At 32.1% G+C, this 57,403-nt stretch carries 62 protein-coding genes and 1 tRNA gene (2 of these 63 cut by a window edge); 37 read left to right on the top strand and 26 right to left on the bottom strand.

Translation table 11 applies throughout. The features are described from left to right. The 6 genes from OJ995_RS04725 to OJ995_RS04700 all read left to right on the top strand — a co-directional run. A protein-coding gene (locus OJ995_RS04725; protein WP_264368364.1) for a c-type cytochrome crosses the window boundary here: on the top strand, positions 1-74 show its 3' end. Its footprint begins 292 nt before the window's first position; the window shows 74 of its 366 coding nt (coding positions 293-366); its start codon lies off the left edge, out of view; it ends in the stop codon at positions 72-74. Between the two features lie 16 nt (positions 75-90). Further along, positions 91-630, top strand: coding sequence for a YceI family protein (locus OJ995_RS04720; RefSeq protein WP_264368363.1), 540 nt, complete (start codon positions 91-93; stop codon positions 628-630). Between the two features lie 43 nt (positions 631-673). Further along, positions 674-1,348 carry a hypothetical protein gene (locus tag OJ995_RS04715; RefSeq protein ID WP_264368362.1) on the top strand — a complete coding sequence of 225 codons (675 nt, stop codon included), beginning with the start codon at positions 674-676 and terminating at the stop codon, positions 1,346-1,348. Between the two features lie 186 nt (positions 1,349-1,534). Further along, positions 1,535-2,056, top strand: coding sequence for a hypothetical protein (locus tag OJ995_RS04710; RefSeq protein WP_264368361.1), 522 nt, complete (start codon positions 1,535-1,537; stop codon positions 2,054-2,056). A gap of 27 nt (positions 2,057-2,083) precedes the next feature. Beyond that, positions 2,084-2,572 carry a glycosyl-4,4'-diaponeurosporenoate acyltransferase CrtO family protein gene (locus OJ995_RS04705; protein ID WP_264368360.1) on the top strand — a complete coding sequence of 163 codons (489 nt, stop codon included), beginning with the start codon at positions 2,084-2,086 and terminating at the stop codon, positions 2,570-2,572. Between the two features lie 127 nt (positions 2,573-2,699). Continuing rightward, on the top strand, positions 2,700-3,200 hold the full coding sequence (locus OJ995_RS04700; RefSeq protein ID WP_264368359.1) for a TPM domain-containing protein: 501 nt from the start codon (positions 2,700-2,702) through the stop codon (positions 3,198-3,200). A 202-nt stretch (positions 3,201-3,402) separates the two neighbouring features. On the opposite strand, the gene carB is transcribed toward OJ995_RS04700, so the two are convergent. Together carB and rpmH are read right to left on the bottom strand one after the other, a co-directional pair. Further along, on the bottom strand, positions 3,403-6,258 hold the full coding sequence (gene carB / locus OJ995_RS04695; RefSeq protein ID WP_264368358.1) for a carbamoyl-phosphate synthase large subunit: 2,856 nt from the start codon (positions 6,256-6,258) through the stop codon (positions 3,403-3,405). Between the two features lie 173 nt (positions 6,259-6,431). Continuing rightward, entirely contained in the window at positions 6,432-6,593 is a 162-nt protein-coding gene (gene rpmH, locus OJ995_RS04690; protein ID WP_007136275.1) for a 50S ribosomal protein L34, read from the bottom strand. A gap of 167 nt (positions 6,594-6,760) precedes the next feature. Between rpmH and OJ995_RS04685 the strand changes: the two genes are divergently transcribed. Then, positions 6,761-7,276 carry a DUF2892 domain-containing protein gene (locus OJ995_RS04685; RefSeq protein WP_111567763.1) on the top strand — a complete coding sequence of 172 codons (516 nt, stop codon included), beginning with the start codon at positions 6,761-6,763 and terminating at the stop codon, positions 7,274-7,276. A gap of 137 nt (positions 7,277-7,413) precedes the next feature. Next, positions 7,414-8,112, top strand: coding sequence for a TlpA family protein disulfide reductase (locus OJ995_RS04680; protein ID WP_264368357.1), 699 nt, complete (start codon positions 7,414-7,416; stop codon positions 8,110-8,112). 85 nt (positions 8,113-8,197) lie between these two features. Here OJ995_RS04680 and OJ995_RS04675 read toward each other — a convergent pair whose 3' ends face one another. Genes OJ995_RS04675 through OJ995_RS04665 form a run of 3 tightly spaced genes read right to left on the bottom strand, consistent with a single transcriptional unit; the run spans position 8,198 to position 10,134 of the window. Beyond that, the gene (locus OJ995_RS04675; protein ID WP_264368451.1) at positions 8,198-8,566 is read right to left on the bottom strand and encodes a sulfite exporter TauE/SafE family protein; all 369 of its coding nucleotides are present in this window, start codon (positions 8,564-8,566) and stop codon (positions 8,198-8,200) included. A gap of 7 nt (positions 8,567-8,573) precedes the next feature. Then, on the bottom strand, positions 8,574-9,467 hold the full coding sequence (locus OJ995_RS04670; protein WP_264368356.1) for a transglycosylase SLT domain-containing protein: 894 nt from the start codon (positions 9,465-9,467) through the stop codon (positions 8,574-8,576). Positions 9,468-9,474: 7 nt separating this feature from the next. Next, positions 9,475-10,134 (bottom strand): alpha/beta hydrolase family protein, encoded by a 660-nt coding sequence (locus OJ995_RS04665; RefSeq protein WP_264368355.1) that lies wholly within the window; start codon positions 10,132-10,134, stop codon positions 9,475-9,477. 51 nt (positions 10,135-10,185) lie between these two features. On the opposite strand from OJ995_RS04665, the gene OJ995_RS04660 reads away from it, so the two are divergent. After that, complete coding sequence (locus tag OJ995_RS04660) at positions 10,186-10,467, top strand: GNAT family N-acetyltransferase (protein ID WP_133610790.1); 282 nt, start codon at positions 10,186-10,188, stop codon at positions 10,465-10,467. Positions 10,468-10,507: 40 nt separating this feature from the next. On the opposite strand, the gene mtaB is transcribed toward OJ995_RS04660, so the two are convergent. From mtaB to OJ995_RS04645, 3 genes are all read right to left on the bottom strand, one after another. Continuing rightward, a complete protein-coding gene (gene mtaB / locus OJ995_RS04655) occupies positions 10,508-11,836 on the bottom strand; it encodes a tRNA (N(6)-L-threonylcarbamoyladenosine(37)-C(2))-methylthiotransferase MtaB (protein ID WP_133610792.1) in 1,329 nt (442 codons plus the stop codon). A 148-nt stretch (positions 11,837-11,984) separates the two neighbouring features. Next, complete coding sequence (locus tag OJ995_RS04650) at positions 11,985-13,160, bottom strand: GlmU family protein (protein WP_264368354.1); 1,176 nt, start codon at positions 13,158-13,160, stop codon at positions 11,985-11,987. A gap of 118 nt (positions 13,161-13,278) precedes the next feature. Continuing rightward, positions 13,279-13,530 (bottom strand): type B 50S ribosomal protein L31, encoded by a 252-nt coding sequence (locus OJ995_RS04645; RefSeq protein WP_026724762.1) that lies wholly within the window; start codon positions 13,528-13,530, stop codon positions 13,279-13,281. Positions 13,531-13,749: 219 nt separating this feature from the next. Here OJ995_RS04645 and OJ995_RS04640 point away from each other — a divergent pair, with 219 nt between their 5' ends. From OJ995_RS04640 to OJ995_RS04620, 5 genes are all read left to right on the top strand, one after another. Beyond that, a complete protein-coding gene (locus OJ995_RS04640; protein WP_264368353.1) occupies positions 13,750-14,289 on the top strand; it encodes a DUF4199 domain-containing protein in 540 nt (179 codons plus the stop codon). A gap of 4 nt (positions 14,290-14,293) precedes the next feature. Continuing rightward, a complete protein-coding gene (locus tag OJ995_RS04635; RefSeq protein WP_264368352.1) occupies positions 14,294-15,235 on the top strand; it encodes a glycosyltransferase family 2 protein in 942 nt (313 codons plus the stop codon). A gap of 39 nt (positions 15,236-15,274) precedes the next feature. Next, positions 15,275-17,002 (top strand): phospho-sugar mutase, encoded by a 1,728-nt coding sequence (locus tag OJ995_RS04630; RefSeq protein ID WP_264368351.1) that lies wholly within the window; start codon positions 15,275-15,277, stop codon positions 17,000-17,002. Beyond that, entirely contained in the window at positions 17,003-18,832 is a 1,830-nt protein-coding gene (locus tag OJ995_RS04625) for an ABC transporter ATP-binding protein (RefSeq protein WP_264368350.1), read from the top strand. A 159-nt stretch (positions 18,833-18,991) separates the two neighbouring features. Continuing rightward, positions 18,992-19,693, top strand: a complete 702-nt coding sequence (locus OJ995_RS04620) for a hypothetical protein (protein ID WP_264368349.1) — start codon at positions 18,992-18,994, stop codon at positions 19,691-19,693. A 361-nt stretch (positions 19,694-20,054) separates the two neighbouring features. On the opposite strand, the gene OJ995_RS04615 is transcribed toward OJ995_RS04620, so the two are convergent. The 3 genes from OJ995_RS04615 to OJ995_RS04605 are packed head-to-tail and all read right to left on the bottom strand — an operon-like array spanning position 20,055 to position 24,971. Beyond that, a complete protein-coding gene (locus OJ995_RS04615) occupies positions 20,055-20,768 on the bottom strand; it encodes a hypothetical protein (protein ID WP_264368348.1) in 714 nt (237 codons plus the stop codon). Positions 20,769-20,810: 42 nt separating this feature from the next. Continuing rightward, complete coding sequence (locus OJ995_RS04610) at positions 20,811-23,273, bottom strand: TonB-dependent receptor (RefSeq protein WP_264368347.1); 2,463 nt, start codon at positions 23,271-23,273, stop codon at positions 20,811-20,813. A 15-nt stretch (positions 23,274-23,288) separates the two neighbouring features. Beyond that, positions 23,289-24,971 carry a M23 family metallopeptidase gene (locus OJ995_RS04605; RefSeq protein ID WP_264368346.1) on the bottom strand — a complete coding sequence of 561 codons (1,683 nt, stop codon included), beginning with the start codon at positions 24,969-24,971 and terminating at the stop codon, positions 23,289-23,291. A gap of 192 nt (positions 24,972-25,163) precedes the next feature. Between OJ995_RS04605 and OJ995_RS04600 the strand changes: the two genes are divergently transcribed. From OJ995_RS04600 to rny, 3 genes are all read left to right on the top strand, one after another. Next, positions 25,164-25,454, top strand: coding sequence for a hypothetical protein (locus tag OJ995_RS04600; protein ID WP_264368345.1), 291 nt, complete (start codon positions 25,164-25,166; stop codon positions 25,452-25,454). A gap of 7 nt (positions 25,455-25,461) precedes the next feature. After that, a complete protein-coding gene (locus OJ995_RS04595) occupies positions 25,462-25,755 on the top strand; it encodes a cell division protein ZapA (protein WP_264368344.1) in 294 nt (97 codons plus the stop codon). Positions 25,756-25,962: 207 nt separating this feature from the next. After that, positions 25,963-27,525 carry a ribonuclease Y gene (gene rny / locus OJ995_RS04590; RefSeq protein WP_264368450.1) on the top strand — a complete coding sequence of 521 codons (1,563 nt, stop codon included), beginning with the start codon at positions 25,963-25,965 and terminating at the stop codon, positions 27,523-27,525. Between the two features lie 114 nt (positions 27,526-27,639). Here the strand turns inward: rny and xerD are convergent, their stop codons facing one another. The 3 genes from xerD to OJ995_RS04575 all read right to left on the bottom strand — a co-directional run bounded on the left by xerD (position 27,640) and on the right by OJ995_RS04575 (position 29,939). After that, positions 27,640-28,539 (bottom strand): site-specific tyrosine recombinase XerD, encoded by a 900-nt coding sequence (gene xerD / locus OJ995_RS04585; RefSeq protein ID WP_264368343.1) that lies wholly within the window; start codon positions 28,537-28,539, stop codon positions 27,640-27,642. A 72-nt stretch (positions 28,540-28,611) separates the two neighbouring features. Next, complete coding sequence (locus OJ995_RS04580; protein WP_264368342.1) at positions 28,612-29,196, bottom strand: porin family protein; 585 nt, start codon at positions 29,194-29,196, stop codon at positions 28,612-28,614. A 149-nt stretch (positions 29,197-29,345) separates the two neighbouring features. Further along, positions 29,346-29,939 carry a porin family protein gene (locus tag OJ995_RS04575; RefSeq protein ID WP_264368341.1) on the bottom strand — a complete coding sequence of 198 codons (594 nt, stop codon included), beginning with the start codon at positions 29,937-29,939 and terminating at the stop codon, positions 29,346-29,348. A 305-nt stretch (positions 29,940-30,244) separates the two neighbouring features. Between OJ995_RS04575 and OJ995_RS04570 the strand changes: the two genes are divergently transcribed. From OJ995_RS04570 to OJ995_RS04560, 3 genes are all read left to right on the top strand, one after another. Further along, positions 30,245-30,799, top strand: coding sequence for a porin family protein (locus tag OJ995_RS04570; RefSeq protein WP_264368340.1), 555 nt, complete (start codon positions 30,245-30,247; stop codon positions 30,797-30,799). Between the two features lie 75 nt (positions 30,800-30,874). Then, positions 30,875-31,288, top strand: coding sequence for a type II 3-dehydroquinate dehydratase (aroQ, locus tag OJ995_RS04565; RefSeq protein ID WP_264368339.1), 414 nt, complete (start codon positions 30,875-30,877; stop codon positions 31,286-31,288). A gap of 45 nt (positions 31,289-31,333) precedes the next feature. Next, positions 31,334-33,799 (top strand): DUF5686 and carboxypeptidase regulatory-like domain-containing protein, encoded by a 2,466-nt coding sequence (locus OJ995_RS04560; protein WP_264368338.1) that lies wholly within the window; start codon positions 31,334-31,336, stop codon positions 33,797-33,799. Positions 33,800-33,835: 36 nt separating this feature from the next. Here the strand turns inward: OJ995_RS04560 and OJ995_RS04555 are convergent, their stop codons facing one another. The 4 genes from OJ995_RS04555 to OJ995_RS04540 all read right to left on the bottom strand — a co-directional run bounded on the left by OJ995_RS04555 (position 33,836) and on the right by OJ995_RS04540 (position 36,986). Further along, positions 33,836-34,603 carry a sulfite exporter TauE/SafE family protein gene (locus tag OJ995_RS04555; RefSeq protein WP_264368337.1) on the bottom strand — a complete coding sequence of 256 codons (768 nt, stop codon included), beginning with the start codon at positions 34,601-34,603 and terminating at the stop codon, positions 33,836-33,838. A gap of 70 nt (positions 34,604-34,673) precedes the next feature. Continuing rightward, positions 34,674-35,984, bottom strand: a complete 1,311-nt coding sequence (gene murA, locus OJ995_RS04550) for a UDP-N-acetylglucosamine 1-carboxyvinyltransferase (RefSeq protein WP_133610834.1) — start codon at positions 35,982-35,984, stop codon at positions 34,674-34,676. 8 nt (positions 35,985-35,992) lie between these two features. Next, a complete protein-coding gene (locus tag OJ995_RS04545; RefSeq protein ID WP_133610836.1) occupies positions 35,993-36,694 on the bottom strand; it encodes a DUF4290 domain-containing protein in 702 nt (233 codons plus the stop codon). Positions 36,695-36,701: 7 nt separating this feature from the next. Next, entirely contained in the window at positions 36,702-36,986 is a 285-nt protein-coding gene (locus OJ995_RS04540) for a DUF493 domain-containing protein (protein ID WP_264368449.1), read from the bottom strand. Positions 36,987-37,111: 125 nt separating this feature from the next. On the opposite strand from OJ995_RS04540, the gene OJ995_RS04535 reads away from it, so the two are divergent. The 5 genes from OJ995_RS04535 to OJ995_RS04515 all read left to right on the top strand — a co-directional run bounded on the left by OJ995_RS04535 (position 37,112) and on the right by OJ995_RS04515 (position 41,658). After that, on the top strand, positions 37,112-37,651 hold the full coding sequence (locus OJ995_RS04535; RefSeq protein WP_133610838.1) for an AAA family ATPase: 540 nt from the start codon (positions 37,112-37,114) through the stop codon (positions 37,649-37,651). A 37-nt stretch (positions 37,652-37,688) separates the two neighbouring features. Then, the gene (locus tag OJ995_RS04530) at positions 37,689-39,575 is read left to right on the top strand and encodes a RecQ family ATP-dependent DNA helicase (protein ID WP_264368336.1); all 1,887 of its coding nucleotides are present in this window, start codon (positions 37,689-37,691) and stop codon (positions 39,573-39,575) included. After that, positions 39,575-40,522, top strand: coding sequence for a methionyl-tRNA formyltransferase (gene fmt / locus OJ995_RS04525; protein WP_264368335.1), 948 nt, complete (start codon positions 39,575-39,577; stop codon positions 40,520-40,522). The genes OJ995_RS04530 and fmt overlap by 1 nt, the downstream gene beginning before the upstream one ends. Before the next feature lie 176 nt (positions 40,523-40,698). Further along, positions 40,699-40,977, top strand: a complete 279-nt coding sequence (locus OJ995_RS04520) for an HU family DNA-binding protein (protein WP_111567791.1) — start codon at positions 40,699-40,701, stop codon at positions 40,975-40,977. 120 nt (positions 40,978-41,097) lie between these two features. Further along, positions 41,098-41,658 carry a YqgE/AlgH family protein gene (locus OJ995_RS04515; RefSeq protein WP_133610845.1) on the top strand — a complete coding sequence of 187 codons (561 nt, stop codon included), beginning with the start codon at positions 41,098-41,100 and terminating at the stop codon, positions 41,656-41,658. Here OJ995_RS04515 and OJ995_RS04510 read toward each other — a convergent pair. Both OJ995_RS04510 and OJ995_RS04505 read right to left on the bottom strand, forming a co-directional pair. Then, positions 41,651-42,490, bottom strand: coding sequence for an aminotransferase class IV (locus OJ995_RS04510; RefSeq protein WP_264368334.1), 840 nt, complete (start codon positions 42,488-42,490; stop codon positions 41,651-41,653). The genes OJ995_RS04515 and OJ995_RS04510 overlap by 8 nt on opposite strands. Positions 42,491-42,542: 52 nt before the next feature. Continuing rightward, complete coding sequence (locus OJ995_RS04505; RefSeq protein ID WP_264368333.1) at positions 42,543-42,935, bottom strand: START-like domain-containing protein; 393 nt, start codon at positions 42,933-42,935, stop codon at positions 42,543-42,545. A gap of 151 nt (positions 42,936-43,086) precedes the next feature. On the opposite strand from OJ995_RS04505, the gene OJ995_RS04500 reads away from it, so the two are divergent. The 4 genes from OJ995_RS04500 (at position 43,087) to OJ995_RS04485 (ending at position 45,535) form a co-directional block, all read left to right on the top strand. Beyond that, positions 43,087-43,160 (top strand) — tRNA-Met (locus tag OJ995_RS04500). A gap of 66 nt (positions 43,161-43,226) precedes the next feature. Further along, positions 43,227-43,910, top strand: coding sequence for a carboxylesterase family protein (locus OJ995_RS04495; protein ID WP_264368332.1), 684 nt, complete (start codon positions 43,227-43,229; stop codon positions 43,908-43,910). Positions 43,911-44,016: 106 nt separating this feature from the next. Next, positions 44,017-44,550, top strand: coding sequence for a CIA30 family protein (locus OJ995_RS04490; RefSeq protein WP_264368331.1), 534 nt, complete (start codon positions 44,017-44,019; stop codon positions 44,548-44,550). 40 nt (positions 44,551-44,590) lie between these two features. Beyond that, complete coding sequence (locus OJ995_RS04485) at positions 44,591-45,535, top strand: tRNA dihydrouridine synthase (RefSeq protein WP_264368330.1); 945 nt, start codon at positions 44,591-44,593, stop codon at positions 45,533-45,535. A gap of 2 nt (positions 45,536-45,537) precedes the next feature. On the opposite strand, the gene OJ995_RS04480 is transcribed toward OJ995_RS04485, so the two are convergent. Together OJ995_RS04480 and hisS are read right to left on the bottom strand one after the other, a co-directional pair. Continuing rightward, positions 45,538-45,882 carry an FUSC family protein gene (locus OJ995_RS04480; RefSeq protein WP_264368329.1) on the bottom strand — a complete coding sequence of 115 codons (345 nt, stop codon included), beginning with the start codon at positions 45,880-45,882 and terminating at the stop codon, positions 45,538-45,540. 42 nt (positions 45,883-45,924) lie between these two features. Next, positions 45,925-47,637: a histidine--tRNA ligase gene (hisS, locus tag OJ995_RS04475; RefSeq protein WP_264368328.1), complete on the bottom strand. Its 1,713-nt coding sequence runs from the start codon at positions 47,635-47,637 to the stop codon at positions 45,925-45,927. Positions 47,638-47,837: 200 nt separating this feature from the next. Between hisS and OJ995_RS04470 the strand changes: the two genes are divergently transcribed. Further along, entirely contained in the window at positions 47,838-49,079 is a 1,242-nt protein-coding gene (locus OJ995_RS04470; protein WP_264368327.1) for an ABC transporter permease, read from the top strand. A gap of 18 nt (positions 49,080-49,097) precedes the next feature. On the opposite strand, the gene prmC is transcribed toward OJ995_RS04470, so the two are convergent. From prmC to OJ995_RS04455, 3 genes are read right to left on the bottom strand one after another with little or no spacing between them, the layout of a single operon-like run. Beyond that, positions 49,098-49,958, bottom strand: a complete 861-nt coding sequence (gene prmC, locus OJ995_RS04465; RefSeq protein WP_264368326.1) for a peptide chain release factor N(5)-glutamine methyltransferase — start codon at positions 49,956-49,958, stop codon at positions 49,098-49,100. Continuing rightward, on the bottom strand, positions 49,958-50,866 hold the full coding sequence (locus tag OJ995_RS04460; RefSeq protein ID WP_264368325.1) for a hypothetical protein: 909 nt from the start codon (positions 50,864-50,866) through the stop codon (positions 49,958-49,960). The genes prmC and OJ995_RS04460 overlap by 1 nt, the downstream gene beginning before the upstream one ends. Positions 50,867-50,882: 16 nt before the next feature. Beyond that, positions 50,883-51,359, bottom strand: a complete 477-nt coding sequence (locus tag OJ995_RS04455; RefSeq protein WP_264368324.1) for a GNAT family N-acetyltransferase — start codon at positions 51,357-51,359, stop codon at positions 50,883-50,885. Positions 51,360-51,440: 81 nt separating this feature from the next. Between OJ995_RS04455 and ribD the strand changes: the two genes are divergently transcribed. From ribD to OJ995_RS04435, 4 genes are read left to right on the top strand one after another with little or no spacing between them, the layout of a single operon-like run. Next, positions 51,441-52,484, top strand: coding sequence for a bifunctional diaminohydroxyphosphoribosylaminopyrimidine deaminase/5-amino-6-(5-phosphoribosylamino)uracil reductase RibD (ribD, locus tag OJ995_RS04450; protein ID WP_264368323.1), 1,044 nt, complete (start codon positions 51,441-51,443; stop codon positions 52,482-52,484). Beyond that, positions 52,477-53,079, top strand: a complete 603-nt coding sequence (locus OJ995_RS04445; protein ID WP_264368322.1) for an HAD family hydrolase — start codon at positions 52,477-52,479, stop codon at positions 53,077-53,079. The genes ribD and OJ995_RS04445 overlap by 8 nt, the downstream gene beginning before the upstream one ends. Before the next feature lie 6 nt (positions 53,080-53,085). Next, on the top strand, positions 53,086-53,946 hold the full coding sequence (locus OJ995_RS04440; RefSeq protein ID WP_264368321.1) for an EamA family transporter: 861 nt from the start codon (positions 53,086-53,088) through the stop codon (positions 53,944-53,946). A 1-nt stretch (position 53,947) separates the two neighbouring features. Next, entirely contained in the window at positions 53,948-54,562 is a 615-nt protein-coding gene (locus OJ995_RS04435) for an IMPACT family protein (protein ID WP_264368320.1), read from the top strand. Here the strand turns inward: OJ995_RS04435 and OJ995_RS04430 are convergent. Beyond that, positions 54,559-54,969, bottom strand: coding sequence for an acyl-CoA thioesterase (locus tag OJ995_RS04430; protein WP_264368319.1), 411 nt, complete (start codon positions 54,967-54,969; stop codon positions 54,559-54,561). The two genes, OJ995_RS04435 and OJ995_RS04430, sit on opposite strands and share 4 nt — an antisense overlap. A gap of 204 nt (positions 54,970-55,173) precedes the next feature. Here OJ995_RS04430 and dnaA point away from each other — a divergent pair, with 204 nt between their 5' ends. The 3 genes in view from dnaA to OJ995_RS04415 are tightly spaced (at most 7 nt apart) and all read left to right on the top strand, a layout consistent with a single transcriptional unit that may run on beyond the window. Beyond that, positions 55,174-56,601, top strand: a complete 1,428-nt coding sequence (gene dnaA / locus OJ995_RS04425) for a chromosomal replication initiator protein DnaA (RefSeq protein WP_264368318.1) — start codon at positions 55,174-55,176, stop codon at positions 56,599-56,601. Positions 56,602-56,604: 3 nt separating this feature from the next. After that, entirely contained in the window at positions 56,605-57,057 is a 453-nt protein-coding gene (locus OJ995_RS04420) for a low molecular weight protein-tyrosine-phosphatase (RefSeq protein ID WP_264368317.1), read from the top strand. A gap of 7 nt (positions 57,058-57,064) precedes the next feature. Beyond that, positions 57,065-57,403, top strand: the 5' end (the start) of a protein-coding gene (locus OJ995_RS04415; RefSeq protein ID WP_264368316.1) for an SAM-dependent methyltransferase. The gene runs 396 nt beyond the window's last position; 339 of the gene's 735 nt are visible here — the first part of the coding sequence; the start codon lies at positions 57,065-57,067; the stop codon falls past the right edge of the window.

Here is a 57,403-nt window from a genome sequence, read left to right as displayed (position 1 = left end):
TAGGTGGACCAAGATTATCACAGAATGATATTGATCTTATAATAGAATGGCAGAATGCCAATTTTCCGCAATAACTAAATCTTTATATTTATGAAAACTAAAATAATTGCCCTTTTGCTATTAATTAGCTGTTCTTCTATAGCACAAGACAAAATGATTACCAAAACCGGTAGTATTTCTTTTGAAGCCTCAGTGCCATCATTTGAAGAAGTTAAAGCAAAAAATTCAGGCGTTTCTTGTGTGTTAAATACTCAAACTGGCGAAATAGCTTCATTAGCCTTAATGAAAGGATTTAGATTTAAAGTAGCTTTAATGGAAGAGCATTTTAACGAAAATTATGTAGAAAGCGACAAATTTCCAAAGGCAACTTTTAAAGGAAAAATTGAAAATTTCGATATTTCTAAGATTACCACAACTGCAACTAATTACACCATCAAAGGGAAATTAGAACTTCATGGAAAAGTAAAAGACATAACAATATCAGCAAAAATTAAGAAAGGAAAAGATGGCATGGAAATTGTTTCTGACTTTACTGTTAATACAGATGACTTTGACATTGAAATCCCAAGTGTAGTAAGTAAAAAAGTTACCAAGAAAGTAAATGTTCGATTTGAATTTGTATTAAAATAGTATTTTATTATATTTACAACTATTATACAAACAAGAAACTCACATGAAAAAAATCACACAAATTGCATTAACTGCCCTGTTATTTGTAGGAATTACAGCCAATGCACAAACACAATTAAAAAAAGGTTCTGTAACTTACAACATGACAATGCCTGGTGCAAGTGAAGAAATGGCCGCTATGGGCGAAAGCACTATAACTGTTCATTTTAATGAATCAATGCAAGCTACCGACATGAGTATGATGGGTGGCATGATGTTAATGAAAACTATTGTTCCTACTGAGAATAAAAAAGATTCTAAAATGACAATGGAAGTAATGGGTATGAAATATGAAATTACTGACGTTGGTGAAGAAGCTTCTAAAACTTCTAAAGGTCTTAGCAACTTAGATGATGCTAAAGAAATTGTTTACGACAAAAAAGATACAAAAGAAATCGTAGGATTTAAATGCTACAAAGCTACTGTAACAATGAATGATGATACAAAAAGTACATTCTATGTTACTGAAGCAATTGCACCACAAGCACCAACATCCGCAGATGCTAAAGTTAAATTAACTGGTTATCCTTTAGAAATAAAGGTTCAAACTGCACAAGGTGAAATGATTATGACTGCTACCAAATTTTCTAAAGAAATTCCAGCAGATGCATTTAAAGTTGGCGAAGGCTTTACAAAAGTAACTATGGAAGAATTCCAAAAACAAATGGGTGGTATGTAATACCAACTATTTTTTGATATAAAAAGCACTGAGAAATCGGTGCTTTTTTTGTTTGTTACAATATGATGATGTAGAAAATCATTTGATGATTTGTAAGGTTTTTTCATTATTTTTGAAAGAAAATATAACTGATACTTATCAGACATATAAACAAGTTATACAACATTTATCAAAAAACCGAAAAAAATGAATATAATAAAAAAATCTTTAATTTTTTCAACAATTCTAATTTTGTTTAGTTGTGGAACTTCACACAATTATACTATGAATAACTTGAATCAAAATTTTTATCAAAATAAAACCATTTACTTTATTTTAGATACGAATAGCATAAAAGAAGTTAAAATGAGTGGATTATACACAACAACAATTTTCGATGATAATTATCCACCAATCGTTGAGGATGTATTTAAGGAATCAATCGAGGAACTTGCAAAAGAAACAAAGTTTGACTTAAAATTTATAAAAGATAGGAATAATATCTCAAGTAATGAAATTGTTGTCGAAGCAAAAATATCTGAAATTTCTTGGCATTTTGGATTTTCTAGAGCTACATTTAGGACTAAATTAGAGTATAATATACTAAATTCGAATGATATTTATGAAACAGATGGAATTAGAAAAAGTGGTGGCGGTTCAAAAACAAACAACTTGCGTAAATCCCTTAAAGATGCAAATTACAAGTTTCTTAAAAAATTTGAAAAATAAACATTAATAAATTAACCATAATTTAAAGTGATATTAAAACATTTAAGTTTCAGCATTTCAATTGTATTCATTTCTTTTATTGTTGGAATGATTTTGACAGTATTAATAAGAAAAACAAATTTTTACAATTCAATTTTATCAAATCTTAATTTTGTAAAAAGCGATAAGACAAATAAAATTATAGGAGTTGGAATAGTTAAATGGATTGTGAAAAACACATTTTTTAAATTCTTAAACCAAAAACTAAAATTTGAAAGAAAAATTAACATTTCAGAAGTGAAAAATATTCGAAATGAAATGACTAAAGCTGAAATAGATCATTTATTTGCATTCATTTTTGTTTTAATTATAGTTATTTATGAGTTGTTTTATCAAAAATATCTTTTGGCATTTATTATGTTAATTGTAAATATAGTAATGAATTTATTTCCTTCATTATTACAACAACAAAACAAAAGGAGAATCGACAAATTAATTTTTAAGTTTGAAAATAAAGATAAAAAAATTAAACATTGATAAAAAAAACTGCTGGTAATACACGTTTGCGTTCCGAAAGAAATTTTATCTTAGCAAAAAAACTCAGCACCAAATTTCGCAACTGAAACCAAGCGTAGGAACGTTGATAGCAATTTAAACCTAAATTATGAATAAAACATACTTTATAATTCTCCTTACTATCCTATTTACCAACACTTTTTTTGCTCAAGTAAATCCACAATTAGAAAACAAAAAAGGAAATTTACCAGAAATTTTATATTTCGTTAATGATTTTGAAGGTATACTTTCATGGGAAGAAGTGCCAATCATAGATGAAAAACTAGAAGCGTATTTCAAACAATCTGAACACAAAATTATTTTGGTAACAACTCCTTCAATCGATCCTTATGAAGACATTTTCAATTACTCATTAGATTTGGCTATAAACATAAATACAAAACAAAAGAAAAATGCTGAAATTGTAATTGTTATTAGTAAAAATCTTAGAGAAATTCAAATTCAAAACGTAGACCAAATTAGAGAGAAACTTACTGATGAAGAAACTAAAAACATTATAGAGAATTTTATAATTCCGGAATTTAAAAATGATAAATATTTTACTGGAATTATTAATGGTATTGAGCAAATTAAAAAAGAACTTCAATAAACCTTTTTAAAACCAATGCTATTTTTAACCGTTAAATGAAATTCTTTGGATATTCGAGCGCCATATTTCATAACAAATAATTCGTAAATTTCCTCATCAGTCTTAAGCAGTTTAACGTTACTATCAAAGCTAAAAGCTATTAGACAACTCGCCATTTTTAAAGTATAAAAAAATCCCAATCTTACGATTGGGATTTTCTGTATTACTTTGTTAAGTACATTTTTCTTCTGGCATACAAATCGTAGAATTGATCGTCTTTTAAATCATCTATGAATAAGATGCTTTCTCCAGTTGATTTCATTTCTGGTCCTAATGCTTTGTTTACATTTGGAAACTTACTGAAAGAGAAAACTGGTTGCTTAATCGCATATCCTTTCAATTGCGGATTGAAAGTAAAATCGGTTACTTTATTGTGACCTAACATTACTTTTGTTGCATAATTTACATACGGTTCGCCATACGCTTTTGCAATAAACGGAACTGTACGAGAAGCTCTTGGATTCGCTTCAATAATATAAACCGTATCGTCTTTTATCGCAAACTGAATATTGATTAAACCAACAGTTTGTAAAGCTCTCGCGATTTTTTCCGTGTGGTCTTTGATTTGTTGCATTACAAATTCGCCCAAGTTAAAAGGAGGCAAAGTTGCGTTACTATCACCTGAGTGAACTCCACATGGCTCAATGTGCTCCATAATTCCTATGATGTACACATTTCCATCCGCATCGCAAATAGCATCTGCTTCAGCTTCGATTGCGCCATCTAAATAATGGTCTAACAATAATTTATTTCCAGGAATCGATTTTAATAAATCAATTACGTGTTCTTCTAATTCTTGTTTGTTAATCACAATTTTCATTCCTTGTCCGCCCAATACATACGAAGGACGAACTAATAATGGGAAGTCTAACGTATCTGCTAATACCGAAGCTTCTTCCGCACTTTCTGCAATTCCAAACTTAGGAAAAGGAATATTTAATTTAGTTAACAATTCTGAAAAACGACCTCTATCTTCCGCTAAATCCAAAGCATCGAATGAAGTTCCTAAGATTTTAATACCGTACTTGGCTAATTTTTCAGCTAATTTTAAAGCCGTTTGTCCACCTAATTGAACGATTACACCTTCTGGTTTTTCGTGTTGGATGATATCGTAAATATGTTCCCAAAAAACAGGCTCGAAATACAATTTATCTGCCGTATCAAAATCAGTAGAAACCGTTTCTGGATTACAGTTAATCATGATGGTTTCGTAACCACACTCTTTAGCCGCTAAAACACCGTGAACACAAGAATAATCGAACTCAATTCCTTGGCCAATTCGGTTTGGTCCAGAACCTAAAACGACAACTTTTTTCTTATCGGTAACAATACTTTCATTGTGAACGTATTTGGTTCCGTCTGCTTTTTCAATTTCAGCTTCAAAAGTCGAGTAGAAATAAGGCGTTACTGCTTTAAATTCTGCCGCACACGTATCTACTAATTTGTAAACACGTCTGATATTTTGTTCGTCACGCAATTTGTGTACTTGACTTTCCAAACATCCCATCATGTGCGCAATTTGGCGATCTCCGTAGCCTTTTTGTTTTGCTTCTAACAGCAATTCTCTTGGTAACGTATCTACTTTATAATTCGAAATTTCTCTTTCTAAATGGAATAATTCTTCATATTGTTTCAAGAACCACATGTCGATTTTAGTAATCTCGTGAATTCTACTTAATGGAATTCCCATTGCGATGGCGTCATAGATTACGAAAACTCTGTCCCAACTCGCGAAAGTTAATTTTTCGATGATTTGTTCGTAGTTTTTATAACCTTTTCCGTCTGCTCCTAACCCATTACGTTTGATTTCTAACGACTGAGTAGCCTTGTGAAGCGCTTCTTGGAACGAACGTCCAATTCCCATCACTTCACCTACCGATTTCATTTGAAGTCCTAACGTACGGTCTGAACCTTCAAATTTATCGAAGTTCCATCTTGGTATTTTAACGATTACATAATCTAACGTTGGTTCAAATAAAGCCGAAGTTGATTTTGTAATTTGATTTTGTAATTCATCTAAGTTATATCCTAAAGCTAATTTCGATGCGATTTTTGCAATTGGATAACCCGTAGCTTTTGAAGCTAATGCAGAAGAACGAGATACACGAGGATTGATTTCAATTGCTACGATATCTTCTTTATCATCTGGTGAAACTGCGAATTGTACGTTACAACCTCCAGCAAAATTTCCGATAGAGCGCATCATTAAAATCGCCATATCACGCATTTTTTGGAATGTTGTGTCCGATAAAGTCATCGCTGGCGCCACTGTAATCGAATCTCCAGTATGAATTCCCATTGGGTCCATATTTTCAATCGTACAGATGATTACTACGTTGTCGTTACTATCGCGTAATAATTCTAATTCGTATTCTTTCCACCCCATTAAAGCCTTGTCAATCAACACTTCGTGAATTGGTGATGCTTCTAAACCGTAAGTTAATGCACCATCAAAATCTTCTTTTTTGTAAACAATTGCTGCTCCAGTTCCTCCTAAAGTAAACGAAGGACGGATTACTAATGGAAAACCAAACTCCTGAGCAATTTCTTTTCCTTGTAAGAAAGAGTTAGCCGTTTTAGCTGGTGCTTGCGGAATTCCGATTTTATTTAATAAGTTTTTGAATTGCTCTCTATCTTCAGTAATGTTGATGGCATTGATATCTACACCAATTAATCTTACGTTGAAATCTTTCCAAATTCCTTTTTCATCGGCTTCAATACAAAGATTTAAAGCAGTTTGCCCTCCCATGGTTGGTAAAACAGCATCAATTTGAGGATGCGCTTTAAGGATTTCAATAATAGATTTTGTGGTAAGCGGTTTTAAGTAAACATGATCGGCCATGGATGGGTCGGTCATAATCGTTGCAGGGTTTGAGTTAATTAAGATAACTTCAATTCCTTCTTCACGAAGTGAGCGAGCCGATTGAGAACCTGCGTAGTCAAATTCGCAAGCTTGACCAATTACGATAGGTCCTGATCCAATAATTAATACCGATTTGATTGTGGTGTCTTTAGGCATTGTGTTGTTGTTTTGTTGTTGTGGGTTGTAGTTATATTGTGATTATAAAATTACTAATTTTCAAAGAGTTGCATCAAAATGAACTTCAAAACTTATTCAAATTTTATAAACAGTTTAAAAAAAAGCCGCTACTAATAAAAGTAACGGCTGATATATTGTTTTAAGCTAAAACATTATTTTTTGTGTCTTGGTTCGCAAGAAACAGTTAACTTATGTCTTCCTTTAGCTCTTCTACGAGCAAGCACTTTTCTTCCATTAGCAGAAGCCATTCTATCCATGAAACCGTGCTTATTTCTTCTTTTTCTTTTTGATGGTTGAAACGTTCTCTTACTCATTGTAGTATCTTTTAAAATCTATAAATAAAAATCTTTTTTAAAACTCATAGGTTTCCTATCCTGAAAACCGAGTGCAAATATACAAAGACTTTTTTCATTCGCAAGTACTTTTTTAAAAATATTTTTAATTGATTTTATTACCTTTGCATCAAACAAAAAATAACAATATGTTTCACAAAAATATCAAATTAGTTTTAGCAGCCTTAGTTATAGCATTCGGAATTTATCAATTCACAGAAAATAATATAGGTAATGGTATCTTTTTACTATTATTTTCTACCATTTTTATTTTCTTATATTTTAAAAACGAATTCATTTTATTAGCTTTTTTAAAATTAAGAAAACAAGATTTTCCTGGCGCACAAAAATGGTTGGCACACATTAAAAACCCAGAAGCAGCTTTAGTAAAAAAACAACAAGGTTATTTTAATTACTTACATGGCTTAATGGTTTCGCAAACAAACCTTAATGAAGCTGAGCGTTATTTCAAAAAAGCAATTGCTTTAGGATTGTCTATGGACCAAGATTTAGCTTTAGCTAAATTACAATTAGCAGGAATTGCTATGACAAGAAGAAGAAAAATGGAAGCAACTTCTTTATTGAATGAAGCTAAGAAATTAGACAAACAAAATATGTTGAAAGATCAAATTAAAATGATGAAAGACCAAATGAAAAAAATGTAATTCACTCATTTTCAACACACAAAAGCACCTTTAGAGGTGCTTTTTTTGTTTGTTTATCGAGTAATTTTTTAGTTTGACGAGTTTTTTAGCTTTAAGTATTTCATTTTCATAGCTTTAACCTAATTAAATGTAAGACTATGAAAAAGTTATACTTTACATTATTTTTGGTTTTAAACACTGCAACAACTTTTGCAACCAAAGATAGTCTTGCCCTATTTTCAACTGCTGTACAAAAGAATATTAAAACCTATATTCGTCATAGCAACAAAGCCTACACTAATAAAGAGTATCAAAAAGCAACCTTTTTGTTTGATTCGCTTGTGAACGAAACATTAATTGGAACTCGCTTTGATGATTTTTCTTTTAAACGAATTGGTAAAAAAAGATTACAATTGAGTACTATACAACTACCCACTATAATTTTTACCTATGCTTCTTGGTGTGTGATGGAAAAAGGGGAAATTCCAGCTTTAAATAAATTAGCACAAGAATACAAGGGAAGAATAAAAATTATAGTGGTTTTTTGGGATAAAAAACAAAATATGAAGAAAATTGCTCGCAAATTCAATTCAAACATTGAAGTTTGTTATGCACATCAAGATTATAGCAAAGACACAAAAGCCATACAATTACTCAAAAATGCTTTAGGATTTCCAACAACTTATTACTTAGATGAAAACAGAAAACTTGTTAGTCTTAAAAAAAGAAGCTTAAAACCTGTTTATAAAATCGATTTAAAGACTTCTACACAAAATTGTATCGCTTTTTTTGATGAAGAAATTAAAAATCTATTAATAACAAATAGCTTCAATAAAAGTATATTAGCAGAACATTAAATTCACCATACAGAAAAACACCCTTTTTGAGTCACTTAAATTCTACTCTACAATCTCAAAAACCTATTGATTTTCTGTATGGTTTTTATTTTCCAAGTAACATCTTTCCTGCAATAAGCAAAAGAATAAAACCAAATACTTTTTTGAGCATCTTTTGATCTAAACTAACAGCCATTTTACTTCCAAAATACCCTCCAACTACAAAGAAAACAGCAATTATTCCCACATAGCGCCAATCGATATAACCTTCTTTGTGATAGGTATACACCGCAATTGCAGTTACTGGAACCACTAAAACTGCTAAACTAGTTCCTTGCGCCTGATGTTGGTTAAAACCTAAAAACAACACTAACAAAGGCACCATAACAACACCTCCACCTACTCCAACTAATCCACTTAGAATTCCAGCTAAAACACCAATTAAGACTAAAGACAGAACTACTTGAATATCCATAGGACGTTTATTGTTTGTTATATCCTGAAGTTGGAATTTCGATTTCATATTTTTTACCTGTTGTAATCGTTAATTTTTTATCTCGCAACCAAGGATTGTGGATTTTTAAAATCTTATAATTTACACCTTGTGTTTTAGCAAATTTTGCTAAATCAGTAATGGAAGAGTCAATCACAATCTTTTTTGTTGGAATATTGTAATAAAGCGCTTCGTTTGGAATATTAAATCCATACTTTTCTGATTTTGACATAATTTCTTTCAAAGCTAAAATTCGGAAAACATAACGTGAAGTTTCTTCAGTAAGTAATAAATCGTAATAATCCGCTACTTGCTGTTCTTCCATTTTTTTACTGATTCCGTTCATTCCACCATTATACGAAGCCGCTGCTAACGTCCAAGAACCGAATTTCTCCTTTGCTACCAATAAATACTTACAAGCCGCTTCAGTTGATTTTTCTAAATGATAACGTTCATCTACCTCATCACTTACTTCCATTCCTTTTTCTTTAGCTGTTGCAGGCATAAATTGCCAAACACCTCTTGCTCCTGCAGGCGAAACTGCATTTACTAAACTACTTTCTATTACGGCTAAATATTTAAAATCATCTGGAACTCCATATTTTTTTAAGATAGGTTCTATGATAGGAAAAACTTTATTCGCACGTTTAATTACCAAAGTCGTATTGGTATGATAATTCATATTGGTAATCATTTCTTTGTCCAAACGTTCTTGAACATCAGCCATAAAAGTAGGCACTTCTTCTCCTGCAAAATCCATTTTTAGATTATAACCTACTGGCGCATATTTTGTTCCATCAGAAACTACTCCATAAATAAAAAAACTTCCTAAAGCGGCTATTAATGCTACAATCGCTACTTTCTTTGTCAATACCTTTTTCATTATTCTTTTATTTTAATATTAATTTAGGTAGATTTTCATTCAACCACTTGAATTTATTTACAATCATAATATGTGTTCCGCCTTTTAAAACAATGCAATTTTGAATGTTTTTAATTGGAAAAACCTCATCAGCATCGCCATGAATATGAATTACTGATTCGTTTATTTCTTTTTGTTTCCAACACAAAATGGTTTCAATTGCCCAATCCAAATAGTTTTTATCTCGTACCGATAAATATCGTTCGTACAACTTCAATCGTTTCGCCACAATATTATCACCAAATGCATATTTAACCAATTTTTCAATATCTGCCAAAAGTTGGGTCGGAATTAACTTATAAGCTTTAGTCGCTTTCGCAACTTTAAAACGCGATGGAAATTCGGTATTGGATTTTACACTCGAAATGATAATTACTTTACGCACTTTCATATGCTTAGCCATTTCCTGAACCAAAACTCCTCCAAAAGAAACTCCAACTAAAACTGGATTTTCATCTTGAATTTTCTCAGTCATTCTAAGCGCGTAACTTTCAATACTTTCTTTATCATCGGGCAAAAACCATTCCAAAAAATGCATTTCAAATTGGTCTTCTGGTAATTTTATGTTTTCGAAAATTGTAGGACTTGCTGCCAAACCTGGCATGAAATAAACTGGAATCTTACTCATTACCATTATATTAAAAAAGTTTCGTAAATTTGCACTCTAATTGAAGTTATCATGGAAATCAAAGATAATGAACTTTTAAGACAATTTGAAATTATTACGGAAACTGGTTTGGTTGCAATTGAGTACTCTGTACAAGAACGCAAGCTGTTTTTAACCAAATTTTGTAATAACAATAATGAAGATGAAGAGTTGCATCATGAATTTATTAAAACCGTACTAGAACTAGCTGAAGAACGAAAACTAAAAGTGGTGCCAACGCACGCAAAGTTCATAAGTTTCTTTAGAAAAAACAGAAAATATCGAGAGCTTTTGCCTCCAGGGTTAATGATTTAATCCTAAAAAAATCCCAAGCCTATTAAACTTGGGATTTTTTTTATGCTTCAACGTTTATGAATTCCATTCTTACACTTCCGTCTTCGTCTATTTTGGTTAGATTAATTTCGTGTAATGTATTAACTAATTCTGGATTCCAAGGTGTTTTTACTTTTACGTAATTCTCTGTAAATCCGTGGATATAACCTTCTTTATTTTCGCTTTCGAATAAAACGGTTCTATTGGTTCCAATTTGACTTTCATAAAACGCTCTTCTTTTCTTAACTGAAAGTCCGCGTAGCATTTTACTTCTTTTCGAACGCACATTAGCTGGCACTACTCCATCCATATCAACCGCTTCTGTATTATCTCTTTCCGAATAGGTAAAAACGTGTAAATACGAAATATCTAAATCATTCAAAAAATGATACGTTTCTAAGAAATGTTCATCAGTTTCACCTGGAAATCCAACAATCACATCTACTCCAATACAAGCATGAGGCATTACTTCGCGAATTTTTGCAACACGTTCAGTATACAATTCACGCATGTAACGACGTTTCATTTTCTTCAAAATATCGTTAGAACCTGATTGTAAAGGAATATGAAAATGAGGAACGAATGTTCGACTTTGTGACACAAATTCGATAGTTTCATTTTTCAACAAATTAGGTTCGATAGAAGAAATTCGCAAACGCTCGATTCCTTCTACTTCATCTAAAGCTTTTACTAAATCTAAGAAAGTGTGTTCGTGTTTTTTATTTCCGAATTCCCCTTTTCCGTAATCACCAATATTTACTCCTGTTAATACAATTTCTTTGATGCCTTGTTGTGAAATTTCAGATGCATTTTTCAATACATTTTCTAATGCATCACTTCGAGAAATTCCTCTTGCTAATGGAATCGTACAATAAGTACATTTATAATCGCAACCATCTTGTACTTTTAAGAAAGCACGAGTTCTGTCGCCAATTGAATAACTTCCAACGTAAAAATCGGCTTCTTCGATTTCGCATGAGTGAACTTCACCCATGTCGTTTTTCGACAAGTCATTAATATAATCGGTGATTTTGAATTTTTCTGTTGCTCCTAAAACCAAATCTACGCCATCAACTGCGGCTAATTCTTCTGGTTTTAATTGGGCATAACAACCAACTGCTGCAACAAATGCTTTATCATTCAGCTTCATTGCTTTTTTAACAATCTGCTTGAATTGTTTGTCGGCATTATCGGTAACCGAACACGTATTAATTACATAAATATCTGCAATTTCCTCGAAATCAACACGTTCAAAACCTTCATTTTGAAAATCACGTGCAATTGTAGACGTTTCTGAGAAGTTCAATTTGCATCCTAAAGTGTAGAATGCGACTTTTTTCTTGTTTTCCATAAGTAAAACTCAATTAATGAAATCGTTGTCAAAAAATTGAGAGTGCAAAGATAGTTAAATTTGAAAATTATTTCATTTGAAAATTTGAAAATGTAATTAGAGTCAAAGTAATATTCAAATACATACATCTTCAAATTTTCAAATTAGATTACTCTTTTCTATACTTCTTCGTTTCTTCAAAAACGTGTTCTAAAATTTTAGCATCTTCTTCTGTGAATTCTACATGACGGCGACTCATTACAATTTTAGCGGTTTCGAAAGCTTTTTTAGTGATGTAAGTGGTGAATCCAGAAGCACCTCCCCATGAGAAACTTGGCACAAAATTTCTTGGAAATCCAGATCCAAAAATATTCGTTGAAACTCCAACCACAGTTCCTGTATTAAACATCGTATTGATACCACATTTACTGTGATCGCCCATCATTAATCCACAAAATTGTAAGCCTGTGCGTGCAAAACCTTCCGTTTCATAACTCCACAAACGCACTTCTTCATAGTTGTTTTTTAAGTTGGAATTATTTGAATCAGCGCCAATGTTACACCATTCTCCTAAAACGGAATTTCCTAAAAATCCATCATGTCCTTTATTAGAATAACCAAATAAAACCGAGTTATTTACTTCTCCACCAATGCGACAATGTGGACCAACAGTTGTTGCTCCGTAAACTTTAGTAGCTAATTTCACTTGTGCTTCTTCGCACAAAGCAAATGGTCCACGAATAACCGAACCTTCCATGATTTCCGCATTTTTTCCGATGTAAATTGGACCTGTTGAAGCGTTTAACGTTACAAATTCCAACTTCGCTCCTTCTTCAATGAAGATGTTTTCAGGTGCAATTACGTTGACGCTTTTTGGAATGGGTTGGGAAAATCTATCTTCTGTAAGTAATTCGAAATCTTCACGAATAGCCGCATCATTCTTTGCAAAAATATCCCATGTATTTTCAATTCTTAAAACGTCACCTTCGTATTCAATTAATTCATATTCATCAAAATCGATATCTTCTTGCGTATCATTTGTATGAAAAGCGATGATTTCTTCTCCAAAAAGAATCGCTTCTTTAGGATTCAAATTTTGAACCATATCAATTAAAATCGGATTGGGTAAAAAAGAAGCGTTAATCATGATGTTTTCTTCCATTTCTACCATTGGATATTTGTCCATCAAATATTCTTCTGTAAGCGTTGTGGTGGTATATCCTAGATATTTTTCCCACTTTTCACGAATCGTTAAAATTCCGATACGAATATCAGCAACTGGACGAGTAAAAGTAAAAGGAAGTAACGCATTGCGAACGGTTCCGTCAAAAAGTATATAGTTCATTATGTTGAATTGTTAAAGTGATGAATTGTTTAAAACAATACTCAAAAGTAGGAAGATTTAGGCAATAAAAAAAGCCTCACCTAAGTGAAGCTTTTCTCTATTTTGAAAAAGCGAAAAATTATTTAGCTTTTTTAGCGTATTTGCTGTTGAATTTATCAATACGACCTGCAGTATCAATAAGTTTAGATTTACCTGTGTAAAAAGGGTGAGATGTTCTAGAAATCTCCATTTTGAAAACTGGATACTCAACACCTTCGTGAGTAATAGTTTCTTTAGTTTCTACTGTAGATTTAGTGATAAAAACATCTTCATTTGACATGTCTTTAAATGCAACTAATCTGTAATTTTCTGGGTGAATACCTTTTTTCATTTTGTAAATCTTTTTATTAAGCGATTATAACTTGTTTCGCGGCTCTACATTAAAAGAGGTGTAAACATTTTATAACCTTTTGGTTTATAAACTTTTTATTTCAGAGTGCAAAATTACATTTATTTTTTAATCTAACAATCTTTATGTAACTTTTTTTTATTTTTTATCACTCATATAGAACGATTAGAATTCTTATATTTGTAAATTAATTTAACTCTTATGACAGAAACAGTCTCTCCAGGCAAATCAGCCGTGAATTTTGGTGTTACCTTTGGTATAATAATGATTTTACAATTTGTAATCATGTATGTTTTAGACATCAATCCGCAAGAATCCCCTGCAATTGGTGTTTTAATTAATGTTTTAAACTATCTTATTTTACCTTTTGCACTAATTTATTTAGCTGCAAATAATTACAAAACTAAGATAAACCATGGTTTTATATCGTTGGGAGAAACAATAAAAATCGGACTTACAGTTTGTGCCATTGCTGCTTTAATGTATGGTGTATTTTATTTAGCTTTCGATTTTATCTTTCCTGAATTTAAAGAAGAATTATTAACTAAAATTCAAGAGATAACTGTAAAACAAAACCCAACCTTAACATCTGAGCAACTTAAAATGTCGATGAAATTCGTAAAAATATTCATGAATCCTTACATTGTAGTTCCTTTCACTATTGTAATGTATTGTGTTATCGGATTGATACATTCTTTAATTGTTGGTGTAATTGTTAAAAAAGACAAACCTGTATTCTAAATAAATGAATTTATCTATAGTTATCCCATTATTAAACGAACAAGAATCGTTACCAGAGTTACACAATTGGATTGTGAAAGTGATGCAAACGCACAACTATTCATACGAAATCCTATTTATCGATGATGGTAGTACCGATGCTTCTTGGAATGTTATTTCAAAATTATCTCACGAAAATCCGAATGTAAAAGGAATCCGTTTTCTTAGAAATTACGGAAAATCACAAGCCTTACATGCTGGTTTTGCCAAAGCACATGGTGATGTTGTAATTACCATGGATGCCGATTTACAAGATAGTCCTGATGAAATTCCAGAATTATTCCGTTTAATTACAGAAGATAATTATGATTTGATTTCGGGATGGAAGAAAAAACGTTACGATTCTGTTGTAGCGAAAAATATTCCGTCAAAATTATTCAATTGGGCTGCTCGAAAAACGTCTGGAGTTCATTTAAATGATTTCAATTGCGGATTGAAAGCCTACAAGAATATTGTTATTAAAAACATAGAAGTTTCAGGTGAAATGCACCGTTATATTCCAGTATTAGCTAAAAATGCAGGATTTGGAAAAATCGGTGAAAAAGTCGTGATTCATCAAGCTAGAAAATACGGAAGTTCTAAATTCGGAATGAGCCGTTTTATCAATGGTTTCTTAGATTTAATTACGATTTGGTTTTTATCAACTTTCGGGAAAAGACCAATGCATCTTTTTGGATTATTAGGTTCAATTATGTTTGTGATTGGATTTTTATTTGCTTTCTATTTAGGAATCGACAAATTATTCATCAACACTTCTGGAAGATTAATTACCGAAAGACCACAATTTTATTTGTCGTTAACCGCAATGTTAATTGGAACACAATTATTCTTAGCCGGATTTTTAGGTGAAATTATCCTAAGAACCAAAAACAACGAAGAACGTTATAAGATTTCAGAAGTATTATAATATATGAGAAAACAATAGTTCTCTCAAAACATACAGATTATGCATATCGAACAAAGTATTTTAAATAAAGTAAACGAGTGGTTAACCCCAACATTTGACGAAGCAACTCAAGCAGCTATAGAAGAAATGATGACTTCGGCTCCAAAAGAGTTAGAAGAAAGTTTCTATAAAAACTTAGAGTTTGGAACAGGCGGAATGCGCGGTGTTATGGGTGTTGGAACCAATCGTATCAACAAATATACATTAGGTAAAAACACACAAGGTTTATCTGATTATTTACATAAATCGTTTCCAAATGAGCAATTAAAAGTAGCTATTGCTTATGATTGTCGTCATAACAGTAATACATTGGCTAAAGTAGTAGCTGATGTGTTTTCGGCTAACGGAATTAAAGTGTATTTGTTTTCGGATATGCGCCCAACTCCTGAATTATCATTTGCAGTTCGTTATTTGAATTGTCATGCAGGAATTGTGTTGACTGCTTCTCACAATCCACCAGAATACAACGGATACAAAGTATATTGGCAAGATGGCGGACAATTAGTTCCACCTCAAGATGCCGAAATTATTAAGGTAATCGAAGATTTAAAATACAGCGAAATTAAGTTCGAGGCCAACAACGATTTAATCGAATATATTGATACTGAAGTAGACGAAGCTTTCGCGAAATCAACTGTTGAAAATGCAAGTTTTAACACACCAACAGAAGCTAAAGCGAATTTAAAAATCGTTTATACTTCGTTGCACGGAACTTCGATAAAAGCCATTCCAAATGTATTGGCAAAAGCTGGTTATACTGATGTCAATATCGTTCCAGAACAAGCGGAACCTAATGGTGATTTTCCAACCGTAGTTTCTCCAAATCCAGAAGAACCTGAAGCGTTGTCAATGGCAATTACTTTAGCTGAGAAAATAGGTGCTGATATGGTTGTGGGAACTGATCCAGATTCTGATCGTTTAGGTGTTGCTGTTCGTGATTTAGATGGGAAAATCAAATTATTGAATGGAAACCAAACTATGGTAATCATGACGGCTTTCCTATTAGAACAATGGAAACGCGCTGATAAATTCCAAGGAAACGAATTCATTGGTTCGACCATTGTTTCTACTCCAATGATGTTGGAATTAGCAGCAGCTTATGATGTAGAATGTAAAGTAGGATTAACAGGTTTTAAATGGATTGCAAAATTCATTAAAGATTTTCCAAATCAACAATTTGTTGGTGGTGGTGAAGAAAGTTTTGGATTTATGGTAGGTGATGCCGTTCGTGATAAAGATGCGGTTGCAGCTATCTTGTTAGTAAGTGAAATTGCAGCACAAGCAAAAGCTTCAGGAAGTTCATTATATCAAGAACTATTGAATTTATACATTGATTTTGGATTTTATAAAGAATCTTTAATTTCGATTACCAAAAAAGGAATTGAAGGCGCTAACGAAATCAAACAAATGATGATTGATTTACGCGAAAATCCGCTAAAAGAAATTAACGGTCAACGCGTAATTTGCATCGAAGACTATCAAGCTTCCAAAGGAAAGGATTTCATGAATAACGAAGAATTTGAAATTCATATTCCCAAATCAAACGTATTAATTTACTATTTAGAAGACGGAAGTAAAATTTGCGCAAGACCAAGCGGAACCGAACCTAAAATTAAATTCTATTTCAGCGTAAATGGAGTTTTAGAAAAAATTGAAAACGCTGAATCAGTAGAAAAAGAATTAGATAACAAAATTGCTGGCATTATTTCGGCAATGAAATTAAACTAAATGGACGAAAATTTAAAGAAAATAATTCCGTTTGCCCTGAAGTACAAGAAGGATATTGTAATGAATATTATCTACAACATCTTTTATGCTTTTTTTTCAACTTTATTGATGATTTCAATGATTCCGACATTGAATGTGATATTCGGATTAAATGAAAGAATTACAACTAAACCGGTTTTCAATGGTATTGGTGAAATTAAAGATTTTTCAGAAAATTATTTAAATTACAAAGTCACACAACTTACAGCTGAAAATGGATTTGAATTTGCGATACTCTTTGTTATTTCAATAATTATTGGTACTGCTTTCCTAAAAAACATCACAAATTATTTTGCATCATATCATGTTACTAGATTAAGAAATGGTGTTTTAAAGGATTTACGTGAAAAATTATATAACGTAATTATACATTTACCTGTTTCATATTACTCTGAGAGAAGGAAAGGTGATGTTATGTCTAGAATGCTTGGTGATGTAAACGAGGTTAAAAATTCTTTTTTTCAAGTACTTGAATTAGTAGTTAGAGAACCTTTAACAATCTTATTTTCCATCTTGACAATGTTTTTTATAAGCCCAAAACTAACATTCTTTGTCTTTTTATTTATACCTATTTCAGGTTTTATTATTTCTAGAGTTGGAAAAAATTTAAAATCAAAATCAACTAAAGCTCAAGAACAAAATGGCATTCAGATTTCAATTTTAGACGAAACTCTAAGTGGAATGAAAGTAGTTAAAGGATTTAATTCAGAAAATATATTTATAACTAAATTCAATTCTTCTTTAAATCGTCTTTTAAGATTATCAAATAGTATAGGAAATAAAAACAACTTAGCTTCACCTTTAAGTGAATTTTTAGGAATAATTACCATTGCTGTTTTACTTTGGTATGGAGGCCAATTAGTAATCGTAGATAAATCTTTAGCTCCAACAACTTTTATAGCATATATTGCATTAGCATATACAATTTTAACTCCAGCAAAGGCTATTTCTAAAGCATCCTATCAAGTAAAAACAGGTTTAGCTGCTGCTGAAAGAGTTTTTTCACTACTTGAACAAGAAAACACAATTGTAAATAAACCTGATGCCATATCTAAAAACTCTTTCGATTCTTCCATCACTATTGAAAACATCAACTTTAAATACGAAGAAGAAAATGTTCTTAAAAACTTCTCATTAGAAGTTCCAAAAGGAAAAACAGTGGCTTTAGTAGGCCAATCAGGTTCTGGAAAAAGTACCATTGCGAATTTATTGACGCGCTTTTATGATGTACAAGAAGGAAGTGTAAAAATCGATGGCATCGACATCAAGGATATGACTTTAGAATCGTTGCGTCATTTAATGGGATTAGTTACTCAGGATTCGATTTTATTTAACGATACGATTAAAAACAACATTCTATTAGGGAAGCAAGATGCAACGGATGAAGAAATTATTGCCGCTTTAAAAGTAGCCAATGCTTACGAATTCGTAAAAGATTTACCCAACGGAATTGAAACCAACATTGGTGATGCTGGAGGAAAACTTTCAGGTGGACAAAAACAACGTTTATCGATTGCGAGAGCCGTTTTGAAAAATCCACCAATTATGATTTTAGATGAAGCTACTTCTGCTTTAGATACGGAAAGCGAAAAATTTGTTCAAGTGGCGCTAGAAAACATGATGCAAAACCGAACATCCATTGTAATTGCACACCGATTATCAACTATTCAAAAAGCGGATAAAATTGTTGTAATGCAAAAAGGCGAAATCGTAGAGCAAGGAACACATGACGAATTGTTAGCATTAAACGGAACATATTCGAAATTGGTGATGATGCAGAGTTTCGAATAAATTAGCACGCAGAAAAACAGATTTCTATATTTTAAACATAAAGTCACATAAGTTTTTAGAAGTTGACTATCTTTATGTATTAAGTTCATTTAAGATTTTTGAAATTCCATAAATCTATTTTCCTAAATTTGAGATTGAACTTGTAATTGAACTTAAAAAATGTACGTAAACCATCCAAATATCAAACTGCCTGATGACAATGATACCATTGTTTGGAAGTATTTGGACTTGTCTAAGTTTTTAGACATGTTGTTGTCGCAACAGTTGTTTATGTCGCGTTCTGATAAGTTTGAAGACCAATATGAAGGCACATTTTCAGAACCTACTTTTGAGGAAATCAAGAAAATTGCTGCTAACAATCCAAAGTTTTTAGATTACTATAAATCCCATCGTGAAAAAGTAGTGATTAGTAGTTGGCACATCAACGAATACGAATCGTTTGCCATGTGGCAGATTTTTACCCAAAATACAGAAGGTTTAGCCATTCAAACTACTATTGGAAGACTAAAAGAAGCCTTACAACCTGAAAGACAAACCGAACAATATATTGGCGCTGTAAATTATATTGATTACAAAAAGGAGTTTATTCCGTTTGAGGATACGTTTTTCCCTTTTTTGTTTAAGCGTAAAAGTTTTCAGTACGAAAGAGAAATTCGTATTATTTCTGACGTTTCTAACAACGGAATGAAAATCGATAATGGATTAAAAGTTGATGTCAATATCAACCAATTGATTGAAAAAATCTACATTCATCCAAAAAGTGAAAACTGGTATAAAAAACTCGTAATTGAATTGGTTTCTAAACTAGGATTTGATTTTGAAATTGAAAAATCAGATTTAGAAAGTGATATTTTGATTTAGAAAATCTTCTGGAACACTGATTTATAAAATTTGATATGTTTATTGATTTCTTTTTTTAAAGAAAATTGAAAATTAAAAAAGTAAACTTATCTTTAAAAATCACTAAGAGTAAAAGCGAGATTAGAGTAGAAATAAAGAAAGACTTAGTAAATCCATTTTTTGAATTTCTTTTAAAGAAAAGATACTTTAGAAGAACACCTAACACAAAAATGTAAACTAAAAGATTCGTGATAACCATAAAGGATTGTCCAAAAATCAAAATATTTCCCAAACCATCTTGACCCTCGGCAAAAGACACATTACAAAGCAGTAAAAAACAGGAAAGAAAAATCAGTTTAATTCTCATCAAGTAATCAAAAACTTAATTAGGAGTATACATTTCCACTTTCCACTCGTTGTTTAACAAGTTTACATAGTGATAATGTACTTTGTCTTTTTTATCAAAAGCGCCGTTTTTATTGATATCTTCGATACATCTAAAGTATAAACGATTTTGTGCTTCAATTATATTCCAATCGATTAATTCTTGAAACTCTTCAGAAAGTTTAGTAAACTTACTACCGCTAATTGTACTCAAATACAAGGATTTAATATCATTTTGATCTACTTTTCCATCTTTATTAGTATCCGAATCAACTAAAGAATAAACCACAATTTGCTTTTTAGTTTTTGCAGCAATGGTATTTAAGTAGGTAGCTGTTTGAATTTGGATTTTTTTATCAGTCAAAGGTTTTATCGAAGTGGAATCCACATGTTGAAAGTTCAAATTATCAAAATATCCTGTAATTTCAAATCGGTTGTAGTTTGAAATGGCATAGCTTACTTGGTTCGTTTTACTACTTCCGTATACTTTACTATCCGTATCATACACACGAACATCACCAACCGGATGAATTAGATATTGTGTCCCTTCCATTAAAATAGGTAAATCGGCTACTTTTATTGAACCGCTATCTCGTACCACAACTTCTGCTTTAGCTTTACCTTCTTCGTAAATTACTTTTGGAGTTGTTTCTTCTTTTTTACAACTTAGTAAAGTCATAAATAAAACTAATGAAAAAAGGATACGTTTCATTCTGAAAATTTTATAGTCAAATATACTAAAATTATTCTTGGCTTACAATCGGGCAACCAATTTGATGTTGAAAACACGAGTCGTCATGTAATTGGGAATACCGTATTGCGATTTGGTATATACATCTCTTACCCAAGTATTCGTAATTGAATTTTGGTTGTTAAACAAGTTGAAAATCTCTAAACCTAATGAAAACTCATTAAATGGTTTCAACCAAGTTTTAGTCGATTTGATGCTTTCATCTTTAAACACATAAGAAAACCCAACATCGGCTCTGCGATAATCATTTAAACGTAATTGATAAGCATATGGATCAGCGTATGAAGGCGAACCTCCTGGCAATCCTGTGTTGTAAACTAAATTTAGATATAATTTTAAGTTGGGAATATTAGGCATATAATCTTGAAACAACATTCCAAATTTCAATCTTTGATCAGTTGGACGAGCGATAAAACCTCTTCCGTCTTGATTTTCTTCTGTTTTTAAATAGCCAAAACTAAACCAAGATTCTGTTCCAGGAACAAATTCACCATTCAAACGAGCGTCAAATCCGTAAGCGTAAGCTTCTGCATTGTTATTGGCTCTATATCGAATACGAACATTATCAATTGTATAGGTATTGACATCCGTGATATTTTTATAGTACGCTTCTGAAACTAGTTTAAAAGGACGTTTCCACATTTTAAAGCTAAAGTCATTACTTAAAACGATATGAACAGACTGTTGTGCTTTTACATTGGTTTGCACTACTCCATTATAATCTCGGAGTTCCCTGTAAAATGGCGGTTGGTGATACAAACCTCCCGATAATCGGAACATCATGTCTTTATTCCAATCGGGTTTAAAGGCAAATTGAGCTCTTGGCGAAAAAGTCATTTGAACATCGCCATCAGGTCTTCCATCCGCTTTTACTTGCCATTCGTGTGCGCGAATTCCTGTGTTTAACCAATATTCGTGACTTCCAATTTTTCCTCGATAATTCCATTGTACATAACCAGAAAGGCGGTTGATTTTTGTATAATTTGTCGCTCTAATATTTTGATAAGGTGCTAATGGTCCAACATACGGATTATAAGGTTGATCATTAATATAATCTAAAATAGGATTTGGTAATGAAAAACCAGCAGAATCAATTACTTCCCATTCTACTAAACGGTCTCTAATGTCTTCTAAAGTAAATTTAGCGCCCCATTCTAATTGGGACTTTTCGTTTAATTCATGAAATCCTTTCACTTCAGCATTTACAATTAATGCATCCAAATCGTTACGAGCATGATTTAATTGCGAACCAATTCCGCGAGAAAAAACAACATCTCCAAACGTTTCCGAACCAATATTGGAATCAACTTCACCCAAACGATATTCAGCTAAAATATCATAATATTCTTGCTCTTGTGTATGATAAGCAGAAGCGATAAACTTCAACTTATTTTTTTCATTGTATTGATACACCGCTTTTCCAGCACCAAAAAGGGTAAGATAATTATCTTTTTCTTGTCCTTCATAAAACACTAAAAGTGCAATAGGTTCATCTATGGTTCCAAAATTCGTTTGACGCGTTAATGGTTGGTAATTGTATTTATTTTGAGAAATATTACCCAAAAAACTGTATTGCCATTTAGCCGAAGCATTGAAATTCAACAAACTTTGCACATCAAAAAACGTAGGTCTAAAATTAGTTTGTGTTTCCTGACTATTGACTAAAAGACTATTATCGCGATAACGAATACCAGTAATATTACTCCATTTTTGATCTTTTGAAACGCCTTCTACTGTTAAACTTCCTCCTAACAAACTAGCTTCTATACTTGCACCAAAACGCTTAGGATTTCGGTAGGTAATATCTAAAACTGAAGACAATTTATCACCATATTTAGATTGGAAACCACCCGCAGAAAAGTCTACATTTTGAACCATATCCGTATTGGTAAAACTCAATCCTTCTTGTTGTCCCGAACGAATCAAAAAAGGACGATAAACTTCTATTTCGTTCACATATACTAAGTTCTCATCGTAATTTCCGCCTCTTACTGCGTATGAAGTACTCAATTCGTTATTTGAATAAACCCCTGGCAATGTTTTGATTATATTTTCAATTCCAGGGTTTGCTCCAGGAATTTTACGAATAACTACGGGATCAATAGTTGTTACACCGTCAATACGTTTTTTACTGTTTCCAATTACAAAAACTTCTCCAATTTCTTCAATTTTCGAATTCATAACAGGGTTCAGCTCAAAATCTTCATTTGGCTTAAGATTTAAATTTAATGTGATTTTTTTTAATGATACATGCGAAAAAGTAATGGTAACTTTTGTATTGGCTTCAACCTCCAAAATATAAAAACCATTTTCATTGGAAACTGTTCCTTTGTCTCCTACTTTTACTGCTACGTTTTCAACTGGATTATTAAATTCATCTAAAATAACACCTTTAACTCGAGCCTTTTGAGCCGAAACGGTTAAAGAAAATAAGCTTACAAAGAATACAAAAAATATATTTTTCAAAAGAATGTGTTTTAATTATCTAAAAAAGTAAGATTCAAAGGTAGTAGAATTTTGTAAATTATCAGTCACAACAATCTTTAAATCGTTTCTACCTTGAACGCAAATATTATCATCTAAATTGTGTACTAACTTTTTAGTTTTATAATCGTACTCTAATAAAATCCATTTGCCATTCAAATAACCATTATATGTATCAATATCCGAATGCAAATCATTTACCGAAACACTTATTGTTTTTTGCTCTTTTATTGTTTTTCCTTCAACAAAATTCACATTATAAATTCGAGGTGGACTAACATCTTGAGCTAGTTTAAATTTACCAAGTGTCTTCGTTTTTATTGAAAATGTATTTCCTTTTCGATACGTTTTATTATAATCTAATTTGTATCCATCTAAAGTGGCAATATATGTTTTTGCTAGTTGTTCTTCTGTTAAACCTTGTACATCGTTAAAAGCAACTGTAATGTTTTTATGAACTGGAACACTATCATCATGTAAAGTCAAAATATCATTAGCTACATCAAAATTCAAATAAAAATTCGAATAAAATGCATTTTCTGGTATTTGTACCGAAACATTATTTTTTTCAAAAATAGCTTCATTTTTAGCTTTTACGTAGTAAGGCGTTTTTTGAATCGTATTTTTAATTGTGGCTTGAGAATTGGCAAACTCAATTGGAATAACTAATTCCACTTTGTTACCATGAAAATCATATAGCTCTACTCGATACGTGTAATTTACACCTGGTTGCACTTTTATAGTTCCATCTTTTTTATTTCCAGAAACAACCGAAAGCGGATATTCAGACAATTGAAATAATTTTTGAACGCGTTGCCCCATTAAATGAAAACGTTCATAATCGATAAAATTATTAATGTATCGCGATTCATCAAAAGCAAAACCATCAAAACCATATTGGTAATACAAAACACCATTTAAATAGGCTTTCACTTTGTATAATCCATTTTTATTATAGGCGTTTGTACAAAAATCGTAGGCATTAATTCCAAAAGCCACCTTTCCGTTTGCTTTCACTTTTACGCCTAAATAACTTCCATCGGCTTGTTTAGAAAAAGAAATATTAATGGGTTTTTGAGAATTATTAACCGTTGTAGAATCTAATGGATAAGCCACAAGTCCTTGAATAACAGGCTTTCTCTCATCCTTAATAATTTTCTTTAAACCAAAATGCATCGGATTCAAAATCTCTTCCGATTTCGTATTTCTAAATTCAAAATGTAAATGAGGACCACCACTTCCTCCTGTATTCCCAGTAAAAGCAATTACATCACCTTTTTTCACTGGCAATTCCGTTGGGTACAAATACATTTCTACTTCATAGGATTGTTCTTTATATTGTCTTGCTTTAATGAAAGATTCTATAGCGCCATTCGCTTTTTGCAAATGTCCGTAAACCGATGTGTAGCCATTTGGATGAGTTATATATATAGCTTTTCCGTATCCAAAAGTTGATATTTTAATTCTTGAAATATAACCATCTCCAGCGGCATAAACAGGAAGACCTTCTACTCCCTTAGTTTTAAAATCTAAACCGGAATGAAAATGATTACTGCGTAATTCACCAAAAGAACCCGACAAATCGAGCGAAATGTCTAATGGTGATTGAAAATAATCTTGAGGATAATCTTGACTAAAAATAAAAAAAGGGGCAAATAAAATGGCTAATACAAATCTCATAGTGCTTGTGTTTAATGCTAAAATACTAAAATAATTTCATATAAAGTAAACAAAAACCATACCTATAATAATTATTTAATAATCAATTAGTTACAAATAATAAAAATTAATTCACAAAATTTAGTAAAAAGTATTGCTATTTTTGAATACTAATGCTAACTTTGTGAAATATTGAAATGAATTCTATCATTAATGAATGGATTATCTGAATTAATTGATTCTCTCGAAGTTAAATTTTTTAAGCTGAACCAAAAAGTGGCACAGCTTGAAAAGAAAAACCAAGAGTTGCAAGACGAATTGTTGCTTTCTAAAAAAAATCAACAACAGCAATCAGGTGAAATTGAAACCCTGAAGAACCAATTAGATACTCTAAAAATGGTAAACTCATTACTAGGCAGTGAAGAAAACAAACGAGAAACGAAACTCAAAATAAATTCATTAATCAGAGAAATCGATTATTGCATAGCCCAACTTTCAGATTAGAAAGCTCATGAGTGAAAAACTGAAAATTAAAATATCAATAGCTGATCGTGTGTATCCCTTAACCGTGGATCCATCACAAGAAGAAGGACTAAGAAGTGCTTCAAAAAAAATAGACGCTATGATTAAACAGTTTGAACAAAGCTATGCTGTAAGAGACAAACAAGATGTTTTGGCTATGTGTGCATTGCAATTTGCAGCACAAGTTGAGCAAAAACAAATTAGTAAATCTCAAGATAATGAAACCAATATAACCAGATTGCAAAATTTGGATAAAAAATTGAGCGAGTTACTCTCAAAATAAATACGTTCTTACATCATAAATACGATACTGCCTACATTAGTATATATTTGATAAACTCAACACTAACAAATTAAACGAGTGAATCTTTGCAACTATAACAGGCCCTTAAGTGGGAAGTTTGAACTGCAGGTTAGCTCAAATCTTGTATAACAGAGTTTATACAAACACCTAATGTAGGCTTTTTTTATATAATTTTTTTTAACTCACATCATGATATTAAACATAATAATTGGAATTGTTGTTGGTCTTGCAGGAGGTTTTGGAATCGCTAAATTTTTAGAGAAAAGTAATGTTTCAAACCTTATTAAAAACGCAAAAAAAGAAGCAGGTTCAATTTTAAAAGATGCTAAAGCTGAAGCTGAAGCTACTAAAAAAGAGAAAATCCTACAAGCTAAAGAAAAGTTTTTAGAACTTAAAGCAGAACACGAACAAGTAATTTTAGCTAGAGATAAAAAAACAGCAGAAGCTGAAAAAAGAACAAGAGATAAAGAATCTCAAATTTCTAATGAATTAGCTAAAGCAAAAAAAGTAAATGACGAAGCTGAAGCTAAAATAGCTGACTACACGGCTAGAATTGAACATTTAGAAAGAAAACAACAAGAAATAGACAAACTTCACAAAAGTCAGGTAGAACAATTAGAAGTAATTTCTGGTTTATCGGCTGAGGAGGCTAAAGAACAATTGGTAGAAAGCTTAAAAGCGGAAGCCAAAACAAACGCTATGTCATTCATTCAAGATACGGTTGAAGAGGCTAAAATGACTGCACATCAAGAAGCTAAGAAAATCATCATTAGCACTATTCAACGTGTAGGTACTGAAGAAGCAGTTGAAAACTGTGTATCGGTATTTAACATTGAATCTGATGATGTAAAAGGTAGAATCATTGGTCGTGAAGGTCGTAACATTAGAGCTTTAGAAGCTGCAACTGGAGTTGAAATCATTGTTGATGATACACCAGAAGCTATCATCTTATCTTGTTTTGATCCTGTAAGAAGAGAAATCGCTCGTTTAGCATTACACAAATTAGTAACTGACGGACGTATTCACCCAGCTCGTATTGAAGAAGTGGTAGCTAAAACAGCTAAACAAATTGACGAAGAGATTATCGAAACTGGAAAACGTACGGTAATTGATTTAGGAATACACGGATTACACCCTGAATTAATTAAAGTAGTAGGAAGAATGAAATACCGTTCATCATACGGACAAAACTTATTACAACACTCAAGAGAAGTAGCTAAGTTATGTGGTATCATGGCGGCTGAATTAGGATTAAACGTTAAATTAGCTAAAAGAGCTGGTTTATTACACGATATTGGAAAAGTACCAGATACAGAAAGTGAATTACCTCACGCTATCTTAGGTATGCAATGGGCTGAAAAATATGGTGAAAAAGAAGAAGTTTGTAATGCGATTGGAGCTCACCACGACGAAATTGAAATGAAATCATTAATCTCTCCAATTATCCAAGTTTGTGATGCTATTTCTGGTGCTCGTCCTGGAGCAAGAAGACAAGTATTAGATTCTTACATCCAACGTTTAAAAGATTTAGAAGATATCGCTTTCGGATTCAACGGAGTGAAAAATGCTTACGCAATTCAGGCAGGTAGAGAATTACGTGTTATTGTAGAAAGTGAAAAAGTATCTGACGATGCAGCCGTAAACTTATCATTTGATATTTCTCAAAAAATTCAAACTGAAATGACATATCCTGGTCAAGTTAAAATTACGGTTATTCGTGAAACTAGAGCAGTGAATATTGCGAAGTAATTTTTAGTCACAGTTGACAGTCGCAGTTGACAGATAAAAAAAAGATGTTTCAAAATTGAAACATCTTTTTTTTTTGCATGTTATAGTACTGTGACTGAAAACTGAGACTGTTAACTATTTCCTTGGATGATAATTATTCAAAACTTCCGACAGGAATTTTCTATCCAAATGCATGTACACTTCGGTTGTAGTAATCGATTCGTGACCAAGCATTAATTGTATGGAGCGTAAATCGGCTCCATTTTCCAATAAATGGGTTGCAAAAGAATGTCGAAATGTGTGTGGACTGATTGTTTTATTTAAGTTGATTTTTACCGCTAAATCTTTTATAATCGTAAAAACCATCGCTCGAGTTAATTGCCTTCCTCTCCTATTTAAAAAAAGCGTATCCTCGTGTCCTTTCTGCACCGTATAATGTACTCGAATCAAATTCATGTAAGAAGTTATATATTTGATTGTAGAGCCTCCTACGGGTACAAAACGTTGTTTATTTCCTTTTCCTGTGATTTTAATAAAACCTTCTTCAAAAAACAAGTCAGAAATCTTTAAACCCACCAATTCCGAAACACGCAAACCGCAACTATACAATGTTTCTAACATAGCTCTGTTGCGTTCGCCTTCTGGTGTAGACAAATCTATTGCCGAAATTAACGCATCAATTTCTTCTGTTGCTAAAGTATCGGGTAATTTTCTGCCTGTTTTAGGAACTTCAATTAATTCAAGCGGTGTCTCTTTCCGATAATCTTCGAAAACTAAATAATTAAAAAAACTCTTTAATCCTGAAATTACTCGCGACTGACTACGAGCATTTACTTTTGATGAAATTTCATATATAAATTGCTGAACAGTTTCTTCCGAAATTTGAATAGGGGAAACTTTAATATCGTGTTGGTTTAAAAACAAAACCAACTTTTCAATATCAAACGTATAGTTTTCTATAGTATTCTTAGAAAGTCCACGTTCTAATCGCAGATAATTTTGATATTCTTTAATATACGATTGCCAAGTACTCATATTTCAAAAGTAGGCAAATTATAGCAATAAAAAAATCCCGCCGAAGCGGGACTTGAAACTTTTATGAAACAATTATAATTTAAAAACGCCACCAACATTGATTGAACTATAAGCATTTTTAATTGTGAAATCACTATCTTTTGGCACTTCTGTAAGACCAGTAATACCTTGCAAATCAATTAAAATACTGAATTTTTCATTAACTTCAATTTTATAACCAATACCATAAGCCAATCCTAATTGGAAAGTATTAGCTTGATCTTTAATATCTCCAAAATTGTTTTCAGCATCCATTAAAAAACTAAAACTTGGTCCAAAATTTAAATTCCATTTTCTTGTAGAACCAAAATGCCAATTCGCATTTACAGGCAAAGTCAAATATTTTAAAACTTCCTCATAACCTCCCGATCCTTCTGCACCCATTTTTTGATAATGCAAACCCGAACGTAAGCTCCATCTGTCATTAAAAAAATAATCTGCTCCTACACCAAAAGAAACTCCAGACAACGTATTAGAATCTAAACTTTCTTCTCCATAGTAGTTAGCACTTGAATAACCAATTTGAGGAATTAACTCAATTGCACCTTTCTCTCTAGACTGTGCATTTACAAAACTGAAAGCTAAAATAGCCACAACAGATAATAAAACTTTTTTCATTTTAATTGATAAATAAATTAAGGCCCAAAAGTATTCAAAAAAGAAAGAATTTTAATACGTAAACACTCTTGGTTTTTAAATTATTTTTAATTATAAAACAAAAAAAATCCCGCCGAAGCGGGATTTCTTTTTATTGTAGTAATTACAAATTAGAATTTGTAGTTAACTCCGAAAGTTACAGCTCTCCAGTCACCTCCAAAAGAGAAAGTGTTAGTAGCATCTGCACCGTCTCCACCATTATCGTTAGTAGAGTAACCTAATACAGCTACACCAGCTTCGATAGAGAAGTTAGAAGATACGAAATAGTTCATACCTAAACCTAAACCTGCATCAATAACATTGAATTTAGAATCAGCTAATTTATCTTCCATAGAAGCATAATCTAAACCTAACTGACCGAATAAAGAAAATTGGTTAGCTGGAGTAAAATAGTAACGACCAAAAGCTCCAACTTGGAAACCTGCCATATCTTCAATATCAGATCCAGAAAATTCTTCTTTGTAAGAAGCAAATCCAATTTTACCACCGATAGCGATATTTTCAGTTAAGAAATAACCAACTTGTGGAGCTAATTCGAAAGAATTAGTTTTGAAATCACCAGTTTTTTCTGAACCAAAAGTTACAGCACCAGTTACAAATACATCACCTTTAGAGAAACCACCGTTAGCTGATTTTTCTTCTTCTTGTGCGTTAGCAAAACCAAAAGCTAATAATGCTACAGCAGATAATAAAACTTTTTTCATGTTTAGTTTAAATTTAAAGTTAATAGGGCAAATTTATATCATTTTTTTATACAAAATAACAAATTTTGTTATGTTATTAACAATTTTATTAACAAGTAAAATCAATAATCCTCATAATCAAGCATTTATGAATACATAAAATCAAAAAATTAAAGTTTTTTTAATAAAAAAGAAAGGTGCTAAAAAAAGCAAAATAACTATAACTAATTGAAAATCAATAATTTCCCAAAAACGTTAAAAACTGCATTTCATCGATAAAAACAATAAAAAGCGCCTGTAAGCGTTACCTATTAAAACAATTCAATATGAAGAGAACAATTGCAACATTGATTTTACTGGTTCTAGGAACTGGTTTATCTCAAGCTCAAATGCTAAAATTTGGTTTAAAAGGTGGTGTTAATTTTGCTAACTATACTGGTGGGGAAATATCGGGTATCGATTTTAAAACCATCACTAGTTACCATGCTGGATTAGTTGCAGAATTAAAAGTATTTGAAAACTTTGCTATACAACCTGAATTACTTTATTCTACACAAGGTTCCGAATTAGAGGGTTTTGGTGACCAAATAAAAAATGAACTTGGTTATTTATCTTTACCTGTATTGGCTAAATTTTATTTAACCTCAAATAAATTGAGCTTAGAACTAGGCCCACAAGCTTCCGTTTTAGTTAGCGAGCGCAATGAAGTTGACACAAACGACACTAATTCTTTTGATTTTGGTATCGCTGGCGGTTTGAGTTATAAAATAACTGATGGTTTATTTGTTTCTGGACGCTATGTTGCAGGGTTAACTGAAGCCAAACAAGATGCAGATGTGAAAAACTCGGTAATTCAGTTTTCAGTGGGTTACATGTTTTAATACTAAAATTCACAATATTTTATTAAAACCATTCTCAAAAGGAATGGTTTTTTTATTTTTACAAAAACATTCTACATGAAAATTATCATTATAAACGGTCCAAATCTTAATCTAATAGGAAAAAGAGAACCTGAAGTATATGGAAATGAAACTTTTGAATCGTATTTCGAAAAATTACAAATTCAGTTTCCAACTATAGTATTAGACTATTTTCAGAGTAATATAGAAGGAGAGATTATTTCTAAAATTCAAGAAACTGGTTTCACTTACGATGGTATTGTTTTAAATGCTGGTGCTTATACACATACTTCTATAGGAATTGGCGATGCAGTTAAAGCCGTTACTACTCCAGTTATAGAAGTTCATATTTCCAATACCTTTTCTAGAGAATCTTTCCGTCATCAATCTTATATTTCACCAAATGCCAAAGGAGTCATTATTGGTTTCGGATTGCAGAGCTATGAATTGGCTCTAAAATCTTTTATCTAATACAACCTTTCTTTAGAAATAAACGTCTATTAAAATAAACACCTCATGAATAAAATTTTATTTGTTTTATTTTTCGCTTTTTCAACTCTTTCTTTTGCTCAAATAAAAGGAACTATAAAAGATAAAGATGGAAATCCATTGCCTTTTGTAAATATCTATATAGAGAACACTTATATAGGTACAACTTCAAATGAGTTAGGTAAATACGAATTGAATACAACTGAACAAAAGAATGTGCATTTGATTTTTCAGTATCTAGGATTTAAAACCCAAAAACACGTATTAAACATCACCAGCTTTCCATTTGAATTTGATGTAGTATTAATGGAAGAAGATTTTCAGTTGAAAGAAGTTGTTGTAATGAATGGCGAAAATCCAGCTAATGAAATTATTCGAAACGCTATAAAAAGTAAAAAGAAGAATGCTGCTAAAACCGATAAGTTTGAAGCCGATTTTTATTCAAGAGGTATTTTCAAAGCCAAAGACATTCCTAAAAAATTCATGGGTGTTGAAATTGGAGATTTAGAAGGTAACTTAGATTCTACCCGAAGTGGTATTATTTACCAATCAGAAACAGTTTCAAAAATTAAATTTCAAAAACCTGATAATTTAAAAGAAGAAATTATTGCCTCTAAAATTGCTGGTAACGACAACGGTTTTAGCTACAACACAGCACTAAATACCAATTATGATTTTTACGAAAATTATGTCGATTTCGGAATCAATATGGTCTCTCCTATTGCGGATAATGCGTTTAATTACTATAAATACAAATTAGAAAGCACGTTTTACGATGATAAAAACCAATTAATCAATAAGATTTTGGTAACGCCTAAACGCGATAAAGAACCTGTTTTTGAAGGTTACATTTATATAGTAGAAGATACTTGGGCAATTTATGGTATTAATTTAGATATCAAAGGCTATCGCATGCAACAGCCTATTTTAGAAACCATGAAACTGACACAAAATTTCAGTTACAATAGCGAGAATAAAATTTGGGCTAAAAACATCCAAACGTTAGATTTTAATGCTGGGATTTTCGGAATGAAATTCGCTGGAAAGTTCACCCATGTTTTCACCAATTATAATTTCAAAGATGCTTTTGAAAAGAAAACTTTTGGTAAAGAAGTCGTTACGTTTGCCGAAAACGCTAATAAAAAGGAAGCAACTTATTGGGAAACTTATCGCCCAGTTCCGTTAACGGAAGAAGAAACTACTAATTACGTAAAAAAAGATAGCATTCAAACCATTAGAAAATCTCAAGTATATTTAGACTCTATTGATGCCAAAGGTAATAAGTTTAAATTGCTTAAGATTATTACAGGTTATAGTTATAAAAACACCTTTAAAAATTGGAACTTCAATTATCAAGGATTAACCAATTTGAGTTCTTTCAGTTTTAATACAGTGCAAGGTTATAATTTAGATAGCGGGTTTTCTTTTAGAAAATGGAATGAAGAAACAGGAAAATTCACTTCTATTTCGTCAACCTTTAATTATGGCTTTGCTGAAGACAGACTTCGAGTTAACGGACGTTATTACCACCGATTTAACAACCGCAATAACGCATACATTAGTTTAACTGGTGGAAGCGCTATTAGTCAGTTTAACCCAAATGAACCGATTAGTAATTTGGTAAATTCGGTGGCGACTTTATTCTTTAAAAACAATTACATGAAATTGTATAATAAAGAATTTGCCGAAATTAACTATGGAAGAGAAGTTACCAATGGTATTTTTGCTTCGGTTAAAATATTGTACGAAAACCGTAGAGCGTTATATAACAACACGGATTATACAATGATTAAAAATGATGATTTATATTTTTCGAATGATCCGCTGCAACCTGATAATTATACTTCGGTTCCGTTTGAAAAACATCATATTATGAAAGCGAGTTTGGGAACGCGTATTCGTTTTGGTCAAAAATACATTTCGCGCCCTGATGGAAAGATTAATATTCAAAATGACGATTATCCAATATTGAGTTTCTATTACGAAAAAGCATTTGGTGCTTCTAACAGTAATTACCATTATGATTTTGTTACCGCAACCGTAGATTACAACAAAACCATTGGAAACAAAGGCGATTTTGGTTTACGTTTTAAAGCGGGAAAATTCTTTAATGCTGATAACATTTCGTTTGTAGATTATAAACATTTCAATGGAAATCAAACGCATATTAATTTGTTGAACAATTCATTGAACGCGTTTAATTTGCTTCCTTATTATACACATTCTACGAATGATGCGTATTTAGAAACCCATATTGAGCACAATTTTAAAGGCTACATTATGAATAAGATTCCGTTGTTGAACAAACTACAATGGAATTTAATTGGAGGATTTCATCAGTTAAACATTCCTAATATGAAACCCTATCAAGAATTTACTGTTGGATTTGATAATATTGGTTGGGGTAAATTTAGATTCTTACGCGTTGATTATGTAAGAAGTTACCAAAACGGTTTTCAAGGTGATGGCGTGATGTTTGGTGTTAAATTCTAAAAGAATAAGAAGCACTTCAATTAAAGGAGTGCTTTTTTATTTAAAAAACACATCATATCCAAAACGAAGTAATGCTAATCCTACCACAATTAAGAAGAAGATTCGAATAAATCCGTTGCCTTGAGAAATAGCTAACTTAGCTCCAAGCCAAGCACCTATAATATTGCAAATTGCCATGGGTATGGCAACTGCCCAAATGATTTTTCCTTTAAGCACAAATAATGTAATAGAACCAAAATTAGTAGCTAAATTGACTAATTTAGCGTTAGCATTGGCTTGTAAAAAGTCAAACCCAAGAATGGCAATAAAAGCCATAATTAATAAACTTCCCGTTCCTGGACCAATAAAACCATCATAAAAACCCAAAACAGCCACAATAAGTGATGCGTAAAGATAAAGTTGGTTTTTGGTTAAAATACTAATGTGGAAATGACCAAAATCTTTCTTGTAATAGGTATAAATTAGTAATAGAATTAATATTACAAATAGAATTGGTTTCATGAAATCGTTTTTCATGACATTCAACAAACTTGATCCTAAAAAAGAAAAAGAGAACGAAATAATTGCCATAACAACAAACAACTTCCAATCAATTTTTACCTTTTTCAGATATTGATACGCTGCAATACTTGTTCCGCTAAACCCTGGAATTTTTAACGTTCCTATAATAGACGCAACAGGTACATTAGGCAATAAAATTAAAGCTGCTGGTGTTTGAATTAGTCCACCACCACCCACAATAGCATCGATAAAACCGGCTACGAAGGAAGCAATGCAAAGAAAAATGATGATGTAGGTTTCCATTTTTTAGTAATCAGTCCCAGTGTTCAGTCTCAGTAACGCTGCTTACTGCGACTGAACACTGAACACTAAATTATACTCTTACGATGTTAGCTCCAATTGCGCGAAGTCTTTCGTCTATGCGCTCGTAACCTCTGTCGATTTGTTCGATATTTTGAATGGTTGACGTTCCTTTTGCAGTTAAAGCGGCAATTAATAATGAAATTCCGGCTCTAATATCTGGTGAACTCATTGTAGTTGCTTTTAATTGCGATTGGAAATTATGTCCCATAACCACAGCTCTGTGTGGGTCACATAACATAATTTTTGCTCCCATATCAATTAATTTATCCACGAAGAACAAACGACTTTCAAACATTTTTTGGTGAATTAATACATCACCTTTAGCTTGTGTACAAACTACTAAAACGATACTTAACAAGTCAGGTGTAAATCCTGGCCATGGCGCATCAGAAACCGTTAAGATAGAACCGTCGATATCGGTTTTGATTTCGTATCCATCTTTATGAGCTGGAATGTAAATATCATCGCCTTTTCTTTCTAAAGTAATCCCTAATTTTCTAAATACGTTTGGAATTTGTCCTAAGTTCTCCCAACTCACATTTTTAATCGTAATTTCACTTCTTGTCATAGCTGCAAGACCAATCCAAGAACCAATTTCAACCATGTCAGGTAAAATTCTGTGCTCGCATCCGCCTAACGTTTCCACTCCTTCAATCGTTAATAAGTTAGACCCTACTCCAGAAATTTTAGCTCCCATAGAGTTCAACATTTTACACAATTGTTGTAAGTAAGGCTCACAAGCAGCGTTATAAATAGTTGTTGTTCCTTCAGCTAAAACCGCTGCCATTACAATATTGGCAGTACCCGTTACAGAAGCTTCGTCTAATAACATGTAAGAACCTTGTAATCTTCCGTCGATTTCTACTCCATAGAAATGGTCTTCTCTTTCGTATCTGAATTTAGCTCCTAGGTTAATAAAACCTTCAAAGTGTGTATCTAAACGACGACGCCCAATTTTATCACCTCCTGGCTTTGGAATATACCCACAACCAAAACGCGCTAATAAAGGTCCAACAATCATAATTGAACCTCTTAAACTTCCACCTTCTTTTTTGAATGCTTCTGTTTTTAAGTAGTTTACATTTACCTCATCGGCTTGAAACGTGTAATCACCAGGTCCATTTTTTTGGATTTTAACTCCTAAATTACCTAAAAGCGTAATTAGTTTGTTAACATCAATAATATCTGGAATATTCGTTACTCTTACTTTTTCAGAAGTTAGCAAAACAGGACATAAAACTTGTAACGCTTCATTTTTTGCACCTTGTGGTGTAATATCTCCTTTTAATGCGATTCCTCCTTCGATTTTAAATGTTCCCATGCAACTGCCTATTTTTTAAATGTATTTTTATTTTGATTGTTCTTGTTCAAATGTCCTTTTGGATTGTTATTTTTCTTGATAATCCCCACTTTACTCGGACCAAATTGTGTTTTATTCGAAACTTTCTTATTCACTTTCATTAAATCATGTGTATTTGAAAGTTCTTCATTGGATTTAGAAAGATTTAATTTTCCTCCCGAAAGTTCTAATAAATGTTCGAAAATTACCTCATCGGTTACCGTGTCTTTGTTCCAACTCAAGTAACATTTTTTCATGTGATTTGCAATTACTAAGACTAAAGCATTTTTTAAATCACTTTCTTCCCAGCTATTTGCTACATCAATCATGTATTTGATGTTGTTTCCGTAGAAACGGTACTTTGGATAATTTTGAGGATATTTTAATCGCTCTGGTTTCTGAGTTAAAATATCTTTTGATGGAATTGGATAAGGCGAATCTACATCCAATTTAAAATCAGACATAATAAACAACTGATCCCAAAGTTTATGTTGAAAATCCAATACGTCTCTTAAATGCGGATTCAACGAACCCATAACCGAAATGATGTATTTTGCCGCTTTGTTTCGTTCTTCACGATCTTCAATTTCTGTGGCTTGGTCAATCAATTTCTGCAAATGTCTTCCGTATTCTGGAATAATCAAATGCGGACGTTCTGAATTATATTCTAAATAACTTACTTCTTCTTGCATGTTTTTTTTATAATGAAATAATGCCTTCGATATCCGAGACTTCAATGTATTTATCTATCACATTTTGAGGACTTGCCATAGTTACGCTAATGGAAACACTGGTAAATTTCCCTGTTTTAGATTGTTGTGTAGTAATAACAGCACCCATATCATTAAATGCAGCTTCTACCTTAGCAATGCTATGCACATCAGAAGGCATAATAAACTTATACAAATACTCTGAAGGCCAAAGCGTTGAATTGGTTAACTCTTCTTTTAATCTTACGTAAAAATCTTCTGTTTTCTTATCCATCATCATTTCGTATTGGAAAAGCAAATATACTTTTTTATGTTCAGAATTATATTGTAGTAACTTATAATTTTTTAAGTTGATTAGATTTTTAAAAAAACTTACTTTTGCGCCTTAGTATTTCCAATATGAATAAAGAAATTGTGGTTTTAATTGGTGGACCAAGCTCTGGGAAAACCACCTTAATAGAGGCTTTAAAAGAAAAAGGACACACTTGTTATCCTGAGGTTTCGCGCGAAGTTATACGTGAAGCACAAGAACAAGGAATAGAACAATTGTTCTTAGAAAAACCACTTTTATTCAGTGAGTTACTATTAGAAGGCCGAAAAAGACAATTCAAAGAAGCTTTAAATGAAGAAGCGAATATCGTTTTTTTAGACCGAGGTATTCCAGATGTTTTGGCTTATATGCATTACATTGGCGATTCGTACCCTGCTTTTTTTGATAAAGCTTGTCAAGATCATAAATACTCTGCCATTTTTGTTTTACCACCTTGGAAAGAAATTTATGTAAGTGATGCCGAGCGTTATGAAAATTACGAACAAGCAGTTTTGATTCACGAACATTTGATGGAAACCTACAAAAATTATGGTTATTCGATTACAGAAGTTCCAAAAGACACGGTTGAAAATCGTGTTGATTTTATTATGAAACATCTTGTTAAATAATTTTTTTGTATTTTAGTGTTTCTAAAAGCCAATTCACATGTCTGAAGCCTTACAAATTCTTCAAAAATATTGGAAACACGATAGTTTTAGAGAACCTCAAGAAGAAATCATTCAATCGGTTTTAAGTGGTAATGATACGTTTGCCCTTTTACCTACTGGAGGAGGAAAATCGGTATGTTTTCAAATTCCTGCTATTCAATTAAACGGAATTTGTTTGGTAATTTCTCCTTTGATTGCCTTGATGAAAGACCAAGTGCAGAATTTACAAAGCAAAAATATCAAAGCTATTGCTTTAACTGGTGGCGTTTCTCAAGATGATGTTATTGACATTTTAGACAATTGTCAATTCGGAAATTATAAATTCTTATACCTTTCTCCCGAACGTTTACAACATGACTGGATAGTTGAGCGCTTAAAACAATTACCCATCAATCTTATTGCTATTGACGAAGCGCATTGTGTGAGCCAATGGGGACATGATTTTAGACCAGCGTATTTGAAAATTTCGGCTTTAAAAGAACATTTTCCTACTACTCCATTTTTAGCATTGACGGCAACAGCCAATAAAAGAGTTCAGGAAGATATTTGTAAGAATTTAGCTTTGGTCAATCCAAAAGTATTTACAAAGTCATTTACTAGAGAAAATTTAGCTTATCATGTGATTAAAACAGAAGATAAGCTTTTCAAAATACAGCAGATTTTAACTAAAAATCCGCAATCTTCTATTATTTATGTCCGTAATCGTAAATCATGTGTTGAAACTTCACAACAGTTGAATCAATTGGGATTTAGTTGTACGTTTTATCACGGTGGATTGCCCGCCAAAGAGAAAGAGAAAAACATGCAATCGTGGTTAGAAAATAAATCTCAAGTCATAGTAGCAACGAATGCTTTTGGAATGGGAATTGACAAACCCGATGTGAAAACGGTTATTCATATTCAACTTCCTGAAAACCTTGAAAACTATTATCAAGAAGCCGGAAGAGCTGGAAGAAATGGTGAAAAAGCATTTGGAATTATCTTAACCAATGCTACTGATATTGGTTACACCAAAGCCCAATTTATTGATGTTTTACCCGATAAAAAATTTGTTAGAGATGTTTATGTTAAACTGAATAATTACTTTCAAATTGCATACGGAGAAGGATATAACGAAAGTTTTGCTTTCAATTTGAACCAATTTTGTGCGCATTATCATTTTCCTGTAATCCCAACTTTCAATAGCTTACAATTTTTAGACCGACAAGGAATTCTGACGTTCCAAAGCGAATCTACAGAAAAAATAAGTTTGCAATTTATCATTCCAAGTAAGGAAGTGATTCGTTACATTAGTTTGCATCCACATGATGAGCCTGTTATTACTACGATTTTAAGAACCTATTCTGGAATTTTTGAGGCAGAAACAACTATAAATCCGCACTTGGTAGCCAAAAAAGCGAACTCTACAGAAGCACATGTGGAAGAAGTAATTGATAAACTAGCTGCAAGTCAATGTATAATTTTACACGCCAAAAACAACGACAGTAGCATCACTTTCAATGAAGTGCGAGAAGACGATTTGACAATTAATCGTGTAGCGAAATTTTTAGAACATCAAAACAAATTAAAACAAGATCAATTTCAAAGTGTTGTATATTACATTTCTGATGAAAACACTTGTAAAAACAAAATGCTTTTAGCTTATTTTGATGAGATTACTAAAGAAGATTGTGGTATTTGTTCGTATTGCTTTTCAAAAAAAAAGGCTAATCCAACAGAAATTACTCAAAACGTAATTCAATTATTAAAAAAAGAGCCACTTTCCTCTAGAGAAATAGAAAACCAACTTCACATTTCTTCAGAAGCCACTATCTTTGCCATTCAATTATTATTGGAAAATAATCGAATCAAAATCAATTCAAACAATCAATATTACCTTATATAATGGAAAAACTTAGAATTGTATTCATGGGAACTCCCGATTTTGCTGTTGGGATTCTGGATACTATTTACAAAAACAACTATGATATTGTAGGCGTTATTACCGCTCCAGACAAACCAGCAGGTCGTGGACAAAAAGTAAGCATGAGTGCGGTTAAAGAATATGCTTTAGAAAAAAACTTACGCTTATTACAACCTACCAATTTAAAATCAGAAGAATTTTTAGCCGAATTAAAAAGTTTAGATGCCAATTTACAAGTCGTTGTTGCTTTTAGAATGTTGCCTGAAGTAGTTTGGAAAATGCCAAAATTAGGAACATTTAATCTTCACGCTTCTTTGTTACCTGAATATCGTGGTGCTGCACCGATTAATTGGGCAATTATCAATGGAGAAACCAAAACAGGAGTTACATCATTCTTTATTGATGATAAAATTGATACCGGCGCCATGATTTTGAGTAAGGAAACTGAAATCGGAACAAACGAAACCGCTGGTGAGTTACACGACCGCTTGATGCATTTAGGAAGTGAGACAGTTTTAGAAACGCTTCAATTAATTGAATCTGAAAAAGCCATCACAACTTTACAAGAAAATAATCCGGATGTTAAAACAGCTTACAAATTAAATAAAGAGAATTGCAAAATTGATTGGTTACAATCAGGAAAGACGATATTTAATTTAATCAGAGGTTTATCTCCTTATCCTGCGGCTTGGACATTTATAAAAGATGGCGAGCAAGAATGGAACGTAAAAGTTTATTTGGCGAGTTTTGAAGAAAAAGTACATTCGGAAACTATCGGAAAGATAACGACTACTAAAAAAGAAATTTTTATTGCTACAAAAGATGGTCTTTTAAAAATCGAAAGTTTACAATTCCCAGGAAAGAAAAGAATGTTGGCTCACGAATTACTAAATGGAATTTCATTTTCAGAAAATGCGATAGCGCTTTAAGCCTTGAAAACACTATATTTAAGGGTGAAAATTAAAAAAACAAACAATGTTATTAACATTTAATCTAATTTATCAACATTTTAGTCGAAAAATAGCACGAATACTTGCGTAGTTCAACAATACCGCTAAATTTGTCATAAATAATTAAGTTTAACCAATTATAAATAACTTTAATCATGAACAAATCAGAATTAATCGATGCAATGGCAGCTTCTGCTGGTATTACAAAAGCAGCTGCTAAATTAGCTTTAGAATCATTTTTAAGCAATGTTGAAGGAACTTTAAACAAAGGTGGAAGAGTATCTTTAGTAGGTTTCGGATCTTGGTCAGTATCTAAAAGAGCTGCAAGAGATGGTAGAAATCCTCAAACTGGTAAAACTATCAAAATTGCTGCTAAAAATGTAGTAAAATTCAAAGCTGGTGCTGAATTAGAAGGAGCAGTAAACAAAAAATAATTTTGATACATCAAAATAAGAGAGTCCCGATGCAAATCGGGACTTTTTTTTGCATTTCATCGAGAATATTTTGAATTTGTAATTTTTTTTTGATAACTTTAATTAATTAACTACAGAAATATGATATCAACTTTACCAAAAAAAGGCCATCTGTTAATTGCAGAACCTTCCATTTTAGGCGATGTTTCTTTTAATCGCTCTGTGGTCTTATTAGCGGAACATAACGATGAAGGCTCAATTGGTTTTATCTTAAATAAACCTTTGAACTATACCATCAATGATTTGCTTCCGGAAATTGAAGCTTCTTTTAAAATATACAATGGCGGACCTGTTGAACAGGACAATCTGTATTTCATTCACAATATTCCAGATATTATCCCAAATAGTGTTGAAATTTCAAATGGAATTTATTGGGGTGGCGACTTTGAAACCACCAAACAATTGATAAACGAAGGAAGAATTACGAAAAATCATATTCGCTTTTTCCTTGGCTATAGCGGTTGGAGTGTTAACCAATTAGAAATGGAGATGCAAGAAAATTCGTGGATTGTTGCTGAGAATACGCTCAAAAACAAACTACTTTCAAAAGCTAGCACTTTGTTTTGGAAAGAAAAGATAATTGAACAAGGTGGCGAATACGTGTTATTTTCAAACGCTCCAGAAAACCCAATGCTTAACTAAGTCGGATTTTAGCATTCAATCTTTTAATTACATCTGAAGCAAATTCAGCAGTGTATTCTTTTTTACGGTATTTAGTTATAGGTTGAATTCCCGAAATTACATTGGTCAAGAATAACTCATCCGCTTTTTGCAAATCAAAAGGAGAAATAGAAGCTTCTTTAACTTCGATTCCTTCTATTTTTTTCAAGAGTTCTAGTATTTGTTTGCGCATAATTCCGTTTAAACAACCATCAGAAACTGGTGGAGTTACTACTACATTACCCGTTTTCATAAACAAGTTACTTTGCAAAGCTTCCACTACATTCTTTTCGTCATTTAAAACTAAGCAGTTATCATAACCATTTTCGTCTGCAAAAATACTTCCGGTGATTTGAAGCATTTTATTATTGGTTTTTAAAGTGGAAAGCAATTGTTTTGAAACGTAGAAATCTTTGTATAATTCAACTTCATAAGATTCTTTACCAATTGCATATAAATCGGAATTTAATGACGAAGCAGCAACTATAAATTGTACATTTCTAGTTTTTGGCAAATAAAAACCATCTGAATCTCTGTAAACAGAAAAGCGAACACGATATGAATTAGAATCTGAAAATGTAGCAATTAGTTTTAAAATTTGCTCTTCAAAATATTCCATGGTAAAATTCATAGGAATTTCCATGCGGCAAATTCGCATTGAAGCCATTAATCTAAAATAATGATCTTCAAGAAAAAGTACTTTATTATCTAATACTTTAATGGTTTCAAAAACACTATCTCCAAACAAAAAACCTCTGTTTGAATCAATAAGAATTGCGCTATTTTCCTGAATATTTCCGTTACAATTTACCATAAAAAATCCCGATTTTTAAATCGGGACAAATATAACTTATATAATTGATTTTTTAAACGGAACCTAACACATGTTTTAGGTCAGAAATTTGATTTTCCCACAATAATTTAGATTCGTCTAATTCATCTTCGTGAGCAAAATCTGAAATTACAATAGAAACGTCTTTAGTAATTTCATCTTCCATAATTTTTAATTCAAAAAAGTAATCGGTTTCAGTATTATCTTCTTCTAACCATCTGAATTTAATACGCTCTCCTGTTTTCTTAGAGGCTAATTTTGCTTTCTCTTCCGAGTCATCCCAAATAAAAGTAAAGAACTCACCTCTCGAATTTACGTTATCGGCAAACCATTCCGATAAACCAGATGGTGTAGAAATATATTGATATAGTAGCTGTGGCGAAGATTGAATGGGGAATTCTAATTCATATTTTACTTTTGCACTCATTATTCTAATATTTAAGTTGGAAATATATATAGAATTAATTGAATATACAAAAAAAACATTTTATTAATTTTTTGTAAAATTATATTTGCAAAGAATATAAATAGTTTTATATTTGCACCCGCATTCAACAAGGATGTGAGACCAACATTTTGGCGAGGTAGCTCAGTTGGTTAGAGCGCAGGATTCATAACCCTGAGGTCACGGGTTCAACTCCCGTCCTCGCTACGAAAACCCGAAATTTTACTTTATTGTAAATTTCGGGTTTTGTTTTTTAAATCTAATCCATTGATAATGAAATTAAAACACATATACATAACCTTTTTTGTACTAATTACTTCATTGGGATTTTCTCAATTAAAAACGATAACTGATAAAACCACTTATCCGTTTTGGATTAATGTTCCCGAAAAAGAAAGTACAGAAAAACAACCGATTCTAATTTTTCTACACGGAAAAAGTCTTTCTGGAACCGATTTGAATCGTGTGAGAAGATATGGTGTACTTCGCGCAATGGATAAAGGAAGAAAAATTCCAGCCATTGTTGTCGCTCCTCAATTAGCTAAAGGAAGTTGGAATCCTGATAAAGTTTTAGAAGTTTTAGAATATGTAAAGAAAAACTACAACATAGACGAATCCCGAATTTATGTTTGTGGTATGAGTTTAGGCGGTTATGGAACTCTACATTTTGCAGGTAAACACGCTGATAAAATTACAGCAGCAGTTGCTATTTGCGGCGGTGGAAATGTGAGCGATGGTTGTAAATTAGCTACCATTCCACTTTGGATTCAGCATGGAGATATAGATTATATTGTGCCGCTTTCGGAATCACAAAAAGTGGTGAATGCAATTCGTAAATGTAATGATAAAGCTAATCTAATCTTTTCGATTATCAAAGGTGGGAATCACGGAAACGTAGAACGACTTTTTCATGAAGATGCCATGTACGATTGGTTATTCAAACAAAAAAGAGAATAATATCTTCCTTTTTTAAAATCAGATTTCACACTTAAACACTTCTAAACCAAAGGTTAAATTTCTTAGCAGATCAATTCATTTCTGTACTTTTAATAAAAATTACGATATGAAATTTCTAATTATTTTAGTGTTAACCCCTTTTATTATGAATGATTTTCTACTTTTTGACTTCAATGAAAAAACCAATCCACGTGAATGGAGAATCATTGATGATGTTGTGATGGGTGGAATTTCAGACGGAAAGTTTAAAATTGATGAAAATGGAAATGGTATGTTTTTCGGAAGAGTTTCAACCGAAAACTATGGCGGTTTTTCATCGGTTCGTTATCAAATGAACAAAAAAGATATTAGTAATTTTTCCAAAGTCAATATCCGATTGAAAGGCGATGGTAAAAATTATCAATTCAGAATAAAAGATGATATTAATTCCTACTACTCTTACATCACAACCTTTGAAACTACGGGAGAATGGGAAACTGTTACCCTAAACTTAAAAGATTTATATCCTTCATTCAGAGGTCAAACACTTAACTTACCAAATTTTGATGGTAAATTTTTAGAAGAAATTGTTTTCTTGATTGGCAATAAAAAAGATGAATCTTTTGAACTGAAATTAGATAAAATCGAATTAGTAAAATAAAAGAAAATACGCAGCTTAAAAATTGTATTATCTTTGCTGCATGAGTATTACATTATTATCTTCCCCTTTACAAGGATTTACCGATTTTAGATTTAGAAACGCTTTTCACAAACACTTTGGTGGCATCGACACTTTCTATTCACCTTACATCAAACTGAATGGAAAATTGGTGGTAAAAGGTTCGTACGAACGTGATATTCTTCCTGAAAACAACTCTACTCTAGAAGTTATTCCACAAATTATAACAAATGATGCTGAGGAATTTTTATTTGTGGCGAAATATGTACAACAATTCGGTTACAAAGAATTGAATTGGAACTTAGGTTGTCCGTATCCAATGGTGGCAAAATGCGGTATGGGTTCGGGATTGATAAAAAATACCGACCAAATTGAACATATCTTAAAACGTGTTCACAATGAAACTGACATTATCGTTTCGATGAAAATGCGAATGGGTTATGAAAATCCAACCGAAATTTTAGATGTTTTCCCCATTTTAGAACAATATCCGATTAAAAATATCGCGATTCATGCTCGAATTGGAAAACAATTATACAAAGGCGGTGTCGATTTAGATTCGTTTCAAAAATGTTTAGATACTTCAAAACAGAAGATTTATTATAATGGTGATATTACTTCGGTAGCGAAATTTAAAGAATTACAAGAACGTTTTCCTTCCATTGATCATTGGATGATAGGAAGAGGTTTAATTGCCGATCCATTTTTACCTTCGATGATTAAAAACGACACTACAGAATATCCGAAAAATAGATTGGAAATTTTTGAAGCTTTTCACGATGAAATCTACAGAGAATATGATGCGTATTTGCAAGGCCCAACTCCTATTCGTATGAAAATGTTAGGGTTTTGGGAATACTTTTCGGAATCATTTTCTAATCCACAAAAGACATTCAAAAAGATAAAAAAAGCGGGAAATAGCAAGAATTACGAAACAGCTGTCAAAGAGATTTTTAAAAATGGGTAAATCTATATTTTAATCTTATCACCTAATTTCTTCCCAATCAAATAAGCAACACCAATTCCTAAAATCAAAATCCAAAGATTCATAAAAATATAAAAAGTATATGCCATTGGATTTTCAGTTGAATTGAAGCAATATCTTTCAATCAGAAAACAAAATTGAGTCGTTTCTTTAGAAAATAACGACAAAGCAAAACTCATCAAAAAAGTAATTCCGATAGCCGACAAAATATAAACTACGTTTTTATTCATCGGTTTTTTACCTGTGGGCTGAAACACATTTCGTTCAGCTTCAGTACGTTTATTGTTCTGAAGTGACCAAAATACTTTTTTAGCTTCGTCGTCTACCATATCAAATTCTATTAAAGTTCAACAACAAAGTTCTGATTTTAATTATTGTAATAACGTAACTAAAGTTGCAAAGTCTACTTTTTGTTGTTCGCCAGTCGCTAAGTTTTTAAAGCCAAATTCTTCTCGCTCTATTTCCGATTCTCCTACAATTACGGCAAAAGGAATTCCTCTTCTATCGGCGTGTTTGAATTGTTTATCAATTTTTGATTTATCAGGATATAACTCAACTTTGATTCCTTTTTGACGCAATTTCCCGATGGCTTTCATCGAATACAAAGCTTCTTTATCTCCAAAGTTTAAGAACAACGCTTTTGATGTCGCTAAAACAGCTTCTGGAAATAAACCAACTTCTTCCATTACCAAAGCAATTCGATCTAAACCAAACGAAATTCCAACACCCGACATATTTTTCAATCCGAAAATACCCGTTAAGTCATCATAACGACCACCGCCACCAATTGAACCCATAGCCACACCTTTTGGAGCTGCAACTTCAAAAATGGCGCCTGTGTAGTAATTTAAACCACGTGCTAACGTAACATCTAAATCCAAGAAAGCGGTTTGTAAACCTAAAGTCGTAACGTTATCACAAATAAATTGCAACTCGTTTACACCTTTCATTCCTTCTTCTGAATTAGCTAATAATTGCGCTAATTTTTCTATTTTTTCGTTGATGGTTCCCGTAAAATTAAACAACGGCTGTACTATTTCTATCGCTGTTCCCGAAATGCCTTTTTCTAACATTTCTTTTTTCACACCGTCCTCACCTATTTTATCTAATTTATCTAAAGCTACTGTAAAATCAATCAATTTATCCGAAGCGCCAATAACCTCAGCAATTCCAGATAATATTTTACGATTGTTAATTTTAATGGTAACGCCACCTAAACCTAACTGACTAAAAACTGAGTCGTACAATTGCACCAACTCCACTTCTTGCCAAAGTGAATTCGAACCCACCACATCAGCATCACATTGATAAAACTCTCTAAAACGTCCTTTTTGAGGTCGATCTGCTCTCCAAACCGGCTGTATTTGGTAACGCTTGAACGGAAATTCAATTTCGTTTTGGTGTTGTACAACGTAACGTGCAAAAGGAACCGTTAAATCGTAACGTAATGCTTTTTCTGAAATGTTTGCTGTAAATTTTTTTGAATTAGATTTAATCGACCAAAGGGAGTAAACAGTAGATGATATTGAAAAAATAGTTTTCTTATCTTCTTCATAAAGATCAGCGTACTTTTCAAGTTTTCCATTATGATTCATATAAAAATCTAAATTTTTAAACAACAAACCGGTATATTCATCTAAAGTCTCAAAAATAATTTTGAATAAATTATTATCAAAAACTTTATTTAGATTCAATGATTCATTTAAACCTTTAGAATTATATATTCTTTCTAAGAATTCAATTTGTATTTTATTCTTTTCAATAAAATCTATCGAATTTACATCGGATTCATTTATTAAATTTATGTAAAAATTCGATATAATATTAATTACACCATTAATAAATGCATCCGAAAAATTATCTAAATAATCACCAGAATTCAAGATTTTAAAAATCAAACGATCGCCTTCTTCACCATATTTCCCCATTAAGGTTTCTGAGTTTTCAAACGAAGGTGTTTCAATAGGTTGAAAGCCAAATTTTTCAAAATTGGTTTTAATTGTACTGAAAATATAATTGCGTTTCGCCACTTCTGCTGGTGAAAAATCTCGGGTTCCTTTTGGTATGCTTGGTTTTTGTGCCATTTTAAATTTAGAATTTAGAATTTAGAATTCTGAAAGTATAGAAATTTTAAAAATTTCGTAGTGCAAATATCGAATATATTTAGCAGTATTAAAAATCAATTCAGAGATTTAAAATTTCAGAATTTTTACTTTCTAAATTCTAAATTCTAAATTCTTACTTTTAATGTGTAACATTTTACTCATACTTTAGTCTTATAGTCATGGTAGGATTATTTAAAGAAAATACAAAAATTGCGCTTGATTCCATTAGAAGTCAGGCTTTGCGTACTTCGTTAACTGTTATGATTATTGCTATTGGAATTACGGCTTTGGTTGGAATTCTAACAGTGGTTTCAGCATTAGAGAATACTATTTTGAAAGATTTTGCTTCTATGGGAGCCAATACTTTTTCGATAAGTCAATACGATTTTTCTTCTGAAATTAATCAAAACGACACCGAACAACGTGTCAATCCTATCATCAGCTATCCAGAAGCCAAATCATTTCAAGATAAATTTAATTTTCCATTTACAACTACTTCCCTATCGTTTACTGCTGGTTCAGCTATTGAAGTAAAATATGGTGAAAAGAAAACTGATCCAGAAATTTCAGTTGTGGGTGTAGATGAAAATTTTTGTCCAAACAAAGGTTTAGAAGTTGTAAAAGGTAGAAATTTCAATTCGTTTGATATTTCGAATAACAATTATGTTTGTGTTTTAGGTTCGGATTTTGAAAAAGGTTTGTTTGAAAATATCAACCCTCTTGATAAAACCATTTCAATTCGTGGAGCTAAATTCAAAGTAATTGGAGTTTTAAAAGAAAAAGGTTCAACATTTGGAAATAGTCAAGATTTACGCGTTTTGATTCCAACTCAAGTAGCACGTTCTTTATTTTCTGCTCCTAACATCAACTACGATTTAGATGTAATGGTTACCAATGAAGGTTTGTTAGATGAAGCGGTTGATGATGCTATTATCACCATGAGAAGAGTTCGAAAATTAAGTCCAGTAGAAAAAGAAAATTTCGGTATTGAGCGTAGTGATGATTTGATTCAAACGTTACTTTCTAATACAGCTGTTTTAGGAATTTCGGCTTGGGTAATTGGAATTATTACCGTTTTTGGTTCTTCAATTGCATTAATGAATATCATGCTAGTTTCTGTTACTGAAAGAACACGTGAAATTGGCGTTAGAAAATCGCTTGGAGCGAAACGCAGTACGATTGCGTGGCAGTTTTTTACCGAAACATTAGTAATTGGCCAATTAGGTGGAATTGTTGGTATCTTATTTGGAATCTTGATTGGGTTTGCTATAGCATCAGCAATTGGATTTGCCTTTGTAATTCCATGGATGGCCATTATTGCAGCATTTATTACAACCTTTATTGTAACGATTGTTTCTGGATTATATCCTGCGATAAAAGCATCTAAATTAGATCCTGTGGAAGCGTTAAGATATGAGTAGTTAGTACAAATTTACTTTTTACTTTTCACTTTCACACTTAATCATTCTGTCATTCCCGTAAATATCTTTTTTCAATTCGATATTTTTGAAACCTAGATTTTCTAGTAACTCAACCGTTTCTTTTCCTAAATATTGATTGATTTCGAAGAATAACAAACCTTTTGGCGACAAGTTTTTCAAAGCTAATTGTGCAATTTTTCTGTAAAAAAGTAAAGCATCGGTATCTTCTACAAATAGCGCCAAATGCGGTTCGTAATCCAAGACATTTTTCTTGATTTCTTGCTTTTCTAAATTGCGAACGTAAGGTGGATTTGATACGATGATATCAAAGTTTTGATTTAAATCTAGTACTTCTAAAATATTGACTTGAATGAAATTCACTTCAACCTTATTTGATTGAGCATTTCTTTTGGCAACTTCTAATGCTTTTTCGGAAACATCAATTGCTGAAACGTTTGCTTGTGGTAAATTTACTTTTAATGAAATAGGAATACAACCAGAACCGGTTCCAATATCCAAAATCTCTAACTTTTGACTTTGAACTTTTGACTTTTGACTTTCAATTATCCGCTCCACTAATTCTTCTGTTTCTGGTCTTGGAATTAAAGTGTTTTCATTGACTTCAAATTGCAAGCCATAAAACCAAGCTTCTCCTGTGATATATTGAATAGGTTTTTCTTGTTGTAATTGAACTAAAATGGAATTCCACTTTTCAATTGCTGCATCTGAAATCTCATAATTAGGGTTCAAGGCCACATCTACTCGCTTTAAATTATGCAAATATTCGGTTAGGATAAAAAAGAAACTTTCGATTTCTTGTTCATCTTGAATGTTTTTCAGTGCATCGAAAAAGTGAACTTTATATTGTTTTAGTAGCATTAGATACCGTATTTCTTTTTAATGAGCTCGTGAATATCTTTTTCTAATTGCCATGGAGGCAAACCTACAGCTATTCTCCGTTTATCTAAATTTTCAAAATCATCAATCAAATCTTTTCCAATATTACTATAAATACCATACAGATAAACTCCATTACTTCTTAAATTACTATCTATCAAAGTACCATAGATTTCTGCAGGCGCTCTTCCTCTTCTAATTAAATCGAGAAAAATAGGCTTCCAATATTCTGCATCTTCACTATTTATATGATAAACGAAAATAACTGCACTGAAAAATTTATCATCAATTGTATAATTTCCAAATTGAGGAAACATTTCATCAGGAAAGCAATCACAATCCGCAACAATCTTTCTTAACTTTAAATAATTAATGCTATCCACTCTTTTCAATCCTTCATAATCACGATTAATTCTTACACTTTGGTCTTCCTCCTTCATTTTTAAAATTTCATTTCTCAAATCTAAATTCACTTGTTTTAGATAAGCCTCATGATATTTTTTAGCCTTTCGTTCTAATTTTCTCCAATATCTTGTGTTTTGAATATCCTTATAAAGAGGAGAGTTTTTAAAACCCTCAAAATTAGCACCATAATCTCTAACTAAAATTTCAATATAATGAACCGCTTCTTCTGGCTTGTTTAATCGCATAGCACATTCAGCTAAAACTGCAGGTTCATTAATTTCCATTTGTTTTAATAATGGACAATTCTTTTCAGCAGTTTTTAATAAATCATAGGCTTTTTGATAATCTTCCTTCAAATATTCATATTGTGCCTGATAAACTAATTGATAATAATTGTTGATGTAATCATATTCTTCATTGATTTTCTTCTTTTGAGAAAAACCAACTACGGAAATCAATAAAAAAAATAAAATCTTAATTTTCATAAACTTAATCTTGATATTATAATTTCTTCGTCATCCAAACTTCACAACTATTATGACCAGTATTTCCCATTGGACCATCGATATTTTCAAAACCTATTCGTTTGTATAGTTTTTGAGCGGTTGTCATAAAAGATAAGGTTTCTAAATAACAGATTTCAAATCCTTGTGCTTTCGCAAATTCCAAACACTTTTCAATGATTTTCTCTGCATAACCTGTTCCTCTAATTTCGGGAGCAAAATACATTTTTTGTAATTCACATACCGAAACATCTGCATTCTCTAAAGGAGCAACACCACAGCCACCAACTACATTTTCATCATGTTCCACAACATAATAAACAGAACGAGGGGCTTGATAGACTTCGTATAAAGTATCTAAAATAGGGTCAGCATAAGCCGTTCCTACTTTTGGCGCATCTAATTCATGAAAAATATCACGAATTACCTTGGCAATCGACTCATTATCTTTTTGTTGGATTTCTCTAATTAGCATAGCATTTTTATTGTTGGGTAAAAGTACGTAAATTGGTAGAATCGATTATTAAATCTATCTTAAAAATACTACTTTTGTATTATGACGACGCACGAATTTTACATGAAACGCTGTATTGAACTCGCCAAAAATGGTTTGGGAACTACGTATCCAAATCCGTTAGTAGGAAGTGTGATTGTGCATGATGGTAAAATCATTGGCGAAGGTTGGCACAAAAAAGCAGGAGAACCTCATGCGGAAGTCAATGCGGTGAATTCGGTAAAGGACAAATCTTTGTTAAAAGACGCTACGATTTACGTGAGTTTAGAACCGTGTAGTCATTTTGGAAAAACACCTCCATGTTGTGATTTAATTATTGCAAATGAAATTCCAAATGTTGTAATTGGTACCGTTGACCCATTTGCAAAAGTGGCTGGCAATGGCATCAAGAAATTAGTTGAAAGTGGCAAAAATGTAACCGTTGGTATTTTAGAAGACGAATGCAACGAACTCAACAAACGCTTTTTTACCTTTCATCAAAAGAAAAGACCTTATATTATATTGAAATGGGCAGAAACTGCTGATGGATTTATTGCTCCACTTTCGAAAGAAGAAAAAGCTCCCGTTTGGATTACAAATCCATATTCCAGACAATTGGTTCACAAATGGCGTACTGAAGAAAAAGCGATTTTAGTTGGAACCAATACCGTTTTAGACGACAATCCAAAATTAGATGCGCGTGATTTTTCAGGAAATAATCCAATTCGAATTGTATTGGATAAATCAGGCAAGATTTCTGAAAACTATCAGGTAAAAGACAATTCTCAAAAAACAATTTTCATCACTGAAAGCGAAAAATTCATTTCAACTGAAAATTGTATCTATGAAAATGCTATCTTTGATATTCACCTAATTTCTTCAATTTGTGACATTTTGTATAAATACAATATACAATCGGTTATTATTGAAGGAGGAAGCAAGACTCTCCAATCATTCATAGACGCGAATTTATGGGATGAAGCAAGAGTTTTTATTGGACAAACAACATTTCAAAACGGCACAACAGCCCCAAACATTTCCGGAAATCCGGTTGCTAGTTTTGACATAATGAATGATGAACTTAAAATTTTCAAGAATTATGATTGAAGCAATTATTTTTGATTTTGGCGATGTTTTTATTGATTTGAACAAACAAGCTATTGACACTGAGTTTAGAAAATTAGGTTTAACCGCTTGGCATGACGATTTGGATGCTTTGAATAAAAAGTACGAAATCGGTAAAATTGACGAACTCGAATTCATGCAAGGTTTTCAAAAACATATACCAAATGCTGATTTAGCCGAAATTAGAGCTGCTTGGAATTCCATTTTAGGTGACTTCCCTTTATATCGATTGGAATTTTTACAAATGATTGCATCAAAATACCGATTATTTCTCTTGAGCAATACGGATAGCACTCACATTGAAAAATTTGAGCACAAAGTAGGACAAACTTTTGCTCGCGATTTTTATAGTTGTTTTGAAAAAGTATATTTCTCGTATGAAATAAGACTTAGAAAACCTGATGAAAATGCCTTCAAATATGTTATCAACAATCATAATCTGAATCCTAAAAAAACATTGTTTATCGACGATAAAAAAGAAAACACAGATGTTGCGGAAAAATTAGGATTACAAGTTTGGAATTTACAACCAGGCATAGATGACGTTACCCAACTTTTCGATAAAAAAATAATATAACCCATTGTGATTTATCTACTTCTTAGCATTTTATTTAATGCCGTTCTTTTTGTAATTATTAAACTTTTTGCGAAATTCAACATTGATGCTTTGCAAGCTTTAGTAGTAAATTACTTTGTTGCCTTCTTAGTTGGGCTATTGTTTTTAGATGACCAGCTTGTTCCAACTAAAATCATCTCATTAGACTGGTTTAAAGGAAGTTTAATTTTAGGTTTTGTTTTTATATCTACTTTCTACGCCACAACATTAACATCTCAAAGAAACGGGCTTTCAGTTGCTTCCGTTGCTTCTAAGATGTCGGTAATTATTCCAATTACATTGGGAGTTATTTTATATAATGAAAGTCTTGGATTTATCAAAATCATAGGAATACTTTTAGCATTAATTGCAGTTTATTTCACTTCGAAAAAAGAAACTGGAGAAGTACAACAAGCTAATAATTTACTTTTCCCAATATTAGTTTTTATTGGAGCAGGAACCATAGATTCAAGTTTGAAATATTTACAAACCTTTCACGTCCCTGCAAATCAAATTGGTTTATTTTCATCTGTCACCTTCTTCTGTGCTTTTAGTGTTGGAATACTAACGATACTTTTCCTAACCATTCGAGGAAAAATTAAATTTTCAGGAAGAAATATTTTGGGAGGTATTGCATTAGGTTTACCTAATTATTTTTCTTTGTATTTCTTAGTCAAAATGTTAGAAGCAAAAGCGTTTGAAAGTGCTACTTTATTTACCATTCATAACATTGCTATTGTAATAGTTTCTACCTTTGTAGGCATCTTATTCTTTAAAGAAAAAATTTCTGTTAGAAATGCTTTTGGAATAGGACTCGCTTTATTTGCACTATTTTTAGTTACTTATTAAGATGGATTCCCCAGAAAAAGACACATATAAAACCATAGCTGCAGCTTCGGAAGAAGTCTTATACAAAGAAAAGAATAGTAAATTCTTTGGCTATGCTTTTCCTGTAACTACCGAAGTAGAAATTAAAGAGATTTTAGAGCGTTTACGAAAAGAGCATTTTTCAGCGCGCCATTGGTGTTACGCCTATCAAATTGGAACAGAAAAAATTCAATACCGCGCTAACGATGATGGAGAACCCAACAATAGTGCTGGAATGCCTATTTATGGACAAATTCAGTCATTTGAAGTTACGAATGTATTAGTTGTAGTGGTTCGTTATTTTGGAGGTGTAAAACTAGGTGTTGGAGGCTTGATTTCTGCTTATAAAATTGCAGCTCAAATGGCAATGGAAAATGCTGAAATTATCGAACGTACCATAGATAAACATTTCATCATTTCTTTTGGGTATGCAAACATGAATAAAGTGATGCGCATCATTAAAGAAAAAAACTTACAAATCGTTTCTCAAAAAATGGAAATGGATTGCGAAATTGAAATTGCTACCCGAAAAAAAAATGTCCAAAATCTATTGGACACTTTTGAAAATTTATTCGAAATAAAATTAACCGAAATTTAAACTTCTAGAAAAGAATTTATCTTCTCCGAAACATAACTTGGAGGCAAAATTGGACGCCCCGATTTCATGTCTACAAACACTAACATCGAATAACCCGTTGTTAATAACTCATTCGCTTCATTAAAGATTTCGTAGTCAAATTCTATCTTCACAGAGGTCTGACTTTTTAATATTGTCTTAACCGTTAGCAAATCATCATAACGTGCTGGTTTCTTATAATTCATGGTTAATGAAACCACAGGAAGCATAACACCATTTTCTTCCATCCATTTGTACGAAACCCCTAAGTTTCTTAGCCATTCCACGCGTCCCATCTCAAAATACTGTGCGTAATTTCCGTGATAAACGACTCCCATTTGGTCAGTTTCCGCATAACGCACACGAACTTGAAATTGATATTCTCTCATATTAAACTAATATTAAATTAATCTTAAAAAATTACCCACAAGGCTTACAATATTTTTTTTTAAAAATCAAGGCTAAAAAAATTTTTTTTACAAAATTTTGTTCACATATTTGCTAACCCAAATCACAAGAACAGAATATCCGTTCTGTTCACTTTTGTAACCTATACAAAACTAAAAATAAACTAGTAATAACTAATTGAATTTATGACGAAAACTGCGCAATCGGTATGGAATAACTGTCTGTCTTTCATAAAAGACAATATTCAAGATCAAGCTTACAAGACTTGGTTTGAACCTATACAGTCAGTTGAGCTAAACGATAACGCGTTGTCTATTCAAGTACCTAGTAAATTCTTCTACGAATGGTTGGAAGAACACTATGTAAAATTATTAAAAGTAGCCCTAACTAAAGAATTAGGACCGGGCGCAAAGTTATTGTATAAAATTAAGATGGAAAACACTTATGGCAATAAACTTCCATTTACTGAGCAAATTCCAAGTTATAACAGAACAGCGGTAAAACCTCAGGAAGTAGATGTGCCTATTGTGAATAAAAACCCAGAATTAAAAAATCCTTTTATCATCCCTGGAATTCGTAATTTAAAAATCGAATCACAATTAAATGCTAATTACAGTTTTGACAATTTCCTTGAAGGAGATTCGAACCGTTTAGCAAGAAGTGCAGGTATGGCCGTAGCAAATAAACCAGGCGGAACTTCTTTCAACCCATTATTGATTTTTGGTGGTGTTGGATTAGGAAAAACGCACTTAGCGCACGCTATTGGAGTTGAAATCAAAGATAAATATCCAGAAAAAACTGTTTTGTATATTTCAGCTGAAATATTCACACAACAATATATTGATTCGGTTAAGAAAAACACACGTAACGATTTTATTCACTTCTATCAATTAATTGATGTTTTGATTATTGACGATGTACAATTCTTATCGGGTAAATCAGGAACGCAAGATGTATTTTTCCACATCTTCAACCATTTACACCAAAACGGAAAACAAGTAATTCTAACTTCAGACAAAGCACCAGTGGACATGCAAGATATTGAGCAACGCTTACTATCTCGTTTCAAATGGGGATTATCAGCAGAATTACATCAACCTGACTACGAAACTCGTATTTCAATTTTGAAAAATATTTTATTCCGTGACGGAGTAGAAATGCCTGACGAAATTGTAGAATATGTTGCTAAAAACATCAAATCTAACGTTCGTGAATTAGAAGGTGCTATTATTTCTCTAATTGCTCAATCTTCTTTCAACAAACGCGAGGTTACCATTGAATTAGCAAAACAAGTAGTTGAGAAATTCGTTAAAAACGTAAAACGTGAAATTTCAATTGATTATATTCAGAAAATAGTTTCTGATTATTTCCAATTGGACGTTGAAACTTTACAATCAAAAACTAGAAAACGTCACGTGGTACAAGCTAGACAATTAGCGATGTTCTTTGCTAAGAAATTTACAAAAGCTTCATTAGCAAACATTGGTTCGCAAATTGGAGACAGAGACCACGCAACAGTTCTTCATGCTTGTAAAACGGTTGATAACTTAGTTACTACCGACAAACAATTCCGCAAATTCGTTGACGATATCAACAAGAAATTATCGCTATAATTCATGGCTTCTAAAATCTTAATGGTTTGCTTAGGAAATATTTGCCGTTCTCCTTTGGCAGAAGGTATTATGCGCTCTAAACTTTCCGAAGATTTTATTGTGGATTCCGCAGGAACTGGCGGTTGGCATGCTGGAGAATTACCCGATAAACGTTCCATTTCAACTGCTAAGGGCAGAGGATTAGACATCACCAATCAAAGAGCAAGACAATTCAAAAAAAGTGATTTTGATACTTTTGATCATATTTTTGTAATGGATAATTCCAATTACAAAGATGTTCTAGCTTTGGCACCAAATGAAGAAGCAAAATCGAAAGTCAAGCTGATTCTAAACGAAATTTTTCCTGGCGAAAACGTTGATGTTCCCGACCCGTATTATGGTGGTCAAGACGGATTTGAAAACGTTTTTGATATGTTAGACCAAGCTTGTGAAGAAATTGCAAGAAAACTTAAGTAATAATATCATGAAATCAAACACTTTAGGTAAACTATACTTAATTCCAATAACTTTATCCAATCCTGGAGAAACTACTGTAGTTCCTGAAGATGTTTTACCTCAAACCATAAAGAGAACCATTGATTTTGTAGATTATTATATAGTTGAAAACGAGAAAACCGCTCGTAAATTCATCAAAAGCATTCATCCCGAAAAAAAACAACCCGATTTAAAGATTTCGGTTCTAAACAAACACACTGAATTTGCTGAACATAACGAATTCATACAACCTTTATTAAGGGGTGAAAACATTGGATTAATGAGTGAATCTGGTTGCCCTGGAATTGCAGATCCTGGTGCTGTTATT

It is taken from the genome of Flavobacterium lacisediminis, from assembly GCF_025909975.1.
GTDB classification, from domain to species: domain Bacteria; phylum Bacteroidota; class Bacteroidia; order Flavobacteriales; family Flavobacteriaceae; genus Flavobacterium; species Flavobacterium lacisediminis.
The sequence above is the reverse complement of the archived record's forward strand: the minus strand, read 5'-3'. Positions and strand labels throughout refer to the sequence as shown.

What these genes read in the sequence shown, in the direction of transcription:
- OJ995_RS04490 (WP_264368331.1), top strand. Translation starts at nt 44,017, where the DNA reads ATGAAATTTCTAATTATTTTAGTGTTAACCCCTTTTATTATGAATGAT.
- OJ995_RS04635 (WP_264368352.1), top strand. Translation starts at nt 14,294, where the DNA reads ATGAATTTATCTATAGTTATCCCATTATTAAACGAACAAGAATCGTTA.
- OJ995_RS04560 (WP_264368338.1), top strand. Translation starts at nt 31,334, where the DNA reads ATGAATAAAATTTTATTTGTTTTATTTTTCGCTTTTTCAACTCTTTCT.
- OJ995_RS04430 (WP_264368319.1), bottom strand. Translation starts at nt 54,969, where the DNA reads ATGAGAGAATATCAATTTCAAGTTCGTGTGCGTTATGCGGAAACTGAC.
- OJ995_RS04515 (WP_133610845.1), top strand. Translation starts at nt 41,098, where the DNA reads ATGATATCAACTTTACCAAAAAAAGGCCATCTGTTAATTGCAGAACCT.
- fmt (WP_264368335.1), top strand. Translation starts at nt 39,575, where the DNA reads ATGGAAAAACTTAGAATTGTATTCATGGGAACTCCCGATTTTGCTGTT.
- ribD (WP_264368323.1), top strand. Translation starts at nt 51,441, where the DNA reads ATGACGACGCACGAATTTTACATGAAACGCTGTATTGAACTCGCCAAA.
- OJ995_RS04575 (WP_264368341.1), bottom strand. Translation starts at nt 29,939, where the DNA reads ATGAAAAAAGTTTTATTATCTGCTGTAGCATTATTAGCTTTTGGTTTT.
- OJ995_RS04620 (WP_264368349.1), top strand. Translation starts at nt 18,992, where the DNA reads ATGTACGTAAACCATCCAAATATCAAACTGCCTGATGACAATGATACC.
- OJ995_RS04630 (WP_264368351.1), top strand. Translation starts at nt 15,275, where the DNA reads ATGCATATCGAACAAAGTATTTTAAATAAAGTAAACGAGTGGTTAACC.
- OJ995_RS04470 (WP_264368327.1), top strand. Translation starts at nt 47,838, where the DNA reads ATGGTAGGATTATTTAAAGAAAATACAAAAATTGCGCTTGATTCCATT.
- aroQ (WP_264368339.1), top strand. Translation starts at nt 30,875, where the DNA reads ATGAAAATTATCATTATAAACGGTCCAAATCTTAATCTAATAGGAAAA.
- rpmH (WP_007136275.1), bottom strand. Translation starts at nt 6,593, where the DNA reads ATGAGTAAGAGAACGTTTCAACCATCAAAAAGAAAAAGAAGAAATAAG.
- mtaB (WP_133610792.1), bottom strand. Translation starts at nt 11,836, where the DNA reads ATGGAAAACAAGAAAAAAGTCGCATTCTACACTTTAGGATGCAAATTG.
- OJ995_RS04600 (WP_264368345.1), top strand. Translation starts at nt 25,164, where the DNA reads ATGAATGGATTATCTGAATTAATTGATTCTCTCGAAGTTAAATTTTTT.
- OJ995_RS04530 (WP_264368336.1), top strand. Translation starts at nt 37,689, where the DNA reads ATGTCTGAAGCCTTACAAATTCTTCAAAAATATTGGAAACACGATAGT.
- OJ995_RS04545 (WP_133610836.1), bottom strand. Translation starts at nt 36,694, where the DNA reads ATGCAAGAAGAAGTAAGTTATTTAGAATATAATTCAGAACGTCCGCAT.
- OJ995_RS04720 (WP_264368363.1), top strand. Translation starts at nt 91, where the DNA reads ATGAAAACTAAAATAATTGCCCTTTTGCTATTAATTAGCTGTTCTTCT.
- OJ995_RS04455 (WP_264368324.1), bottom strand. Translation starts at nt 51,359, where the DNA reads ATGCTAATTAGAGAAATCCAACAAAAAGATAATGAGTCGATTGCCAAG.
- OJ995_RS04435 (WP_264368320.1), top strand. Translation starts at nt 53,948, where the DNA reads ATGGATTCCCCAGAAAAAGACACATATAAAACCATAGCTGCAGCTTCG.
- OJ995_RS04485 (WP_264368330.1), top strand. Translation starts at nt 44,591, where the DNA reads ATGAGTATTACATTATTATCTTCCCCTTTACAAGGATTTACCGATTTT.
- OJ995_RS04570 (WP_264368340.1), top strand. Translation starts at nt 30,245, where the DNA reads ATGAAGAGAACAATTGCAACATTGATTTTACTGGTTCTAGGAACTGGT.
- OJ995_RS04710 (WP_264368361.1), top strand. Translation starts at nt 1,535, where the DNA reads ATGAATATAATAAAAAAATCTTTAATTTTTTCAACAATTCTAATTTTG.
- OJ995_RS04680 (WP_264368357.1), top strand. Translation starts at nt 7,414, where the DNA reads ATGAAAAAGTTATACTTTACATTATTTTTGGTTTTAAACACTGCAACA.
- OJ995_RS04625 (WP_264368350.1), top strand. Translation starts at nt 17,003, where the DNA reads ATGGACGAAAATTTAAAGAAAATAATTCCGTTTGCCCTGAAGTACAAG.
- OJ995_RS04510 (WP_264368334.1), bottom strand. Translation starts at nt 42,490, where the DNA reads ATGGTAAATTGTAACGGAAATATTCAGGAAAATAGCGCAATTCTTATT.
- OJ995_RS04715 (WP_264368362.1), top strand. Translation starts at nt 674, where the DNA reads ATGAAAAAAATCACACAAATTGCATTAACTGCCCTGTTATTTGTAGGA.
- carB (WP_264368358.1), bottom strand. Translation starts at nt 6,258, where the DNA reads ATGCCTAAAGACACCACAATCAAATCGGTATTAATTATTGGATCAGGA.
- OJ995_RS04555 (WP_264368337.1), bottom strand. Translation starts at nt 34,603, where the DNA reads ATGGAAACCTACATCATCATTTTTCTTTGCATTGCTTCCTTCGTAGCC.
- OJ995_RS04445 (WP_264368322.1), top strand. Translation starts at nt 52,477, where the DNA reads ATGATTGAAGCAATTATTTTTGATTTTGGCGATGTTTTTATTGATTTG.
- OJ995_RS04460 (WP_264368325.1), bottom strand. Translation starts at nt 50,866, where the DNA reads ATGAAAATTAAGATTTTATTTTTTTTATTGATTTCCGTAGTTGGTTTT.
- xerD (WP_264368343.1), bottom strand. Translation starts at nt 28,539, where the DNA reads ATGAGTACTTGGCAATCGTATATTAAAGAATATCAAAATTATCTGCGA.
- OJ995_RS04595 (WP_264368344.1), top strand. Translation starts at nt 25,462, where the DNA reads ATGAGTGAAAAACTGAAAATTAAAATATCAATAGCTGATCGTGTGTAT.
- OJ995_RS04505 (WP_264368333.1), bottom strand. Translation starts at nt 42,935, where the DNA reads ATGAGTGCAAAAGTAAAATATGAATTAGAATTCCCCATTCAATCTTCG.
- OJ995_RS04675 (WP_264368451.1), bottom strand. Translation starts at nt 8,566, where the DNA reads ATGGATATTCAAGTAGTTCTGTCTTTAGTCTTAATTGGTGTTTTAGCT.
- OJ995_RS04495 (WP_264368332.1), top strand. Translation starts at nt 43,227, where the DNA reads ATGAAATTAAAACACATATACATAACCTTTTTTGTACTAATTACTTCA.
- dnaA (WP_264368318.1), top strand. Translation starts at nt 55,174, where the DNA reads ATGACGAAAACTGCGCAATCGGTATGGAATAACTGTCTGTCTTTCATA.
- OJ995_RS04700 (WP_264368359.1), top strand. Translation starts at nt 2,700, where the DNA reads ATGAATAAAACATACTTTATAATTCTCCTTACTATCCTATTTACCAAC.
- prmC (WP_264368326.1), bottom strand. Translation starts at nt 49,958, where the DNA reads ATGCTACTAAAACAATATAAAGTTCACTTTTTCGATGCACTGAAAAAC.
- OJ995_RS04540 (WP_264368449.1), bottom strand. Translation starts at nt 36,986, where the DNA reads ATGGATAAGAAAACAGAAGATTTTTACGTAAGATTAAAAGAAGAGTTA.
- OJ995_RS04685 (WP_111567763.1), top strand. Translation starts at nt 6,761, where the DNA reads ATGTTTCACAAAAATATCAAATTAGTTTTAGCAGCCTTAGTTATAGCA.
- OJ995_RS04420 (WP_264368317.1), top strand. Translation starts at nt 56,605, where the DNA reads ATGGCTTCTAAAATCTTAATGGTTTGCTTAGGAAATATTTGCCGTTCT.
- OJ995_RS04520 (WP_111567791.1), top strand. Translation starts at nt 40,699, where the DNA reads ATGAACAAATCAGAATTAATCGATGCAATGGCAGCTTCTGCTGGTATT.
- OJ995_RS04650 (WP_264368354.1), bottom strand. Translation starts at nt 13,160, where the DNA reads ATGAACTATATACTTTTTGACGGAACCGTTCGCAATGCGTTACTTCCT.
- OJ995_RS04645 (WP_026724762.1), bottom strand. Translation starts at nt 13,530, where the DNA reads ATGAAAAAAGGTATTCACCCAGAAAATTACAGATTAGTTGCATTTAAA.
- OJ995_RS04665 (WP_264368355.1), bottom strand. Translation starts at nt 10,134, where the DNA reads ATGAGTAAGATTCCAGTTTATTTCATGCCAGGTTTGGCAGCAAGTCCT.
- OJ995_RS04605 (WP_264368346.1), bottom strand. Translation starts at nt 24,971, where the DNA reads ATGAGATTTGTATTAGCCATTTTATTTGCCCCTTTTTTTATTTTTAGT.
- OJ995_RS04615 (WP_264368348.1), bottom strand. Translation starts at nt 20,768, where the DNA reads ATGAAACGTATCCTTTTTTCATTAGTTTTATTTATGACTTTACTAAGT.
- murA (WP_133610834.1), bottom strand. Translation starts at nt 35,984, where the DNA reads ATGGGAACATTTAAAATCGAAGGAGGAATCGCATTAAAAGGAGATATT.
- OJ995_RS04670 (WP_264368356.1), bottom strand. Translation starts at nt 9,467, where the DNA reads ATGAAAAAGGTATTGACAAAGAAAGTAGCGATTGTAGCATTAATAGCC.
- OJ995_RS04480 (WP_264368329.1), bottom strand. Translation starts at nt 45,882, where the DNA reads ATGGTAGACGACGAAGCTAAAAAAGTATTTTGGTCACTTCAGAACAAT.
- hisS (WP_264368328.1), bottom strand. Translation starts at nt 47,637, where the DNA reads ATGGCACAAAAACCAAGCATACCAAAAGGAACCCGAGATTTTTCACCA.
- OJ995_RS04640 (WP_264368353.1), top strand. Translation starts at nt 13,750, where the DNA reads ATGACAGAAACAGTCTCTCCAGGCAAATCAGCCGTGAATTTTGGTGTT.
- OJ995_RS04580 (WP_264368342.1), bottom strand. Translation starts at nt 29,196, where the DNA reads ATGAAAAAAGTTTTATTATCTGTTGTGGCTATTTTAGCTTTCAGTTTT.
- OJ995_RS04535 (WP_133610838.1), top strand. Translation starts at nt 37,112, where the DNA reads ATGAATAAAGAAATTGTGGTTTTAATTGGTGGACCAAGCTCTGGGAAA.
- OJ995_RS04660 (WP_133610790.1), top strand. Translation starts at nt 10,186, where the DNA reads ATGGAAATCAAAGATAATGAACTTTTAAGACAATTTGAAATTATTACG.